This window comes from Actinomadura montaniterrae (assembly GCF_008923365.1).
Classification (GTDB): Bacteria; Actinomycetota; Actinomycetes; order Streptosporangiales; family Streptosporangiaceae; genus Spirillospora; species Spirillospora montaniterrae.
In genome coordinates, this window is record NZ_WBMR01000036.1 from 1 (window position 1) to 55,341 (window position 55,341).

General features: G+C 71.3%; 56 protein-coding genes, 1 tRNA gene and 2 pseudogenes. 31 read left to right on the forward strand and 28 right to left on the reverse strand.

The genetic code is table 11. The annotated features are described in order from the left end of the window. The 3 genes from F9B16_RS50880 to F9B16_RS15330 all read left to right on the forward strand — a co-directional run. On the forward strand, positions 1 to 1,012 hold a 1,012-nt coding region (locus F9B16_RS50880; protein ID WP_192808805.1), incomplete at its 5' end, for a CU044_5270 family protein. 166 nt (positions 1,013 to 1,178) lie between these two features. Continuing rightward, complete coding sequence (locus tag F9B16_RS15325) at positions 1,179 to 1,793, forward strand: RNA polymerase sigma factor (protein ID WP_151540734.1); 615 nt, start codon at positions 1,179 to 1,181, stop codon at positions 1,791 to 1,793. Next, a complete protein-coding gene (locus tag F9B16_RS15330) occupies positions 1,790 to 3,157 on the forward strand; it encodes a hypothetical protein (protein WP_151540735.1) in 1,368 nt (455 codons plus the stop codon). Before F9B16_RS15325 ends, F9B16_RS15330 begins: the two co-directional genes overlap by 4 nt. Positions 3,158 to 3,214: 57 nt before the next feature. On the opposite strand, the gene F9B16_RS15335 is transcribed toward F9B16_RS15330, so the two are convergent. Beyond that, a complete protein-coding gene (locus F9B16_RS15335; RefSeq protein ID WP_151540736.1) occupies positions 3,215 to 3,994 on the reverse strand; it encodes a TetR/AcrR family transcriptional regulator in 780 nt (259 codons plus the stop codon). A 109-nt stretch (positions 3,995 to 4,103) separates the two neighbouring features. On the opposite strand from F9B16_RS15335, the gene F9B16_RS15340 reads away from it, so the two are divergent. From F9B16_RS15340 to F9B16_RS15350, 3 genes are all read left to right on the forward strand, one after another. Continuing rightward, on the forward strand, positions 4,104 to 5,612 hold the full coding sequence (locus F9B16_RS15340) for an MFS transporter (protein WP_225991649.1): 1,509 nt from the start codon (positions 4,104 to 4,106) through the stop codon (positions 5,610 to 5,612). A gap of 86 nt (positions 5,613 to 5,698) precedes the next feature. Further along, positions 5,699 to 6,271: an RNA polymerase sigma factor gene (locus F9B16_RS15345; protein ID WP_225991650.1), complete on the forward strand. Its 573-nt coding sequence runs from the start codon at positions 5,699 to 5,701 to the stop codon at positions 6,269 to 6,271. 2 nt (positions 6,272 to 6,273) lie between these two features. After that, positions 6,274 to 7,290 (forward strand): CU044_5270 family protein, encoded by a 1,017-nt coding sequence (locus F9B16_RS15350; protein WP_225991657.1) that lies wholly within the window; start codon positions 6,274 to 6,276, stop codon positions 7,288 to 7,290. A gap of 53 nt (positions 7,291 to 7,343) precedes the next feature. On the opposite strand, the gene F9B16_RS15355 is transcribed toward F9B16_RS15350, so the two are convergent. Further along, on the reverse strand, positions 7,344 to 8,879 hold the full coding sequence (locus F9B16_RS15355; RefSeq protein WP_151540740.1) for a 3-hydroxyacyl-CoA dehydrogenase: 1,536 nt from the start codon (positions 8,877 to 8,879) through the stop codon (positions 7,344 to 7,346). Positions 8,880 to 9,004: 125 nt separating this feature from the next. Here F9B16_RS15355 and F9B16_RS15360 point away from each other — a divergent pair, with 125 nt between their 5' ends. Then, positions 9,005 to 10,213 carry an acetyl-CoA C-acetyltransferase gene (locus F9B16_RS15360; protein ID WP_151540741.1) on the forward strand — a complete coding sequence of 403 codons (1,209 nt, stop codon included), beginning with the start codon at positions 9,005 to 9,007 and terminating at the stop codon, positions 10,211 to 10,213. Positions 10,214 to 10,336: 123 nt separating this feature from the next. Here F9B16_RS15360 and F9B16_RS15365 read toward each other — a convergent pair whose 3' ends face one another. Further along, the gene (locus F9B16_RS15365) at positions 10,337 to 10,588 is read right to left on the reverse strand and encodes a hypothetical protein (RefSeq protein ID WP_151540742.1); all 252 of its coding nucleotides are present in this window, start codon (positions 10,586 to 10,588) and stop codon (positions 10,337 to 10,339) included. A 208-nt stretch (positions 10,589 to 10,796) separates the two neighbouring features. Here F9B16_RS15365 and F9B16_RS15370 point away from each other — a divergent pair, with 208 nt between their 5' ends. Further along, the gene (locus F9B16_RS15370) at positions 10,797 to 11,057 is read left to right on the forward strand and encodes a GntR family transcriptional regulator (protein WP_151540743.1); all 261 of its coding nucleotides are present in this window, start codon (positions 10,797 to 10,799) and stop codon (positions 11,055 to 11,057) included. A 33-nt stretch (positions 11,058 to 11,090) separates the two neighbouring features. Further along, entirely contained in the window at positions 11,091 to 11,750 is a 660-nt protein-coding gene (locus tag F9B16_RS15375) for a class I SAM-dependent methyltransferase (RefSeq protein WP_151540744.1), read from the forward strand. A gap of 20 nt (positions 11,751 to 11,770) precedes the next feature. On the opposite strand, the gene F9B16_RS15380 is transcribed toward F9B16_RS15375, so the two are convergent. Both F9B16_RS15380 and F9B16_RS15385 read right to left on the reverse strand, forming a co-directional pair. Then, on the reverse strand, positions 11,771 to 12,418 hold the full coding sequence (locus F9B16_RS15380) for a maltokinase N-terminal cap-like domain-containing protein (RefSeq protein ID WP_151540745.1): 648 nt from the start codon (positions 12,416 to 12,418) through the stop codon (positions 11,771 to 11,773). A 47-nt stretch (positions 12,419 to 12,465) separates the two neighbouring features. Beyond that, positions 12,466 to 13,017 (reverse strand): TetR/AcrR family transcriptional regulator, encoded by a 552-nt coding sequence (locus F9B16_RS15385; RefSeq protein ID WP_192808807.1) that lies wholly within the window; start codon positions 13,015 to 13,017, stop codon positions 12,466 to 12,468. A gap of 98 nt (positions 13,018 to 13,115) precedes the next feature. On the opposite strand from F9B16_RS15385, the gene F9B16_RS15390 reads away from it, so the two are divergent. After that, complete coding sequence (locus F9B16_RS15390) at positions 13,116 to 13,718, forward strand: DUF2867 domain-containing protein (protein WP_151540747.1); 603 nt, start codon at positions 13,116 to 13,118, stop codon at positions 13,716 to 13,718. Here the strand turns inward: F9B16_RS15390 and F9B16_RS15395 are convergent, their stop codons facing one another. The 3 genes from F9B16_RS15395 to F9B16_RS15405 form a co-directional block, all read right to left on the reverse strand. Continuing rightward, positions 13,719 to 14,660, reverse strand: coding sequence for a TIGR01777 family oxidoreductase (locus F9B16_RS15395; RefSeq protein WP_151540748.1), 942 nt, complete (start codon positions 14,658 to 14,660; stop codon positions 13,719 to 13,721). Between the two features lie 110 nt (positions 14,661 to 14,770). After that, positions 14,771 to 15,415: a response regulator gene (locus tag F9B16_RS15400; protein WP_151540749.1), complete on the reverse strand. Its 645-nt coding sequence runs from the start codon at positions 15,413 to 15,415 to the stop codon at positions 14,771 to 14,773. A gap of 30 nt (positions 15,416 to 15,445) precedes the next feature. Next, on the reverse strand, positions 15,446 to 17,500 hold the full coding sequence (locus tag F9B16_RS15405; RefSeq protein ID WP_151540750.1) for a sensor histidine kinase: 2,055 nt from the start codon (positions 17,498 to 17,500) through the stop codon (positions 15,446 to 15,448). A 186-nt stretch (positions 17,501 to 17,686) separates the two neighbouring features. Here F9B16_RS15405 and F9B16_RS15410 point away from each other — a divergent pair, with 186 nt between their 5' ends. After that, complete coding sequence (locus tag F9B16_RS15410; RefSeq protein ID WP_151540751.1) at positions 17,687 to 18,403, forward strand: DUF4386 family protein; 717 nt, start codon at positions 17,687 to 17,689, stop codon at positions 18,401 to 18,403. 90 nt (positions 18,404 to 18,493) lie between these two features. Here the strand turns inward: F9B16_RS15410 and F9B16_RS15415 are convergent, their stop codons facing one another. Continuing rightward, complete coding sequence (locus F9B16_RS15415; protein ID WP_151540752.1) at positions 18,494 to 19,084, reverse strand: TIGR03086 family metal-binding protein; 591 nt, start codon at positions 19,082 to 19,084, stop codon at positions 18,494 to 18,496. A gap of 314 nt (positions 19,085 to 19,398) precedes the next feature. Here F9B16_RS15415 and F9B16_RS15420 point away from each other — a divergent pair, with 314 nt between their 5' ends. Continuing rightward, positions 19,399 to 21,546, forward strand: coding sequence for a (Fe-S)-binding protein (locus tag F9B16_RS15420; protein ID WP_151540753.1), 2,148 nt, complete (start codon positions 19,399 to 19,401; stop codon positions 21,544 to 21,546). 149 nt (positions 21,547 to 21,695) lie between these two features. Further along, a complete protein-coding gene (locus F9B16_RS15425; RefSeq protein WP_151540754.1) occupies positions 21,696 to 22,454 on the forward strand; it encodes a ZIP family metal transporter in 759 nt (252 codons plus the stop codon). Between the two features lie 141 nt (positions 22,455 to 22,595). Here F9B16_RS15425 and F9B16_RS15430 read toward each other — a convergent pair whose 3' ends face one another. The 4 genes and pseudogenes from F9B16_RS15430 to dcd all read right to left on the reverse strand — a co-directional run bounded on the left by F9B16_RS15430 (position 22,596) and on the right by dcd (position 26,484). After that, positions 22,596 to 23,477, reverse strand: coding sequence for a glycine betaine ABC transporter substrate-binding protein (locus tag F9B16_RS15430; protein ID WP_225991651.1), 882 nt, complete (start codon positions 23,475 to 23,477; stop codon positions 22,596 to 22,598). Positions 23,478 to 23,631: 154 nt separating this feature from the next. Then, positions 23,632 to 24,378, reverse strand: a pseudogene (locus F9B16_RS15435) (ABC transporter permease); the annotation flags it as partial. Positions 24,379 to 24,454: 76 nt separating this feature from the next. Next, the gene (locus tag F9B16_RS15440; RefSeq protein WP_151540755.1) at positions 24,455 to 25,723 is read right to left on the reverse strand and encodes a quaternary amine ABC transporter ATP-binding protein; all 1,269 of its coding nucleotides are present in this window, start codon (positions 25,721 to 25,723) and stop codon (positions 24,455 to 24,457) included. Positions 25,724 to 25,908: 185 nt separating this feature from the next. Then, complete coding sequence (gene dcd / locus F9B16_RS15445) at positions 25,909 to 26,484, reverse strand: dCTP deaminase (RefSeq protein ID WP_151540756.1); 576 nt, start codon at positions 26,482 to 26,484, stop codon at positions 25,909 to 25,911. Positions 26,485 to 26,575: 91 nt separating this feature from the next. On the opposite strand from dcd, the gene F9B16_RS15450 reads away from it, so the two are divergent. Continuing rightward, a tRNA-Gly gene (locus F9B16_RS15450) sits at positions 26,576 to 26,646 on the forward strand. 476 nt (positions 26,647 to 27,122) lie between these two features. Here the strand turns inward: F9B16_RS15450 and F9B16_RS15455 are convergent. Both F9B16_RS15455 and F9B16_RS15460 read right to left on the reverse strand, forming a co-directional pair. Beyond that, positions 27,123 to 28,427 (reverse strand): hypothetical protein, encoded by a 1,305-nt coding sequence (locus F9B16_RS15455; RefSeq protein WP_151540757.1) that lies wholly within the window; start codon positions 28,425 to 28,427, stop codon positions 27,123 to 27,125. A 1,324-nt stretch (positions 28,428 to 29,751) separates the two neighbouring features. After that, positions 29,752 to 30,219 carry a BP74-related protein gene (locus tag F9B16_RS15460; RefSeq protein WP_151540758.1) on the reverse strand — a complete coding sequence of 156 codons (468 nt, stop codon included), beginning with the start codon at positions 30,217 to 30,219 and terminating at the stop codon, positions 29,752 to 29,754. A 570-nt stretch (positions 30,220 to 30,789) separates the two neighbouring features. On the opposite strand from F9B16_RS15460, the gene F9B16_RS15465 reads away from it, so the two are divergent. The 3 genes from F9B16_RS15465 (at position 30,790) to F9B16_RS15475 (ending at position 32,029) form a co-directional block, all read left to right on the forward strand. Then, on the forward strand, positions 30,790 to 31,167 hold the full coding sequence (locus F9B16_RS15465; protein WP_151540759.1) for an MmcQ/YjbR family DNA-binding protein: 378 nt from the start codon (positions 30,790 to 30,792) through the stop codon (positions 31,165 to 31,167). A gap of 7 nt (positions 31,168 to 31,174) precedes the next feature. Beyond that, a complete protein-coding gene (locus F9B16_RS15470) occupies positions 31,175 to 31,543 on the forward strand; it encodes an MmcQ/YjbR family DNA-binding protein (protein WP_151540760.1) in 369 nt (122 codons plus the stop codon). Between the two features lie 69 nt (positions 31,544 to 31,612). Next, the gene (locus F9B16_RS15475; RefSeq protein WP_225991652.1) at positions 31,613 to 32,029 is read left to right on the forward strand and encodes a PPOX class F420-dependent oxidoreductase; all 417 of its coding nucleotides are present in this window, start codon (positions 31,613 to 31,615) and stop codon (positions 32,027 to 32,029) included. A 343-nt stretch (positions 32,030 to 32,372) separates the two neighbouring features. Here the strand turns inward: F9B16_RS15475 and F9B16_RS15485 are convergent, their stop codons facing one another. Beyond that, a complete protein-coding gene (locus tag F9B16_RS15485) occupies positions 32,373 to 32,729 on the reverse strand; it encodes a hypothetical protein (RefSeq protein ID WP_151540763.1) in 357 nt (118 codons plus the stop codon). 569 nt (positions 32,730 to 33,298) lie between these two features. Next, complete coding sequence (locus F9B16_RS15490; protein WP_151540764.1) at positions 33,299 to 33,718, reverse strand: VOC family protein; 420 nt, start codon at positions 33,716 to 33,718, stop codon at positions 33,299 to 33,301. A 452-nt stretch (positions 33,719 to 34,170) separates the two neighbouring features. On the opposite strand from F9B16_RS15490, the gene F9B16_RS15495 reads away from it, so the two are divergent. Next, a complete protein-coding gene (locus F9B16_RS15495; protein WP_151540765.1) occupies positions 34,171 to 34,512 on the forward strand; it encodes a hypothetical protein in 342 nt (113 codons plus the stop codon). Between the two features lie 165 nt (positions 34,513 to 34,677). On the opposite strand, the gene F9B16_RS15500 is transcribed toward F9B16_RS15495, so the two are convergent. Next, positions 34,678 to 35,523, reverse strand: coding sequence for a pentapeptide repeat-containing protein (locus tag F9B16_RS15500; protein ID WP_151540766.1), 846 nt, complete (start codon positions 35,521 to 35,523; stop codon positions 34,678 to 34,680). Positions 35,524 to 35,674: 151 nt separating this feature from the next. Here F9B16_RS15500 and F9B16_RS15505 point away from each other — a divergent pair, with 151 nt between their 5' ends. The 3 genes from F9B16_RS15505 to F9B16_RS15515 all read left to right on the forward strand — a co-directional run bounded on the left by F9B16_RS15505 (position 35,675) and on the right by F9B16_RS15515 (position 39,019). Further along, a complete protein-coding gene (locus F9B16_RS15505) occupies positions 35,675 to 36,307 on the forward strand; it encodes a DNA topoisomerase IV subunit B family protein (protein WP_151540767.1) in 633 nt (210 codons plus the stop codon). Between the two features lie 74 nt (positions 36,308 to 36,381). Beyond that, positions 36,382 to 37,059, forward strand: a complete 678-nt coding sequence (locus F9B16_RS15510; RefSeq protein ID WP_151540768.1) for a hypothetical protein — start codon at positions 36,382 to 36,384, stop codon at positions 37,057 to 37,059. 442 nt (positions 37,060 to 37,501) lie between these two features. After that, positions 37,502 to 39,019, forward strand: a complete 1,518-nt coding sequence (locus tag F9B16_RS15515; RefSeq protein WP_151540769.1) for a serine/threonine-protein kinase — start codon at positions 37,502 to 37,504, stop codon at positions 39,017 to 39,019. Positions 39,020 to 39,207: 188 nt separating this feature from the next. Here F9B16_RS15515 and F9B16_RS15520 read toward each other — a convergent pair whose 3' ends face one another. From F9B16_RS15520 to F9B16_RS52655, 3 genes and pseudogenes are all read right to left on the reverse strand, one after another. After that, a complete protein-coding gene (locus F9B16_RS15520) occupies positions 39,208 to 39,780 on the reverse strand; it encodes a hypothetical protein (RefSeq protein ID WP_151540770.1) in 573 nt (190 codons plus the stop codon). A 523-nt stretch (positions 39,781 to 40,303) separates the two neighbouring features. Continuing rightward, a complete protein-coding gene (locus F9B16_RS15525; protein WP_225991653.1) occupies positions 40,304 to 40,474 on the reverse strand; it encodes a hypothetical protein in 171 nt (56 codons plus the stop codon). A 15-nt stretch (positions 40,475 to 40,489) separates the two neighbouring features. Next, a pseudogene (locus F9B16_RS52655) lies at positions 40,490 to 40,564 on the reverse strand (TetR family transcriptional regulator); the annotation flags it as partial. Between the two features lie 310 nt (positions 40,565 to 40,874). Between F9B16_RS52655 and F9B16_RS15530 the strand changes: the two are divergent. Further along, positions 40,875 to 41,687: a class I SAM-dependent methyltransferase gene (locus tag F9B16_RS15530; RefSeq protein ID WP_151540772.1), complete on the forward strand. Its 813-nt coding sequence runs from the start codon at positions 40,875 to 40,877 to the stop codon at positions 41,685 to 41,687. A 64-nt stretch (positions 41,688 to 41,751) separates the two neighbouring features. Here F9B16_RS15530 and rox read toward each other — a convergent pair whose 3' ends face one another. Then, a complete protein-coding gene (rox, locus tag F9B16_RS15535) occupies positions 41,752 to 43,245 on the reverse strand; it encodes a rifampin monooxygenase (protein ID WP_151540773.1) in 1,494 nt (497 codons plus the stop codon). A gap of 307 nt (positions 43,246 to 43,552) precedes the next feature. Here rox and F9B16_RS15540 point away from each other — a divergent pair, with 307 nt between their 5' ends. Together F9B16_RS15540 and F9B16_RS15545 are read left to right on the forward strand one after the other, a co-directional pair. Beyond that, positions 43,553 to 44,092, forward strand: coding sequence for a GNAT family N-acetyltransferase (locus tag F9B16_RS15540; RefSeq protein ID WP_225991654.1), 540 nt, complete (start codon positions 43,553 to 43,555; stop codon positions 44,090 to 44,092). 125 nt (positions 44,093 to 44,217) lie between these two features. Next, a complete protein-coding gene (locus F9B16_RS15545) occupies positions 44,218 to 45,321 on the forward strand; it encodes a winged helix DNA-binding domain-containing protein (protein ID WP_151540775.1) in 1,104 nt (367 codons plus the stop codon). A 15-nt stretch (positions 45,322 to 45,336) separates the two neighbouring features. On the opposite strand, the gene F9B16_RS15550 is transcribed toward F9B16_RS15545, so the two are convergent. Further along, positions 45,337 to 46,143, reverse strand: coding sequence for an NUDIX domain-containing protein (locus tag F9B16_RS15550; protein WP_192808809.1), 807 nt, complete (start codon positions 46,141 to 46,143; stop codon positions 45,337 to 45,339). Between the two features lie 107 nt (positions 46,144 to 46,250). Between F9B16_RS15550 and F9B16_RS15555 the strand changes: the two genes are divergently transcribed. Beyond that, complete coding sequence (locus F9B16_RS15555; protein ID WP_151540777.1) at positions 46,251 to 46,877, forward strand: LysE family translocator; 627 nt, start codon at positions 46,251 to 46,253, stop codon at positions 46,875 to 46,877. On the opposite strand, the gene F9B16_RS15560 is transcribed toward F9B16_RS15555, so the two are convergent. The 4 genes from F9B16_RS15560 to F9B16_RS15575 form a co-directional block, all read right to left on the reverse strand. After that, a complete protein-coding gene (locus tag F9B16_RS15560; RefSeq protein ID WP_151540778.1) occupies positions 46,837 to 47,355 on the reverse strand; it encodes a hypothetical protein in 519 nt (172 codons plus the stop codon). The two genes, F9B16_RS15555 and F9B16_RS15560, sit on opposite strands and share 41 nt — an antisense overlap. Continuing rightward, the gene (locus F9B16_RS15565; RefSeq protein ID WP_225991655.1) at positions 47,336 to 47,821 is read right to left on the reverse strand and encodes a COG4315 family predicted lipoprotein; all 486 of its coding nucleotides are present in this window, start codon (positions 47,819 to 47,821) and stop codon (positions 47,336 to 47,338) included. The genes F9B16_RS15560 and F9B16_RS15565 overlap by 20 nt, the downstream gene beginning before the upstream one ends. Continuing rightward, positions 47,811 to 48,374 (reverse strand): COG4315 family predicted lipoprotein, encoded by a 564-nt coding sequence (locus tag F9B16_RS50885; RefSeq protein ID WP_192808810.1) that lies wholly within the window; start codon positions 48,372 to 48,374, stop codon positions 47,811 to 47,813. The genes F9B16_RS15565 and F9B16_RS50885 overlap by 11 nt, the downstream gene beginning before the upstream one ends. A gap of 193 nt (positions 48,375 to 48,567) precedes the next feature. Continuing rightward, positions 48,568 to 48,903: a hypothetical protein gene (locus F9B16_RS15575; protein ID WP_151540779.1), complete on the reverse strand. Its 336-nt coding sequence runs from the start codon at positions 48,901 to 48,903 to the stop codon at positions 48,568 to 48,570. 89 nt (positions 48,904 to 48,992) lie between these two features. Between F9B16_RS15575 and F9B16_RS53600 the strand changes: the two genes are divergently transcribed. Continuing rightward, positions 48,993 to 49,121, forward strand: a complete 129-nt coding sequence (locus F9B16_RS53600; RefSeq protein WP_264159709.1) for a hypothetical protein — start codon at positions 48,993 to 48,995, stop codon at positions 49,119 to 49,121. A gap of 100 nt (positions 49,122 to 49,221) precedes the next feature. Here F9B16_RS53600 and F9B16_RS15585 read toward each other — a convergent pair whose 3' ends face one another. Beyond that, positions 49,222 to 49,728: a copper-binding protein gene (locus F9B16_RS15585; RefSeq protein ID WP_151540780.1), complete on the reverse strand. Its 507-nt coding sequence runs from the start codon at positions 49,726 to 49,728 to the stop codon at positions 49,222 to 49,224. A gap of 228 nt (positions 49,729 to 49,956) precedes the next feature. Here F9B16_RS15585 and F9B16_RS15590 point away from each other — a divergent pair, with 228 nt between their 5' ends. The 5 genes from F9B16_RS15590 (at position 49,957) to F9B16_RS15610 (ending at position 55,315) form a co-directional block, all read left to right on the forward strand. Further along, the gene (locus F9B16_RS15590; RefSeq protein WP_151540781.1) at positions 49,957 to 50,889 is read left to right on the forward strand and encodes an NAD-dependent epimerase/dehydratase family protein; all 933 of its coding nucleotides are present in this window, start codon (positions 49,957 to 49,959) and stop codon (positions 50,887 to 50,889) included. Next, on the forward strand, positions 50,886 to 51,809 hold the full coding sequence (locus tag F9B16_RS15595) for an RNA polymerase sigma-70 factor (protein ID WP_151540782.1): 924 nt from the start codon (positions 50,886 to 50,888) through the stop codon (positions 51,807 to 51,809). Before F9B16_RS15590 ends, F9B16_RS15595 begins: the two co-directional genes overlap by 4 nt. Before the next feature lie 136 nt (positions 51,810 to 51,945). After that, entirely contained in the window at positions 51,946 to 52,704 is a 759-nt protein-coding gene (locus F9B16_RS15600; RefSeq protein ID WP_151540783.1) for a hypothetical protein, read from the forward strand. A gap of 182 nt (positions 52,705 to 52,886) precedes the next feature. Then, positions 52,887 to 54,755 carry a S9 family peptidase gene (locus F9B16_RS15605; protein ID WP_151540784.1) on the forward strand — a complete coding sequence of 623 codons (1,869 nt, stop codon included), beginning with the start codon at positions 52,887 to 52,889 and terminating at the stop codon, positions 54,753 to 54,755. A gap of 65 nt (positions 54,756 to 54,820) precedes the next feature. Continuing rightward, positions 54,821 to 55,315: a hypothetical protein gene (locus F9B16_RS15610; protein WP_151540785.1), complete on the forward strand. Its 495-nt coding sequence runs from the start codon at positions 54,821 to 54,823 to the stop codon at positions 55,313 to 55,315. The last annotated feature ends 26 nt before the right edge of the window (positions 55,316 to 55,341 follow it).

Consider the following 55,341-nt stretch of genomic DNA (forward strand, 5'->3'; position numbering starts at 1 on the left):
GGCCGCGGCGGCCGTGGCGGTCGCGACGATCGGGTCCCCGGGCTCGCCGGACTCGCCCGGCGCGGCCCGCCCGCCGGCCGGGTCGATCGACCTCGGCAAGCAGGCGGTGCTCGCCGCGGCGACCAAGGCGGAGCAGGCGCCGACGGGCCGGTACTGGTACACCGACCAGCTCGACGGCCAGTCCTACATCGTGCGGGCGAGGACCGGCGCGTACGCGATCGCCGGCGCGCAGAGCGAGTCGTTCAGCTGGCACGGCGCGACGTCCGGCACGGGCGAGGGCTACTACCTGCGCGACCTGCCGGCACGCCCGCTGACGCCGCAGGACGAGGCGCTGTGGCGCAAGGCGGGCGCGCCGTCGAGCTTTCGCGTCCGGACCGACGGCGGCTCGACCACCTACACCACCAAGGCGACGAACTGGCGGTCGGACGGCCCGGAGGCCGGCATCGACCCGCGCGGCGGCGGGGAGTTCCTCGGCAAGTCGGCCGAGGAGCTGCGGAAGCTGCCGTCCGACCCGTCCGCGCTCGCCCGCATCTTCCTCGGCGACGCGGAGATGGGGAACGCGCTCGGCATGCCGCCGGCGAGCGGGCGGAAGCCGAACCCCGGGCAGGCCGCCTACGCCAAGGTCTGGCGGGTCGCGTCGCTGCTGGGCGGCGCGCCGCTCACGCCGAAGGTGCGGGCCGGGCTGATGCGGGCGCTGGCCGCGCAGCCGGGCGTCCAGGCCATCGGGCACGTCACCGACCCGCTCGGCCGCCGCGGCGTCGCGCTCGCCTCCGCCGAGCGGACCACCCCGGGCCCCGCCGGCCCGAAGGGCGACCCGGGCGGCTACCGCTCCCGCCAGGTGATCGTCTTCGACGAGGGCACCGGAGCGCTGCTGTCCGTCCAGGACACGCTGACCCGTCCGGGCGGCGAGTACGCGGGGATGAAGCCGGGCTTCATCATCAGCTACTCGGCCAGCCGCGCGACGAACTGGACCGACGCCAAGCCGAAGCCCCCCGCCAAGCTCCCCTTCTAGTCCCCGGACCGGGGTGAGCGCCGCCGTCGTCCCATGGCGTACGCCCCCCGGCTTCGCCCCCCGCCTTCGCCCTCCGCCCGGCCGCCCGGGCGGAGGGCGAAGGCGTTCCGGGGGATCGGTTGAGAACGGGGTGACCCGCTTCTCCCCCCACAGCGAGGATTCGCCCATGGCACACGACCGCCCACCGGAGCGCGAGGGCCCGGCCAGGCCCGGCTCCGACACGGAGGTGATCGTCCGTTCGCGGCGGGAACCGGACGCGTTCGCGGAGATCTTCCACCGCCACTTCGCCGAGATCCACCGGTACGCGGCCCGCCGGCTCGGCACCGACGCGGCGGACGACATCGCCGCGGAGACCTTCCTCGTCGCGTTCCGCCGGCGCGGCCGGTTCGACCCCGCGCGCGGCACGGTCCGCCCGTGGCTGTACGGGATCGTCACCCGGCTGATCGGCCTGCACCGGCGCGCCGAGGGGCGGCGGTACCGGGCGCTCGCCCGCACGCCCGCCGAGAACGTCGAGGACGGGCACGAGGACCTGGTCGCGGCGCGCGTCACCGCCGGGGACGCCGGCGCGGCCCTCGCGGACGCGCTGGCCCGGCTGCCGCGCGGGGAGCGGGACGTCCTGCTCCTGGTGGCGCTGGCCGACCTGTCGTACGAGGAGGTCGGGCAGGCGCTCGGCCTGAAGACGGGCACGGTCGCGTCGCGGCTGCACCGCGCCCGGCGCCGGCTGCGGGAGGCGCTCGGCGCGGATTCGAGGGCACTGATGACGGAGGAGGCGACGGCGTGAACCGGACCGACGAGATGGACGGCGTGCGGCGGCTGCTGGCCGAACCGCCGGAACCGTCGCCCGAGGCGTCCGCGAAGGCGCTCGGGATGCTGGCGGACGAGATGTCGGGCGGGCGGCGCGTCCGGGCGTCGGAGGGCCGGCGCCGGCTCGGGCGGCCGTTCGGCCTCGGGCGGCCGTTCGGGCTCGGGTGGCCGTTCGGGCTCGGCGCGGGCCTGGTCGCCGTGGGCGCCGCGGCGGCCGTCGCGATCGTGGCGACCGGCCAGGGGACGTCCGGTCCACCGGGCGCGTCCGAGGGGACGAGGCGTCCGGGAAAGGTGGACCTGAACAGGCAGGCGGTCCTCGCGGCGGCGGCGAAGGCCGAGCTGCTGCCGACCGGGAGGTACTGGTACACCGACCAGATCACGGGCCAGTCCTACATCGTGCGGCCGAAGACCGGCGCGTACGCGATCACCGGTGCGCACTTCGAGTCCTTCCGGTGGGCGGGCGCGAAGAAGGGCATGGGCGAGGCGTTCTACGGGCGTGACATCCCGGCACGTCCGCTGACGCCGAAGGACGAGGCGCTCTGGCGGAAGGCCGGTTCGCCGTCGGCGTTCCGGGTGTGGTCGAACGACCACTACTACACCTACGACCGGCACACGTCCCCCTGGCAGGTGGACCATCCGAACGCCGCGGGCGGCGGTCACTGGTTCGGCTCCGGCCCGAACGGCGGCGACATGACGGTCGACGACCTGCAGAACCTGCCCACCGACCCCGCGAGCCTCGCCGCGCGGTTCCTCAGCGGGGCGTCCGTGCCCGAACGGCGGAAGCAGGCGCTCCAGAGGCAGGTCGACTCGCTGCGGAGGGCCCCCGTCCCGGACGACCCGAAGAAGCGCGCCGAGAGAGCCGGGAGCCTGAAGGTGCTCCAGTCGATGATGGACGACGTCGACGGGCAGATCGCCGAGGATCCGCACGGCTCCCGCGACAAGGTCCTGGACGTCGGGAACCTGATGATGGACCTGCCGCTCCCGCCGGCGGTGCGGGCCGGGCTGATGCGGGCGCTCGCCGCCCAGCCCGGGGTGCGGGCGATCGGGCCGGTGGTGGACGGGCTCGGCCGCAAGGGGATCGCGCTGGCCGGTCCCGACACCACCGCCCGGATCGACGGCGAGTACGGGGCCCCCGCCGCCGAGCAGGGGTCCTACACCTCGCACGAGGAGATCATGTTCGATCCGGCGACCGGTGAGCTGCTCGGCAGCCGGGACGTGCTGACCCGGCCGGGCGGCGCCTACCGGTCGCAGGCGCCCGGCTTCGTGATCAACTACTGGCTGGTGCGGTCGTCCGGCTGGACGGAGGCCAAGCCGAAGCCCCCGGCCAAGCTCCCCTTCTGAGGTCCGTGGCGGGCCGCCCTCATCCGGACCCGGATGTGAGGGCGGCACGCCACGACCTCAACGGCGGGTCCGGGCCTCGATGCCGTCCAGGACGCAGGACAGGCCGTAGTCGAAGCGCTCCTCCACCACGCCGGCGGTGTCGCGGACCCAGACCTCCCGGATGTGCGCGGTGAGCCGGGGGTGGCGCTCGGCGATCCCGTCCAGGTAGGGGCCGAGGGCCTGTATCCAGTCCTCGCCCGTGGCGGTGCCGTGGACGCCCTGCCAGCTCGCCTCGCTGCCGGCCGCGCCGATGACGTAGTCGGCGATCAGCGACATCGCGTTGTCCAGGGCCGTGCCGGTGAGGCCGGCCCCGTCGAAGGCGCCGATCACCTCGTCGAGGACGCGGGTGGCGTTCGGGCCGATCATCGGCTGGGCGCCGAACAGCGGCACCGTCCAGGGATGCCGGTGGATCATCGCGCGCAGGTCGCGGGCGTAGCCGGCGACGGCGGCGCGCCATCCCCCGGCGTCCGGGCCGTCGTTCGGGCCGTCGTCCGCGTCTGCTTCCGCGCCGTCGTCCGGGCGGGGTACGCGGACCTCGCCCATCACCCGGTCGAGGGCGAGCTCCAGCAGCTCGTCCTTGTTCGCGACGTGCCAGTAGACGGACGTCGCGCCGGAGTTCAGCCGGGTGCCGAGCCGCCGCATGCTGAGCCCGTCCAGGCCCTCGGCGTCGAGCAGCTCCAGCGCCGCGTCGACGATCTGGTCGCGGGTGAGCGTCGGCTGCTCGCGCTTGGCCCGCCGGGGCCGCGTCCACACCGACTCCGGCGGCTTCTTCCCGTCCGCCTGGGCCGCCTTCGCCATCCGGTTCCTCCTCGGCGCTGGGTTCGTTCCCCCCAGAGTACTTGAACAGTGTGCGAGTCACGTCGTACGGTGTGCGAGTCAGCTCGAACACTGTACGAGGAGACCTTCCGTGAACGCAGCCGTCCCGCCGCCCCACCCCCGCCGGTGGCAGATCCTCGGCGTCCTGTGCCTGAGCCTGCTCGCCGTCACCGTCGACAACACGATCCTCAACGTCGCGATCCCGTCGCTGCTCAAGGACCTGCACGCGACCATGTCCGACGTCCAGTGGACGATCGACGCCTACTCGCTCGTCTTCGCCGGCCTGCTGCTCACCGCCGGCGGCCTCGGCGACCGCTTCGGCCGCCGCCGCGCCATGCTGGCCGGCTTCGCGCTGTTCGGCGGCGGCTCGCTGCTCGGCGCGTTCGCCGCGCACCCCGGCGAGCTGATCGCCATGCGGGCCGTGATGGGCCTCGGCGGCGCCTTCCTGATGCCGGGCACCCTGTCGATCATGGCGCAGGTGTTCGGCCCGGACGAGCGCGCCAGGGCGTTCGCGATCTGGGGCGCCACCTCCATGATCGGCGTCGCGGGCGGGCCCGCGCTCGGCGGCGTGCTGCTGGAGCACTTCTGGTGGGGCTCGGTCTTCCTGGTGAACGTCCCCGTCACGGTCGCCGCCGTCATCGGCCTGCTCGTCCTGGTCCCCGAGTCGCGCGGCCCGCGCCGCCGCCCGGACGTCCCCGGCTCCGTGCTGTCCACCATCGGCATGGCCGCGCTCGTGTGGGCGATCATCTCTGCTCCCGACCACGGCTGGACCGGTGCCCGCACCCTCGCCGGCCTCGCGCTCGGCATCGCCGCCCTCGCCGCGTTCGCCGCCTGGCAGCGCCGCAACCCCGAGCCGATGCTCGACCTCGCCCTGCTGCGGCGGCGCGCCTTCTCCGGCTCCGCCGCCGTCATCGCGATCCTCGGGTTCGTCCTCGCCGGGACGCTGTTCGCCCTCACCCAGACGCTCCAGCTCGTCCTCGGCTACGGCCCGCTCAAGGCCGGGCTCGCGCTGCTGCCCTGCGCGGTCGCCGCGGCGGTCGGCAATGGCCTCGGCGCCGCCCTCGGAGCCCGCCTCGGCGGACGCCCCGCCCTGGTCACCGGCCTGCTCGTCATCGCCGCCGGGTTCGGCGCCCTCGCCCTCGAGGGCCCCGGCGACGGCTTCGCCCCGATCATCACCGGGCTCGTCGTCATCGGGTTCGGCATGGGGCTCGGCTCCCCGCCCGCCTACGACCTGCTGATGGCGGCCGTCCCCGCCGAGGAGGCCGGCGTCGGGTCCGCGGTGAACGACGCGGGCCAGGAGCTCGGCAACGCGCTCGGCGTCGCCGTCCTCGGCAGCGTCATCTCCGCCGTCTACGCCCGCGCCCTGCCGGACGGCGCGCCCGCCGCCGCGAAGCACTCGCTCGGCGAGGCCCTCGCGCTCGGCGACCCCGCCCTCGCGCACCAGGCCCGCGACGCGTTCGTCCACGCGGTGTCGATCGGCTCCCTCGCCGGATGCGGCGCCACCCTCGCCGCCGCCCTGTTCGCCGCGGTCGTCCTGCGCGGCGTCCCCCGCCCCGCCGCCGCGTCCACCGGCGCGGAGAAGGTCGCCGAGCCCGCGTGAAAGCGACCGGGGGGACGAGCGGAGTAGCAGTGACGACCATCCCCCCGGAGGTGCCCGATGCCGGACCCCAAGGAAGGGGCGGCCGAGTGACCGCCCCGCCCGAGACGGCCCCGACGGACGCGGAACTGCTCGCCGCGTCCGTCCGCGACGGCGACCGCTTCACCGCCGTCTACGACCGGCACTACGCCGGCGTCCACCGCTACGTCGCCGGACGCCTCGGCCCGCAGGCGGCCGACGACGTCGTCGCCGAGACGTTCCTCACCGCGTTCCGCCGCCGCGCCGCCTTCGACCCGTCCCGCGGCGACGTCCGGCCCTGGCTGTTCGGCATCGCGACCAACCTGATCGCCCAGCACCGGCGGACCGAGACCCGCCGCTACCGGGCGCTCGCCAAGGTCGGCGCCGACCGCGACCCCGGCGGGCACGACGACCGCGTCGCGGCCTCGGTGTCCGCCGAACGGCTCCAGCCGTCGCTGGCCCGCGCGCTCGCCGCCCTGTCCCGCAAGGACCGCGACGTCGTGCTCCTCAAGGCGCTCGCCCAGCTCACCCACGAGGAGATCGCCGACGTCCTCGGCATCCCGTACGGCACCGTCGGCTCCCGCCTCAGCCGCGCCCGCCGCAAGCTCCGCGCCGCCCTGCCCGCCCACACGGAAGGCCCGTGACCATGGACGAACTCCAGATGATCGCCACGATGCTCGACGAGCCGCCCGCGCCGGACGCCGAGGCCGCCGTCCGGCGCCGGCTCATGGATGGGATGCGGGAGCCGGAGCGCGCGGCGCGCCGGGCCTGGCGCCGCCCCGCCCTCTGGAGCGGCCTCGGCCTCGCCGCCACGGCCGCCGCCGTCACGGGCGCGCTGACCCTGACGTCCGGCACCGCGCCCCGCGCGCCCGACCCCGGCCCGGGCGCCGTCCGGCCGATGTCGGCGAAGACAGTCCTGCTCACCGCCGCCGAGCACGCCGAGGCGGCACCGTCCACCGGCACGTACTGGCACGTCCGGACGCTGACGAGCATCCCCTTCCACGGCGGCCCGCGCAAAGGCGGCTACTGGGGGAGCAGGCTGACGGTCGGCGAGACCTGGACCCTCCGCGACGGCCGGTCCTGGACCGGCTACCGCGAAGCCGGCGTGAGGATCGCCCCGAAGGACGAGGCCGCCTGGAAGCGGGACGGCTCGCCCAACAAGGCGGCCTCCGGGCACGGGCTCTTCAAGGACAAGGGGCCCGGTACCTTCCTGGTCTGCGACAAGGAGATGTCCTTCACGCAGGTGCAGGCGCTGCCCGCCGAGCCCGCCGGGCTGCTGAGCGCCCTCAAGCGGGCGATGCTGCACAACGACGACGGCCCGGTGCCCCCGAGCGCGCAGCGGACGTTCGTCGCGGGCTGCCTGGCGGGGCTGCTCGCCGACGTCCCCGTGGCGCCGAAGGTGCGCGCCGCCGCCTACCGGGCCCTGGCGGCCACGCCGGGCGTCACCGTCACCGGCCGGACCACCGACGAGCGGGGCCGCACCGGGATCGGCCTGGTCGTGCCGGAGGGCCGGGGCGGCTCCAGCACGATGATCATCGATCCGGACAGCTCGCTCGTCCTCTCCACCACGGTCGGGCACGGCTCCGGAGGCAAGGACGTCGCCCGGATCATCCTCGAGGCCGGCTGGACCGACGCGAGCCCGAAGGTCCCCGCGCTCCCCTGACCGCGGCGGGTGTGCCGCCCCCGCCGTCGCGGGCGGGGGCGGCGCGCCGCGGCTCAGGCCAGGAGGTCGGAAGGGCCGGTACCCGTCTCGGTGAGGGCGAGGGAGCCGCCCGCCCGCGCGGTCAGCCACTGGCTGGGCCGGTAGCGCGGGTCGCCGGTTCCGGTGTGCAGGATCTCCAGGACGTCGAGGACGCGGTCGGCGCCCACGTGCTCGCCCCACTCCAGCGGCCCGCGCGGGTAGCCGAGGCCGAGCCGGACGGCGGTGTCGATGTCCTCCGGCCGGGCCAGCCGCTGCTCCGCGATGCCGCAGGCCACGTTCACGATCGAGGCGAGCAGCCGCGGCGCGACCGCCGCGGGCGCGTCCCGGACGACGGTCACCGACCGTCCCGTCGCGAGCAGCGCGGCGAGCGCGGCGCGCCCGGCCTCCGCGTCCACGGCGGGCGGGACGACGAGGGTGAGCCGGCTGAAGAACCCGAAGAACGCGTCGATGCCGAGCGTCCGCTCCGGAGGGTGGCCGCCTCCCACGCCGCGGGACGCGTCGACGAGGACGACGGCGCCCGGCGACGGCCCGTCGCCCGCCTCGACGTCCACGCCGGCCTCGGCCAGCAGGGCGCCGAGCGTGTCCCGCAGGTCCTCGGCGAGCCAGACCGGCCGGGCGCCGACGTCCGGGGCGGTGGCCTCCGGCGGTTCCTGCTTCACGCCGTCCACGTACTTGTAGAAGCCCTCGCCCGACTTGCGGCCGAGGAGCCCCGCCTCCATGCGTGCGCGGCCGATGCGGGACGGCCGGTACCGCGGCTCGGTGTAGAAGCCCGTCCAGATCGACTCCATCACGGGGTGCGAGACGTCCATGCCGGTGAGGTCGAGCAGCTCGCACGGGCCCATCTTCAGGCCGAGGACGTCGCGGGCGATGCGGTCGATGTCGGCCGGTTCCGCGATGCCCTCGGACAGGATCTGCAGCGCCTCCGTCACCAGGCCGCGCCCGGCGTGGTTGACGAGGAAGCCGGGCGCGTCCGGGGCGAGCACCGGTTCGTGGCCGAGCCGCTGGACGAGATCGGCCAGCGCGCCCGGGATCCACGGGGCGGTCCGCGCGCCCGGGATCACCTCGACGAGCCGCATCAGCGGGACCGGGTTGAAGAAGTGCAGCCCGGCGAGCCGCGACGGGTCACCGAGCGCCGCGCCGATCGCCGTCACCGGCAGCGAGCTGGTGTTCGTCGCGAACAGGACCCGCTCGTCGGCGGCCTTCTCCAGCGCCGCGAACAGCTCCCGCTTGGTGTCGAGGTCCTCTCGGACGGCCTCGATGACCAGGTCGCAGTCCTGCAACGGGGTGAGCGGCTCACCGACGGGCTTCAGCCGCGCCTTCGCCGCCGCCGCGTCGCCCGCCGCCATCCGGCCCTTGGCGACGAGCTTGTCGAACATCGCGCCGACGTGCTCGACGGCGCTCTGCACGGCCTCGAACCGGAGGTCCGCCAGCTCCACGGTCAGCCCGCCGGCCGCCGCGAGCTGCGCGATCCCGCGCCCCATCGCGCCCGTCCCGATGACCCGCACGGTCGCTACCCGCCCTGCCCATTCGCCTGCGGCCCACTGCTCCATCGCGCCTCCTCGCTCGCCTTCCTCGCATTCAACCCCCCGCCGTGCCCGGGCCCGGACGCGGGTCGCGAACTTCGAGGTCATAACCTGCGGAGTGCCCGCCGTTCCCGGATTGAGGAGAACCTGCCATGCGCGACGCGGTGATCTGCGAGCCGCTGCGGACCCCGATCGGCCGTTTCGGCGGGGTGTTCAAGACCGTCCAGCCGGTCGACCTCGCGTCCACCGTGATCCGCGCGCTGGTCGAGCGGTCCGGCGTGCCCGGCGACGCGGTCGACGAGGTGTTCCTCGGCCAGTGCTACCCGAGCGCCGACGCCCCCGCCATCGGACGCGTCGCCGCCCTCGACGCGGGCCTGCCCATCGAGGTCGGCGGCCTCCAGGTCGACCGGCGCTGCGGGTCGGGCCTGCAGGCCGTGCTGAACGCCGCGATGCAGATCCAGACCGGCGTCAGCGACCTGATCATCGCGGGCGGCGCCGAGTCCATGAGCAACGCGCCGTTCTACACGACGTCCGCGCGCTGGGGCCTGCGCGGGCCGTCCCTCGAACTGCACGACACCCTCGCCCGGGGCCGCGCCACCGCCGGCGGCGTCAACCACCCCGTGCCCGGCGGCATGCTGGAGACCGCCGAGAACCTGCGCCGCGAGTACGGCATCGGCCGCGAGGAGCAGGACGAGCTGTCCGTCCGCTCGCACCAGCGCGCCGTCGAGGCGCAGCGGTCCGGCCGGTTCGCCGACGAGATCGTCCCCGTCACCGTCGCGTCCCGCAAGGGCGACACCGTCGTGGACACCGACGAGCACCCGCGCCCCGACACGTCCATGGAGACCCTCGGCAGGCTGCGTCCCGTCCTCGCCAAGAGCGACGACCAGGCCACCGTCACCGCGGGCAACTCCAGCGGCCAGAACGACGCCGCCGCCGCGTGCATCGTCACCACCCCGGAACGCGCCGCCGAGCTCGGCCTGCGGCCCCTCGTCCGCCTGGTGTCCTGGGCGCGCGCGGGCGTCCCGCCGCGCACGATGGGCATCGGGCCCGTCCCGTCCACCGCCAAGGCCCTCGCCGCCGCCGGCCTCACCCTCGCCGACATCGACCTCATCGAGCTGAACGAGGCGTTCGCCGCGCAGGTCCTCGCAGTCACCCGCGAGTGGAACGTCAAGGACGCCGACTGGGACCGCATCAACGTCAACGGCTCCGGCATCTCCCTCGGCCACCCCGTCGGCGCGACCGGCACCCGCATCCTCGCCACGCTCGCCCGCGAGATGCACCGCCGCGAGGCCCGCTACGGCCTCGAGACCATGTGCATCGGCGGCGGCCAAGGCCTCACCGCCATCTTCGAACGCGTCTGACCGGCTCTCAGAACATCGCCCGATGCCGCCCCCGGTAACGCGGGCGCCGCTGCTCCATCGCGAGCGCCGTGACCAGCGCCGTCAGCACCACCACGGCGCACATGGCGGACGCCCACACCGCGATCACAGCGCCACCCCCGGCGTGCCGTCGAGCAGCTCGCGGATCGCCATCACCGCGTCCACCACCCGCTCCGCCTCCGCGACCGGATGCCGCCACGACGTGAAGAACCACGCCCGCCCGCCGTCGTCCTCCCGCGCCCGGACGCTGATCACGTCGGACGGATGCGCCCCGCAGCACCCCTCCACCGCCGGATTGACCACGCGCAACCCGTCCTCGCTCATGAACGCGTGCAGCCTGTACACCCGCAGAACCACGCCCAGCGCCTCAAGCCGCGCTCTACTCTCAGGGGTCATGGGATGGACCTCCACTCAGGTCGGTTCCTAGGCCCCGGCGCAGTGGTGACGCACCGCGCCGGGGCCGCTTCTTTTGGTGACGCTACACCTAGTGACACTCAGTGTCCCCTAGTGATTCTGAATGCCCCGATATGTCCAAGCGTGCCTCCAGGTCACCTAGTGTGACCATGTGAGTATCGACCTCGACGGCATGGAGCCTCTGTACCTGCAGGTGGCAGGCGTTCTCACGGCACGCATCGTGGACGGCGTCTACCCCGTGGGCCGCCGCATACCTGCGGTGCGGGCCGTCGCGGACGAGTTCAAGGTGTCCGTCAACACAGCGGAGGCGGCGATCAGGCTGCTCCGCGAACAGGGCCTCGTCCGGGGCGTGCACGGGCGGGGGACGTTCGTGATCGCTAAGCCGTCGGACGTCGGGGAGAAGGACGGCTGACCGTCCGCGTGGTGGCGATCTAGCTTGGACGGTATGGGCAATGACGCTGATGCCGCTGTGCGCGAGCAGATCGCCTATTACCGGGCGCGGGCGGGCGAGTACGACCGGGTCTATGACGAGCGCGACGACCTGATGGCCCTGACGGCGCTGGTCGACGACCTTCCGATCACGGGGGACGTGCTGGAACTGGCCTGCGGGACCGGGCAGTGGACGGGGCGCCTCGCCGAGCGGGCGCGCTCGGTGACCGCCGTCGACGCCTCGCCGGAGGCCCTGCAGATCGCGCGGGAACGCGTGGCGTCCCCGGCGGTGGAGTTCGTGTGCGCCGACCTGTTCGCGTGGCGGCCGTCCCGCCGGTACGACACCGTCTTCTTCGCGTTCTGGCTGTCCCACGTCCCGCCGGACCGGCTGCCCGGTTTCTGGCGGACGGTCGCGGACGCCCTCGCGCCCGGCGGCAGCGCGGTGTTCATCGACAACGGGCCAGGGGAGGCGGCGGCCGAGGACGTCCTCGCCGGGCAGGCCGTCCCCTCGGTGCGGCGCCGACTGGAGGACGGCAGCGAGTACCGGGTCGTCAAGGTGTTCCACGACCCGGAGCGGCTCGTCCGTGACCTCGAGTCGTGGGGCTGGACGGCGACCGTCCGCCCGGTCGGCACCGGCTTCCTCACGGGAACCGCCGTCCAGCGCCCCGAGCGTTGACTATCGACGCGCCGTAACGCTCAACGCGCCGTGTCGTGCAGGACGGCGAGCAGGCCTCGTGCGCGGGTGCCGTCCGGGGCGGTCCAGGCGCCGGCGATGTGGCCGAGAGCTTCCGCAGGCGCGGCGTCCGAGCCGGGACGCAGGACGCGGTGCAGGCGGAGGGTCGCGCCGTCCGGCATGTGCAGGACGGTGCCGTCCTGGTCGTCGGTGGCCGTGGTGGCGACGTCCGGGCCGGTGAGGGCTTCGCCGCTGTAGGAGCGGGTCACCTCGCGGTCGGGGGTGCCGCTGGTGTTCTGGTCCTGGGCCTGGACGCGGCCTTCGAGCAGGGCCGTCAGCTGGGCGACCATGACCGGGTCGTGGCAGCCGTCGTAGGCCCAGCGGCGTCCGAGCACGCCGTGTTCCATGGTGCCGACGAGGGCGTGGTCCGCGCCGTCGAGCGGGGCGCCGCGGTAGGTGAGCGGCGCCAGGTAGGTGGTCGGCCGCGACGTGTCTGTGACCACGATGAACTCGATCCCGACCTCGCCGTCGGGGTCGTCCAGCCGGAAGCCGCCCGCCTTGGCGAGGTCCGGTTCGCCCGTTCCGCCGGCGTACCAGGGCCGGGACGGGAGCCAGGCGGCCAGGAGTTCCAGTTTGCTGGGCTTGAGCGTGGTCTCGTGGATGACGGCCATGCCGCGAATTCTCCCATCGAGCGGACAGGCCGTCGGCCTCTGCCCGTCTAGCCGAGGACGAGGTCGGCGGCGCGGGCGAGGACGTCGGCGCGGGTGCGGCCCTCGTGGCCGGCGGCGAGGAAGTGGTGCCCGATCGCGACGCAGAAGGCGATCAGGCTGCGGGCCTCGACCTCGTCGGGGTCGTCGCAGTACGTGCCGATGGTCTCGCGGAGCAGGGCCATGCGCCGGTCGTCGACCCGCCGCAGGCGTTCGGCGACGGCCTCGTCGCGGCGGGCCCAGTCGCGGACGGCGAGGTCGAGCGGGAGCAGCCGGTCGCCGGAGAAGGTGAGCATGCCCGCGCGCACGGCCCGGGTCCGCGGGTCGCCGCCCTCGCCGTCGACGCGGGCGATGACGTCGTCGGTGCTCTCGCGCTCCCAGGCGTCCAGCATCGCCTCCAGCAGGGCGCCGCGGTCGGCGAAGTAGCCGTAGAAGCCGCCCTTGGTGACGCCGAGCCGCTTGGCCAGCGCCTCGATCCGGACGGCGTCGGGCCCGCCCTCGGCCAGCATCCGCAGGCCCTCCTCGACCCAGCGGCCGCGCGGTGTGCGGGTCGCGCCCGCCATGTGCCCCACCTCACTCCCGGGCCCATCTATACGCACCCGTATAAATGGGGTTAACCTGGTGTTGTACGCAACCGTATACCTGAGCGGAGGCGGTCGCCTTGCGGCTCCCCGACAGCGCGCACACCGAGCGGCCCTGGCGGATCCACGAGTTCGTCCAGGACTTCGAGCTGGCGGACGTGTGGTCCTTCCGCACCCCCGGCGCCGGCCCCGGCGACTTCCCGGTGATGCTGGACGCGATCCGGACGTCCGGCGGATTCGCGCGGCAGGCTCCACCGGTCCGGTTCCTGTTCGCCGTCCGGTGGGCGCTCGGCGCGCTGCTCGGCTGGGACCGGCCCGCGACCGGCCTCGGCTCCCGGGTCCAGCCGCTGCGCGACCGCCTGCCGAACGACCTCCGCGACACCGTCGGCGCCTCCGAGCGGAACGGCTCCCCGTTCACGCCCGTCTACCGGCTCGAGAACGAGGACGTCCGCGAGTTGGCGAACGGCACCGTCCACGGCGTCATGCACCTGGGCTGGGCGCCCTCGGCGGACGGCGGCCACGAGCTGCGGATGGCGGTCCTGGTCCGGCCGAACGGCCTTCGCGGACGCCTCTATATGGCGTTCATCGCGCCGTTCCGGCACCTGATCGTCTACCCGATGCTGGCCCGGCAGTGGGAGCGGGCCTGGCGGGAGCGCGGCGCCCGCACGGCCACCGGGTCCTGATCAGCGGGCGCGCACCTGCCGGACGAGGTCGGCCGCGGCCTCGGGCCAGTGCGGACGCTCGAAGGCGAAACCGGCGTCGAGCAGCCGCCCGGGGACGACGCGGCGGCTCTTGAGCAGCAGCTCGGTGTCCGACCGGAGGGCGAGCGCGCCGATCTCCGCCATCCACGTCGTGGCCGGCAGGCCCACCGGCATGCCCCAGGCGGTGCGGAGCGCGCGCATGAACGCGCGCTGCGGCAGCGGAGCGGGCGCGGCGAGGTTCACGGGCCCGTCGAGGTCGTCCCGGTCGATCAGGAACCGGACCGCGCGGACGAAGTCGTCCTCGTGGATCCACGACACGTACTGCGCGCCGCCCGCGACCGGCCCGCCGAGGCCGAGCCGCGCCATCCGCAGCAGGACGTCGAAGACGCCGCCCCGGTCAGGGCTCATCACCATCGCCGCGCGCAGCGCGACCTTCCGCGTCGACGGCGTGGCGGCCTGCCGCTGCGCCCGCTCCCACTCCTTGGCGATCCTGACGCTGTACGACCAGTAGCGCGGGACGCCGGGCTCACCGCCGCCGATGACGCCGGTCGCCTCGTCGTTGGGCGCGTCGAAGCGGTGGGCGTAGACGGTCGCCGTGCTCATCTGGAGCCAGACCTTGGGCGGACGCGCCGCGGCGGCGATCGCCTCGCCCACGACCCGCGCCGACTCGACCCGCGAGTCCATCATCTCCCGCAGGTTGGCGGGGGTGTAGCGGCAGCTGACGCTGCGCCCGGCGAGGTTGATCACGGCGTCGGCGCCGTCGACCGCCGCCGCCCACGGGCCGAGCGTCCGGCCGTCCCAGGCCACCTCGCGCTCGCGCGCCGGCCGCCTCGTCAGGATCACGACCTCGTGGCCCGCGGCGGTGAGCGCGCGGTCCAGGACCGTGCCCACCTGCCCGGTGCCGCCGGGGATCACCAGCCTCATCGCGCCCACCTCCGCGTGTCCCCGCGAGCCTAACGCAGATTTTTGAACACGTTTAAAAACGAGACCGCCGTCACGCCGCCCCGGCACCGGGCGGCCGTCACGCCCCCGCGTCAGCGGTCGCCGAGCCCGGCGCGGCGCGCCTGGACGATCGCGGCCGCCCGGTCCGGGGCGTGTAGCTTCGCGAGGATCGTGGAGACGTGGTTGGCGACCGTCTTCGGGCTCACCGCCAGATGCCGTGCGATGCGCCCGTTCGGCCAGCCGTTCGCGAGCAGCGCCAGTACCTCCCGTTCCCGGTCGGTCAGGACGGGGAACGGGACGTCCGCCGGACGCGGGTCGGAGAACGTCCGCAGCACCCGCGACGCGACCTGCGGCCCGAAGACCGCGTCGCCCCGGGCCGCCGCCCCCACCGTGCGGACGACGTCCTCCTGCTCGGCGCCCTTCAGCAGGTAGCCGCGGGCCCCGGCGCGCAGCGCGGCGAACACGAACTCGTCCTCCCCGTACATGGTGAGCATGACGACGGCCACCCCCGGCTGCGCCGCGGTGATGCGGCGGGTGGCCTCGACGCCGCCGATCCCGGGCATCTCCACGTCCATCAGGACGACGTCGGGCACCAGCTCGGCGGCGAGCGCGACGGCCTCCTCCCCGGACGCGGCCTCGCCGACGACGTCGATGCCGTCCACCGAGTCCAGGAGCACGGCGAAGCCGTCCAGGACGATCCGGTGGTCGTCGACGATCAGCACGCGGACACCGCTCACAGCACACCTCCGGTCACAGCGCACCTCCGGTCACGGGGCGCCTCCGGGCAGGGCGGCGGCGAGGGCGAGGGGCAGCTCGGCGAACACGCGCCCGCCGCCGTCCGCGGGCCCGGCCGTCCAGGTGCCGCCGAGCGCCGCCGCCCGCTCGCGCATCGAGGTGAGCCCGACGCCCGGCGTCCACGCGGCGCCGGACGTCCCGTCGTCGCGGATCTCCAGCGTGAGCCGCTCCGCGCAGCCGATCGTCACCGTGCAGGCGGACGCGGCGGCGTGCCGGACGACGTTGGTGACGGCCTCGGTGACGATCCGGTACGCGGCAATCTCGACGGCGGCGGGCAGCCGGGGCAGCGCGTCCGGCGCGGTGAGCGTCACGGGCACGGCGGCGTGGCCGAGGTGCTCGCGCAGCGCCCCGAGCAGGCCCAGCTCGTCGAGCGCGGGCGGGCGCAGCGCGTAGACGAGGCGGCGCAGGTCGCCGAGCGCCGCCGACAGGTCCGCGCGGACCCGGCCGAGGAGGTCGGTGGCGCGGCCCGTGTCGCGGGCGGCGAGGTTGCGCGCGGCGTCGACCTTGGTCGCGGCGGCGGTGAGGACGGGCCCGAGGCCGTCGTGCAGGTCGTGCCGGAGCCGTCGGCGCTCCTCTTCGGCGGCCTGCACGATCCGTTCGCGCGACCGCACCAGCGCCTCGGTCAGCAGGACGTTGCTCGCCGCGACGGCGACCTGCCGGGCGATGTCGCGCATCAGCCGGGTCTCGCGCGCGTCCAGGGCGCGCTGCCCGGCGCGGAGGGTGACGGCGAGCGCGCCGATGTCGCGCCCTTGGTGGGCGAGCGGGAAGCGCACCACGGCCGCGTCCGGGCGCGCGGCGCCGTGCGCGATGCGGCGGGTCGCGCCGTCGTCGCCGCGCATCTCGACGGCGGCGGACGGCAGCCGCAGCGCGCCCGCGACCGCTTCGAGCAGGCCGGGCAGCAGGTGCTCGATGCTCCCGGCGGCCTCCAGGCGGGACGCGATCCGCCCGATCACCGTGTACGGCTCGTCGCGCTCGCCGTACAGGAACCGGTTGACGAGCCGCTGGACGCGCAGCCGGACCGGGGCGAGGCTGAACGCGGCCCCGACCGCGACGACCACCGTCCAGGGCCCGCCCGCCGCCTGGCCGAGCAGCGCGAGCACCCCGACCCCGGCGGCGTAGAGGGCCGCGACGAACGCGGTGAGCAGGACGTACACGAGGGTCCGGTTGAGGACGGCGTCGATGCCGTACACCTGGTTGCGCAGCACGACCGCGATCACCACGACCAGCATCACGACCGTCCCGGCGGAGCTGATCAGCTCCCCGGCGGGCAGCGCGACGACCAGCGGCGTCACCAGGATCGCGGCGACGTTGACGACGGCGAGCCAGCGCAGCACCTGCCGTTCCTCGCCGCCCGCCCGCAGCCACCGGACGACGACCACCGCGGAGCCGAGCAGCATCCCCGACGCGAACAGCGGGACCGGCTGCCAGGCGGGCAGCCCGGCGTCCAGGGGATTGGACACGCCCGCGTACGCGTCCGGCAGCTGCCCGGGCTGGAACGGGCTGACCAGCCCGTACAGCCATCCCGCGGCGCACAGCCCGATGCTCAGCCGCGCCGCCCATCCGGTCCGGCCGCGGGGGAGCCGCCCCGAGGGGAACGCCGCCCACGTCGCCGCCAGGACCAGCGTCTCCAGCGGCTCCCCCATGGTGCCGGCCAGCAGCGCGAGCGACGCGAACGGGAGGTCGCGGCCGCCGTCGAGCGCGACGACGGCCCAGCCCTCGCCGGCGGCCGCGAGCGCGTGGCCGGTCCCGGCGGCGAGCGCGAGCCAGCCGAACACGACGCCGGGGCGGCGGGAGGCCAGCAGCCATCCGGCCGCCGTGAACACCGACGCCAGGACCAGCTCCGTCCAGACGTGCGCGCCGTCCGCGAAACCGGCGCCGGGGCGCGCGGAGGCGTCCCGTCCGGCGACGGCCAGGACGGTCCCCGCGGTGATCAGGGCGGCGGCCGCCGCGGCGACCGCGTGGGCCGCCGCGCGTCCGGCGGTACCCGCCGCCGGAGGGCGGCGGCCTGCGAGTCGTGGGCGAGGCACGCCCCGATTGTGACCCGGAGCGCTTCCCGGCGCCCCCGGGAGAACGTCCCGATCCGGCCGGGAAACCGCGCTCGGGACGGCGGGATCCGGGCGCCCGCACCATGCCGGTGACCACGAGGCCCGGGACACCGGCCGGCCCGCCCGCGGGGGCGGCGGGCCGACCGCCGGGAGAGCGAGGAGCCGATCATGTCCACCACCGTCACCGAGGCGGGCGGCCGCACGTCCGCCGCCCGCCGCGACCACCGCCGCTATTGGCGGCTGCTGCTGGCCGCCGCCGCGCCCGTCGCCGGGCTGACGCTCGCCGTCACCAGCGCCCTCACCCCCTACGGGCTCGGCGATGACGACGACTCCGCCGCCGTCGCCGCGATCGCCGCGCACCGCGGCGCCGTCGAGGCGAACATGTGGCTCGGCGTGCTGTTCGTGACGACGCTGGTCCCGGGCGCCATCGCGGTGCTCTGGGTCTGCCGCCGCCGCAATCCCACCCTCACCGCGGTCGCCGGGACCGTGGTGCTGCTCGGCTTCCTGTCCAGCGCGGGCAACACCAACACCGACCTGCTGGTGCTCGCCGGGCTGGACAAGGGCGTCGCCCCGGGGACGCTCGCCACGCTCAGCGGCGCGATGAACGGGATGGCGGTCGTCTCGGTCGCGCTGCTGCCGATGCTGATCGCGATCACGCTCGGCCGGATCCTGCTCGGCGTGCTGCTGTGGCGGGCCCGCGTCGCGCCGCGCTGGATGGCCGCCGCGCTCGTCGCCGCCCCGTTCGTCGAGTTCGTCAACGTGACGGGCGGGAACGCGCAGCCGGCGATCGGCTGGGCGCTCACCGGCGTCGGGTTCGCGTCCGCGACGGTCGCGCTGCTGCGGATGCGCGACGACGAGTTCGACCTGCCGCCGCTGCCCGCGTGAGAGGCACGCCACCGCCGCGCCCGTCCCGCCGGGACGGGCGCGGCCGACGTCACCGGGCCGTCCAGGACGGGGCGTGGCGCGGATCAGGGGTCACGGCGTCCAGGACGGGTCGCGGCCGGTGAGGGCGATCAGCCGGTCGAGGGGGGGCGCGCCGTCCGGGACGGCGACGGGCGGCCCGAACAGCCCCGGCGTGCCCTTGCCGCCGTTCTGCTCGACGGCCTGCCCGACGAACACGAGGCACTCCTGCACCTCCTCGTCGCCGCAGACGTACGGCTGCCCGCTGGCGGTCGCGATGTCCCAGCCGTGCACGACCAGCTCGTTCAGCGCGACGCGTCCCATGACCTCGCCGGGCATCCGCACGCCGCCGGCCTCCGTCATCCCCTCCCACGCGGACGGGTCGCGCCAGGCGGCGGCGAGCGCGCCGAGCCGCTCGGGGACGCGGGCGCGCCAGTCCGGCGCCAGGTTCGCACCGTCCGGGGCCGGCGGCTTCGATCCGCCCTCCGGGACGTCCTTGGCCGCGGCTTGCGCGAACGCCAGCGACAGCCCGTCGACGTGGTCGATCAGCGTCGCGAGCGGGGTGTCCGCGCAGGGCGTCGGCGCGCCGAGCCGGTCGTCGCGGACGGCGCCGAGCAGCTCCGCCAGCCGGCGGGCGGCGGGCGCGAGGTCGGGGTTGCGAGTCATCGCCGGTCTCTCCTTCGTCGGTCCGGCCCGCCGCGCCGGCGTACCGCTGGGCGGGAACGCGCTGGACGGGCCTCGTCCTCTGGTTTTGACTCGGGAACCGGCCGATACTCATCGGTGCGCCGGGTCCGTAAGGTATGGGGACGACGGAATGGCAGTTCGCGGCCCACCGGCTCGCGGACCGGTCGAGAGGCGTGCTGACCTGCGCGTGTGACCACGTAAGCTACTACCGAGTAGTATTCGGGCCCCGGATGAGATGCGGTCTGTCGCGAGCCCTACGCTGACTGCCATCGCCCGTACCCCAGGAGGACGGAACAGTGTTCTGGATCACGTTGGTCATTGGGCTCGCCGGAACGGCGGTCGCTTTGGCGCTCGCCGGCCGGCGGGTGCTGTTCCTGTACAACACGGCCATGGCCGGGCAGCCCGACCCCGAGCGGGTGCTGCAGGTCAAGCGTGACAAGAAGGCCGACATCGAGGGCCAGGTCACCGAGGTCCTGGGGCAGCGCAAGCTGCTGAAGTGGACGCTGGCCGGCTCCGCGCACGCCGCGGTCATGTGGGCGTTCTTCCTCCTGGCCACCGTCTACCTGGAAGCGGCCGTCGCGCTGCTGGCGGGCCTGGACGCCAAGATCCCGTGGCTGCAGACCTGGGGCCCGATCGGGTTCGTCCAGGACACCATCGCGCTGGCCTGCACCGCGGGCCTGATCGTCTTCACCTCGATCCGGATCAAGAACTCGCCCAAGCGGCTGGAGCGCAAGTCCCGGTTCAAGGGCTCGCACCTGTCCGGCGCCTGGATCACGCTGTTCATGATCTTCAACGTGATCTGGACGATGTTCTTCTACCGGGGCGTGGAGTGGGCCAACGGCAACCTCGACTACGGCAAGGGCGCCTACTTCTCCTACCTGGTCGGGCACCTGTTCGACGGCCTGTCGCACGACACCCTGGACGTCCTGGAGTCCATCGGCCTGCTGCTGCACATCGGCGTCGCGCTGGTGTTCCTGGTGTTCGTGGTGCACTCCAAGCACCTGCACATCTTCCTCGCCCCCCTCAACGTGATGTTCAAGCGCCGCCCCGACGGGCTCGGCGCCGCGCAGCCGATGATGTCCGGTGGCAAGCCCCTCGATTTCGAGGAGGCCGACCCCGACGAGGACGTCTTCGGCCGCGGCAAGATCGAGGACTTCACCTGGAAGGGCTTCCTGGACATGGCGACCTGCACCGAGTGCGGTCGCTGCCAGTCCCAGTGCCCCGCCTGGAACACCGGCAAGCCGCTGTCGCCGAAGATGGTGATCCTGGAGCTGCGCGACCACGCGCTGGCCAAGGCCCCCTACTTCACCGCCTCCGAAGAGGCCCAGGCCAAGTTCACCGACGAGCAGAAGCTCGCCATGCAGGTCGACAAGGACCTGGTCGGCGAGGACGGCGTCATCCACCCCGACGTCCTGTGGTCCTGCACCAACTGCGGCGCCTGCGTCGAGCAGTGCCCCGTCGACATCGAGCACATCGACCACATCCTGGACATGCGCCGCTTCCAGGTCATGATCGAGTCCTCGTTCCCCTCCGAGGCCGGCGTCATGCTGAAGAACCTGGAGAACAAGGGCAACCCCTGGGGCATGTCCGAGATGAAGCGCCTGGAGTGGATCGAGGAGCTGGACTTCGAGGTCGAGGTCGTCGACGACAAGGTCTCCGAGGACACCGAGTACCTGTTCTGGGTCGGCTGCGCCGGTGCGCTGGAGGACCGGGCCAAGAAGACCACCAAGGCCGTCGCCGAACTCCTGCACATCGCGGGCGTGAAGTTCGCGGTGCTCGGCCCGATGGAGGCCTGCACCGGTGACCCGGCCCGCCGCCTGGGCATGGAGTTCGTGTTCCAGATGCTCGGCCAGCAGAACGTCGAGACCCTCAACGACGCCGGCGTGAAGAAGATCGTGGCGACCTGCCCGCACTGCTTCAACACCCTGGCCAACGAGTACCCGCAGATCGGCGGGAACTACGAGGTCGTCCACCACACCCAGCTGCTGGCGCACCTGGTCGAGGAGGGCAAGCTCACCCCGGTCACCCCGATCGAGGAGAAGATCACCTACCACGACCCGTGCTTCCTGGGCCGCCACAACAAGGTCTACAAGCAGCCCCGCGACATCATGGCCACCGTCCCGGGCGTCAAGACCCAGGAGATGCACCGCCACAAGGACCGCGGGTTCTGCTGCGGCGCCGGCGGCGCCCGGATGTGGATGGAAGAGCGCATCGGCAAGCGCATCAACACCGAACGCGTGGACGAGGCGCTGACCACCGACCCCGACACCGTCTCCACCGCATGCCCGTTCTGCCTGGTCATGCTCGGCGACGCCATCAACGAGAAGAAGAACTCCGGCGACGCCAAGGAGTCCCTGGAGGTCGTCGACGTCTCCCAGCTCCTCATCCGCTCCATCAAGGGTGAAGGCACCGCCCAGGAGAAGGAGCCCGTCGCCGCCGAATAGCCCATGGCCGCCGAATAGCCCGGTCGTGACCGAGGCCCCGGACCCCGCTCGGCGCGGGGGCCGGGGCCTCCGCCATGGTCAAGGGTTCCGTAGCCGATCATGGACGCGGCGGGAGGAGTGATCCCCGGGACGGCTGGTAAGACCAGGGGATGGCCGTGCTCGTGTCCGCCCTGGCATTCCTGATGACGCTCGCCGGCGGGCTCGCGGCGATGCGGGTGCGCGACAAGCGGCACCTCGTCCTCGGCCTCGCCGGCGGCCTGATGCTCGGTGTCGTCGCGTTCGACCTGATCCCCGAGTCGCTGGAGCTGTCCCGGGACCGGCCGCTCGGCGTCCCCGCCCCGATGATCGGCTTCGCCGCCGGGTTCCTGCTGCTGCACGTCGTCGAGCAGGCCGTCGCGATCCACCGCGCCCACGAGGGCGAGTACGCCCCGCACGTCCACGCGCACGGCCACGGCCACCCCGACGGCGGCGCGGGCGGCGCCGGGCTGCTCGCCGCGTTCGCGCTCGTCGGGCACAGCCTCGTGGACGGCCTCAGCATCGGCCTAGGGTTCCAGTCCGGCACGCAGACCGGCGCGTTCGTCGCGCTCGCCGTCATCACCCACGACTTCGCGGACGGCTTCAACACCTTCACCGCGGCCTCGCTCGGCGGCCGGGACCGGCGTCCCGCGCTGGCGCTGCTGGTCGCCGACGCCGCCGCGCCCGTCGCCGGGGCCGCGCTCACCCTGCTCGGGACGGTCCCGGAGGGCGTCCTCGGCCCCTACCTCGGGCTGTTCGCCGGCGTCCTGCTGTACCTGTCCGCTGCCGAGATCCTGCCGGAGGCGCACAGCGGCCACCCGCGCGTGATGACGCTGTGCGCCACCGGCCTCGGCCTCGCCGTGGTCGTCTTCAGCGTCGGCCTCGCGGGCTGACAGGGGAGGAAGCGGCTCGGAACGTCCTGAAACGGTCCAGGACGGGCCGGAAAAGGCAGAGGGCCGTCCGGTGGTCCCGGACGGCCCCCTGACGCCTTCAGGAACGCTGGAACGTTCCCTCGGGGACGGGACGACGCAACGTCAGCCCGTCATGGACTGCTCGAAGCCCGGGTTCGCCTTCAGCCACGCGTCCACCGCCTGGTCCGGCTTGCCCTTGTACTGGTTCGCGATGAGGTCCTCCAGCGAGCCCAGCTGCTTGTCGTCCATCTTGAACTTCTTCAGCCAGGACGCGACCTGCGGCTCGTCCTTGCCGAAGTCCTTGCGCGCGACGGTGTTCACGCCGTCCGGCTTGCCCATCGCGCCCTTCGGGTCCTGCAGGTCCCGGATCGGGAACTTCGAGTACGCCCAGTGCGGGCGCCACAGCGTCACGACGATGTCCTTGTGCGCGGTGATCGCCTTCTGCAGCTCGGCCAGCATCGCCGCCGTCGACGACGTCGTGACCGTGTACTCCTTGTCCAGGCCGTAGGCGGGCAGCATCTTCGTCTGCGACACCCGGTACAGCCCGGAGCTCTTCTCGATCCCGATGATCTTGCCGCCGTACTGCGAGCCCCTGCCCTTCAGGTCGGCCAGCGAGTGCAGCGGCGAGTAGTTCGGGACCGCGATCGTCAGCGGCGCCGACGGGTACCAGATGCCGACCTTCTCCAGCTTGTCGCCGTACTGCTTCCAGTAGTCCTCGTGCGTGCCGGGCAGCCACGAGTCCAGGAACAGGTCGACGTCGCCCTGCGCCATGCCCGCGTACAGCGGGCCGGTGTCGAGCTCCTTGACCGTGACCTTGTAGCCCTTGTCGGTCAGGATCTTCTTCCAGAGGGCGGTGGCGGCCTCGCCCTCCGCCCAGCCGGACACGACGCCGAGCGTCAGGTCCTTGCTGTTCTTCTTGTTGTCCGAACCGTTGCAGGCACTCGCCGTCGCGCCGAGCGCCAGCGCCATCGCCGCCGCGGCCAGAACCTTGAACTTGGGACGCAATGCCCTTCCTTTCGTCGCCTTGCAGGGGGGTGGAAAGTCCGTGCGCCGGTCAGCGCAGGGCGGTCGCCGTGGACGTGACCGGCTCCGGGGCGTCCGCGGCGTCGCCGGCCCGGCCCCGCGCGAACAGCGAGCGCAGCATGCTCGGGCCCTGCCCCAGCGCGCCGGTGAGCCGGTCCAGGTAGATCGCCAGGACGACGACGCCGAGGCCGCCCTCGAAGCCCTTGGCGATGTCCAGCCGCTGGATGCCCTCCAGCACCACGCCGCCGAGGCCGTCGGAGCCGACCATGCCCGCGATCACCACCATCGACAGCGACAGCATGATCAGCTGGTTGACGCCCGCCATGATCGACGGCATCGCCAGGGGGATCTGGATCCGGGTCAGCACCCGCATCGGCGGTGTGCCGAACGCCTCGCCCGCCTCGACCATCTCCGGGTCCACGCCGCGGATGCCGAGCTCGGTCAGCCGCACGCCCGGCGGCAGCGAGAACACCACCGTCGCCACCACACCCGGCACGACGCCGATGTGGAAGAAGAACACCGACGGGATCAGGTACACGAACGCCGGCATCGTCTGCATGAAGTCCAGCACCGGGCGGACGATCCGGCTCACGATGGCGCTGCGCCCCGCCGCGATGCCGATCGGGATCGAGATCACCACCCCGATCACCCCGGCCACCAGCACCTGCGCCAGCGTGTCCATCGCCGGATCCCACAGCTCCATGCTGTCGACCAGCCCGAAGCCGAGCAGCGTGAACACGCTCAGCTTCCAGCCGCTCAGCAGCAGCGCGATGACCGCCAGCACCACCGCCAGCCCGATCGGCGGCAGCAGGTTCAGCAGGTCGGTCAGGTTGTCGACCGCCCACGTGATCGCCGACCCGATCCCGTCGAACAGCCAGCCGAGGTTCGTGGTGCACCAGTCGACCAGGTCGGAGAACCAGTCGCCGACGTGCACCCGGGGCAGCTCGCTCGCGAGCACGTCAGTCGTCAACGGAACCCTCCTTCGTCAGCGCGAGCGCCGGCTCCGCCTCGTCCTCGCCGCCCGACTCGACGACCTCCTCCACGTGCGTGCTGATCGCGCCGAGCGCCGCCAGCAGCGTCACCCGCGGGATCACCCCGAGCAGCGTCCCGGCCTCGTCCGCCACCGGCACCGGCAGGTCGCTCTCCGCGCACCGCTGGAACAGGTCGGCGACCGGCGTGTCCGGCGGCACCGGCTCCAGGTCCTCCGGGTCGATCAGCCCGTCCAGCTTCTGCACGTTCTCCTGGACGGCGTCCGCGACCGCCGCGGCCTTCACCTTGCCGATCAGTTTCCGGTCCCGGCCGACGACGAACGCGGCGTCGGTCTGGTGCTCGCGCATCGTCCGCAGCGCCGTCCGCGGCCCCGTCGACGACAGCACCGTCACCAGCGGCTTCTCCATCACCGACGACGCCGTCAGCACCCGCGTCCGGTCGACGTCCGCGACGAACTGGGCGACGTAGTCGTTCGCCGGGTCCGTCAGGATCTCCTCGGCCGTGCCGATCTGCACGATCCGGCCCTCCCGCATCACCGCGATCCGGTCGCCGATGCGCATGGCCTCGTTCAGGTCGTGCGTGATGAACACGATCGTCTTGCCGAACCGTCCCTGCAGATCCAGCAGCAGGTCCTGCACCTCGCGGCGGATCAGCGGGTCCAGCGCGCTGAACGCCTCGTCCATCAGGATGATGTCGGTGCCCGCCGCCAGCGCGCGCGCCAGCCCGACCCGCTGCTGCATGCCGCCGGACAGCTGACCGGGGAGCCTGTCCTCCCAGCCCGCCAGCCCGACGAGCCCCAGGAACTCCCGGGCCTTCCTCTCTCGTTCCTCCTTGGCGACGCCGCGGACCTCGAGCCCGTACGCCGCGTTCGCCAGGACGGACCGATGGGGGAAGAGCGCGAAGTGCTGGAAGACCATGCTGATCTTGTCCTGCCGGAGCGTTCGCAGCGCCTTCGGCGACAGCTTCGCGATATCCTGGCCATCGATCTCGACGGTCCCGGAGGTGGCCTCCAGAAGCCCGTTCAGCATCCGGATCAACGTGGACTTACCGGACCCCGACAGGCCCATCACCACGAAGATCTCGCCCTGCTCGACCTCGAACGTGGCGTCCACGACGGCGGGGGTGACGCCCAGTGAGCGGACGTCCTTCAGGTCCGCGCCCGCCTTGAGTTTTCGTTGCGCCTCGGCCGCCTTCCGGCCGAACAGCTTCGTGACGCTTTCCGCGCGGAGTATGGACACGATCTCCTTCCGTGTTCCCACACCCGGGGGCGGCGCGGAAACGGGTAGCCCTCATCCGTCCGGCACCCGTCGACCGCCTCAATCCAAAGAGGCTGTCAACCAGGTGCCATGGCTGTGCGTCGCTCGAAACTACCCGTCCCGAGAAGATGTTTCATCTTTGCGTGATCTGAGTCACGTGCCCCGCGTCACACCGTGGTGCGGTGGAAGTTCAGGTACGACCGCGACGGCGTCGGCCCCCGCTGGTCCTGGTACCGCGACCCGTACCGCTCCGACCCGTACGGGTACTCCGCCGGCGAACTCGTCCTGAACAGGCACATCTGCCCGATCTTCATCCCCGGCCACAGCTTGATCGGCAGCGTCGCCACGTTCGACAGCTCCAGCGTCACGTGCCCGCTGAACCCCGGGTCGATCCACCCCGCCGTCGAGTGCGTCAGCAGCCCCAGCCGCCCCAGGCTGGACTTCCCCTCGAGCCTGGCCGCGAGGTCGTCCGGCAGCCCGAACACCTCGTACGTCGACGCCAGCACGAACTCCCCGGGATGCAGCACGAACGCCTCCTCGGCGTCCACCTCCACCAGCCGCGTCAGATCCGGCTGCTCCACAGCCGGATCGATGTGCGGATACTTGTGGTTCTCGAACACCCGGAAGTACCGGTCCAGCCGGACGTCCACGCTGGACGGCTGGACCATGCCCGGCTCGTACGGGTCGATCTTCACCCGCCCGGACTCGAGCTCGGACCTGATGTCGCGATCGGAGAGCAGCACCCCGAAAAGCTATCCCACCCGCACCCCCGCCACGCCGCACCCGACTTTCCGGTACGATGTCCAAGCGCGGGCGGCCCTCCACCCCCGCCACGCGGGTGTAGTTCAATGGTAGAACTTCAGCTTCCCAAGCTGACAGCGCGGGTTCGATTCCCGTCACCCGCTCACCGCAAAGGCCCAGGCCAGGGACACACTCCCCGAACCCGGGCCTTGATCGTTTCCACCGTCGCCATCGACGGACGTGAGCGGGCCATCAGACAACCGGCACCAGGCGGTCCCTCCGCGAAGACGCGGCCTTCGGCCGGCCGGTGCTGAAACCGCAGCCCGCCCGTTGCCATACTCCATACGCACCCTCCCACGCCGCCTTCCGCTGCCGTCCAACGACGCGTCAGCGAACATGCTCGACGACGCTGGCCTTCGTCGCGCGACTCCCGGAACCATGCAAGTCCTGCTCGACGTAAGGACGCCAGCCCGGCACGGCGGGATGCCAGTGCGTCGGGGCTCGGATGAGAAGTTTCATTACGCCTTCAAGGGCGCCCGCTTCGCGGTCGCCGGGCGGCCGCCCGCCCCGGCGCGCCGGGCGTGCGGCCTGTTCCGTCCGGTCCCGCCGCGCCGGGCCGCTCGACCGCGAACCGGGATTGCTACAGACCAGCCTTGTTCTCAAGGTAAGCCATAAGTGCATTAACAGCGGTCTCTTCGGCGCGCTCAGTAAGTCGAATGAGGAAGCCTTTCAGACGCTGCTTGGCGCCGAGCCGATCAGTCTCTCTAGCGTCAGAATCCTCGATCTCGTGGACGGCGGATTCGAGCCCCCCTGCTTCGTCTCCACCGAACTTGCCGATCAGCCGGAGGAGCTCCCTCGCCTCTTCAGAGAGATCCGCCGTGCCATGAATATTGTTAATAGTCAGATCCTGAACGGACTGAATGATCTGCTGGTTGATAATTGTAGTTGTATGGCCGGTGGATGCAACTGGCGCCGAATCTAGTGGCGCCAGCAACCTGGCCCCTGGAACGCTTTCTTCGATTATAGAGTCCAGTTCGCTAACCAGCGAAGGTGACGTCGCATCCAGCAACTCAGACTCCATATTTTGCCTGATCTGCAGGATTCGGGCTTCGCGTTCGTGTTTAAGATCCAGTTGAAGGCGCCTAGCTTCACGTGCGTAACGTGTTACGAGTGCAAGTGCTGAGCGTCTGTCGAGGCCGGAGGCACTGAGTGTGTTCGCGGCAGCTTCGGGCGCCTCTACACACTCATCCAAGAACATAGAGAAATCTTCGAAATTTCGCGATAGTTCAGCGTTCGTTGTGTGCTCATCGCCATAAAATTCAAAAACTTGCCCAGCTGCCGTTCGATAACCGTCTCGCCTGACACGGAATCGCCCGGTTTGAGTCAACCAATCTTGAAACAGTGTCAACAGCTTGTCCGCCTCGGCTGCGTACAATCGACCAGATGGGACGTAGATTCGGAAGAGCAGATTCCTATGGTTGTCCTCAATGAAAGTGGCGGCCAGTACGGCCAGCTCGGCGTTCGTTTCATAGGGAACTACATTTATTCGATTCACTTCGAGTAGTGCCCGCACTTCGTCTCTAATCTCCTTGCTTGGAGGGAAAAAGAAGTTTGAGGCAAAGAGGTAAGTGTCGTCCTCTCTCTGGCGACCAAGATAAAGGTCGTTCTCTCTCTGGCGATCAAAAGGATCACTTTCTATCCCTAGAAGAACGTTTTGGTGCACAAAGACGATGTTTGGAACCTGTCCAATGGCCGAAAAAATCCGCTCAGCATGCTCCTTGTATGCAGAGTCGCATATCATATTGAAGACTGGACTGGTCAGCTTTACTGCCACTCCCGCAAGCGTCGCATCGTTGACGATCTCCTCGATGGTTGCCCAATTGTCGGGGCTAGATTCAAGCATCTTCATTCGATATGGAATGCCACTCGCCTTCAAGCCGCTCATTGCCGAATTCCAATTCCCTGAACTAATGAACAGAAAGAACCTTTGCGGGTCACTCATCATTGCCTCCCGCGCGTGAGCCCATGCGCGATCACATGCTGAGGATCGTCTCCGTCATTCGATGCATAGAGATCTTGCCGGTTCCGCGCTGCTGTTCTACGGATGTGTCTGCGTCGCTCTGCCTCAAGAAGGATCATACGAACTGGCAGGCGATTGTCGAGGCCAAACGAGAGAAGCGCAGGCAGACGAAGGGATGGTCATGGTCGTACGGACCGGAAAGCGACGGTTGCGCCCTACGATCGCCACAGCGTGGCTGAGGTGGGTTGCGGGGTTGGGGGCGATCGCTGCCGCGCGGCTTCCGGTGCTCGGGCCGTGGCCGGTCCTGCGCTCCGGGTCCGCTTGCCCTCGGATGACCGGGTGCTGTCCCGGTTCCGAGCAGGCTGAGGACCCACAGCTCAGCACCTACGGCGGCGTGCAATTAGCGTGCAATTAGCCGCGGTGATCAGGGGTTAATCACGGTCACTCACGGTACGGGCGGAGGCCAGGTCAGGCGCTGTGACGGCCCGGATCGGTTTGATTCCCAAGCTGACAGTGCGGGTTCGATTCCCGTCACCCGCTCACCGCAAAGGCCCAGGCCAGGGACACACTCCCCGAACCCGGGCCTTGATCGTTTCCACCGTCGTCATCGACGGACGTGAGCGGGCCATCAGACAACCGGCACCAGGCGGTCCCTCCGTGAAGACGCGGCCCTTCGGCCGGCCGGTGCTGAAACCGCAGCCCGCCCGTTGCCATACTCCATACGCACCCTCCCACGCCGCCTTCCGCTGCCGTCCAACGACGCGTCAGCGAACATGCTCGACGACGCTGGCCTTCGTCGCGCGACTCCCGGAACCATGCAAGTCCTGCTCAACGTAAGGACGCCAGCCCGGCACGGCGGGATGCCAGTGCGTCGGGGCCCGGATGACAAGTTTCATTACGTCTTCAAGGGCGCCCGCTTCGCGGTCGCCGGCTGCTGCCGGACCCGGCGCGCCGGGCGTGCGGCCTGTTCCGTCCGGCCCGGCGCGCCGCGTCGCCCGTCCGCCCACCGAAGCGAGTCCACAAGACGTAGAAGAGGTCATCCAGCCGAGCGCGCTTGGACGGGAGCCCGACATGGCAACGGGAAGCTTCGCACCTCAGTGTCCGGGACAGCGCTTCCGGTTGCGCAGGTGCGGACGGAGGTCCCGGCGTCGAAAAGCCCGGCTCCGGGGCCGTGTTGGCGGCCCCGGGGCCGGGCTGGTCGCGGCGTCTGGCGGCGTTGGTGCCGGTACTACCAGGCCGGAGTGGTCGCCTATGGGGCGGGGATCTCCCGGATCAGGCGGGAGGTCCAGTCGCACCAGACCAGGCCGGGCAGGAAGGGGCCGCCGGCTTCGTCGAGGTTGTCCTCGACGTAGGGGATGGTCGCGTCGCAGACCTCGAAGGCCTGGTCGAAGAACTGGGTGGTGTCGGGGTTGGCGTGGTAGCTCCACCGCGGGTTGTAGTCGGCCTGCCGCTTGGTGATCCGCGTGATTACGTGGGGCCGGTCGTTGGTCTCGCCGTTGACCAGAGCCCGGGCGTGCTGGATGTCCTCGCTCTTGGTCAGCTTGATGACGAACCGCTCCCGGGTGACGTCGGTCATCTCGAAGTAGGCGGGGGTGTCGGCGGCGGCGCGGGCCGGCTGGTGGGCGGGGAGGGTGCCGGCCTGGGCGGGCTGGGCGGTGGCGAAGGCCAGCGCGCCGAGGGCGGCCAGGCCGGCCGTGTTGGTGAAGACACGTCGCATGGGGGTTCTCCTTGTTCCGTGCATCCGTACATGTCACGACGATGACCGAAAGTATCCGATCATGTGCGCAGAGTAATAATATAGAGGTCGCGAGTGCGTGTCGTGGCCGAAAAGCCTCGAAACGGACCCGACTTTGAGAAGGCGGGTGGGCGTTGCCGGGCGGGAGCGGTCCGGAAACGACGGGAGGCGGCCGGGGGAGACCGACGGCGACGGTCAAGCGAGATCGAACCAGGGGGCTGCGCCGCCCCCTGGACCCCCAGCGGGCCGTTGCACTCGTTCGCGCGAGACGGTCTGTCACGGGTTGCGCGCCGTTCGCGCGAACGAGCATCCCGGAGCGTTGCGCGTCCGTACGGGAGGGGCGCCCGGTCCGAGCGCCAGCGGATCCTTTGCGAACACATGATCCGTCCCTGCGCGGATGCGCCAACATGCGGGTACGGGGCTGAAGCGGGGATGAGATGCCTGGTGAAGCGTTCGGTGATGGAGTTGGGGTGACGGTGGGCGGTGGGCGGTGGGCGGCGGGCGCGCGAAGGTTGCGCACCTGTACTCGTCACCGAAGAGGAGGTTGGCGCGTTGAACGCAAAGGCTCTGCAGGACACGGCGCAGAAGCGGGCTGAAGAGTTGCCGGCGACCACGCTGTATTCCTTTGAGCCTGGTTGGGAAGCCGTCAGGGTCGTGGACAAGTGGTTCATGTTGTTGACCGAGGCGCCCGGTCGGCCAGTGGTGATCGTGAAGTCGCGTCCGGACGAGGCCCGAGCCTTGTGCGAGGCGTATGCGGATATCACCCCGGGCTATCACATGAACAAGCGGCATTGGATCACGCTCGCGCCGGGCGATTCGATCGACAAAAAGCTGGTGCGGGAGTTGGTCACCGAGTCCTACCGGCTGGTGGTCGGCAACCTGGCCAAGTCGCGCCGGCCGGTCGACCCCGCGCGGTTCGGCACCGAGTGAGCCGGCCATGACCATCACCGGCGACCGCCTTCAGCGTTTGGCCCGCAGCACGGCCGACGAGCTTCCGGGCGTCAGTCACGGACGGCCGTTCACCGACAAGCTGGACGTCTACAAGGTGGCGGGGAAGGTCTTCCTCATCGTCACCGACGACCCGGACGAGCAGATCATCACCGTGAAGGCCGAGCCCGAGTATGCGCGGTCGCTGCGGCAACGGCACGAATCGATCACCGTGGGCCGGTACCTGAACAAGAGGCACTGGATCTCCCTGGCCGCAGGCCGGGAGATCACCGCCACGCTGGTCAAGGACCTCGTCGCGGACTCCTACGAGCTGGTCGCGGCGTCGGTGCCCGCCCGCCACCGCCACAGGACCGGGTGAGCGGCCACTGAGCGCTCCGGCGGTATCCGCCTCGGGGAGCACCGACAAAAGGGGATTCCGATGCACACCATGTCGACACAGGAGTGGCACGAGTTCGTCACGCGCGGGGCCCGCACGGGGAAGTTCTCCACGGTCGGACCCGACGGCACGCCGCACATCACTCCCGTCTGGTACGTCTTCGACGGCGAAACGTTCGCGTTCACCACCAACGGCCAAGCGGCCAAGGCGCGCAACCTGCGGCGTGATCCGCGCGCGGCGCTGTGCGTGGACGACGACGCCCCGCCCTTCGCCTACGTCGAGGCCCGCGGCGAGGTGACCATGAGCGAAGACCTGGACGAGCTGGTCGATGTCGCCACCCGGGCCGGCGCCCGGTACGCGGGCCCGGACCAGGCCGAGGAACTCGGCAAGCGCAACGGGGTGCCCGGCGAGGTCGTCGTCCGGCTGCGCCCCACGAAGGTCATCGCCTACGCCGGGATCACCGACTAGACCACCGGCCTTCCTGCGGCGGTGCGCGCCGCCAGACCCGTTCCGCGCCGCCAATGCGCATAGCCTTCCTGTCGAGCAGCCGGATCGGAACCATCACCGAGCGGGACGCGTGCGGACCGTTCAAGCGGATGCTGAACAGCAGCAGCGCAGCTGGTAGAGGCGGCGCAGGCCAGCGAGCGAGCAGCGGGCGATTAGCCACGGTGACCCGGATGAGAAGTTTCATTACGTCTTCAAGGGCGCCCGATCCGCAGCCGCTGGCGCCCGCCGGACCCGGCGCGCCGGGGCGGGTGGCCTGTTCCGTCCGGTCCCGGCGCGTCGCGTTGCGTCGCCCGTCCGCCCTAGATCACTCGCAGGCGTGCTGATCAGCTCCCAGTGACACCCAGCCGCTCCGTCCCACGTCGTACGGGCGGATGACTGCTTTCACCTTTCGGTTTGCCCCCGTTACGGCTTGGAAGGCCCTGGCGACCCGAGTCGCCAGCTCTTGCAGCGCTTCTTTGGTCCGTGCCTCGTGCTCCCACAGATCGACGTTGATCCTGGTCGTCACGGCGTCGAAGGAGCCCGGTGCCAGGACAGGGACAAGGTCGATTTCGTGATCGTTTATCTGGAGTTCCGGCATGCTCGTCAGAGCACGTCTGACAGCGTCCGCGATGTCGGGCAGCGGATCGGCTTCTTTCAAGTTCAAGATCGTTACCTGTGGCATGGGCAATCTCCAGTGCGTGATTCGGAAGAGCTGCCAAGGGCGCCCGCCCCGGCGCGCCGCGCGTGCGGCCCGTTCCGTCCGGTCCCGTCCCGCGCCGCCCTGCGCGGCCGCCCAACCCCGCAGCGGAGACCCCCGAGGACTGCAACAAAGCATCAGGTGAGTGCCTCACCGCCGCAAGTGACTCGCAACGTAGACCAAGGCAGTGCGGCACCGTCCGTGCAACGGGGTCGTTAACGTGGTGCCCGGCGCAGCTAACCCGAGCAAGCATCCATGATGAAATACTGGCCGTACTCCACGAATACCTGGGGCTGAAAGCGCCTGGCCATCGGATGGGCTCCGTTCCATGATCAGGAGAGGCGGCAACGTCTTCCGACGATGCCCGTCGCCTCTGACATACCGAAGGCACCGAAGGGCAGTTGAGCGTGTGTGAGTGGGAACCCCGTGGTTCCCCATACCCCTCCCGGAGCCGGGGCACTCGTTCGCGCGAGACGGTCTGTCACGGGTACGCCGTTCGCGCGAACGGGCACCCCGGAGCGTCATGCGTCTGTGCGGGCGAATACCGGGCAGGGCTACTGACTACCACGAGGCTGGGCGGGCGCGTGCTCGCTGATGGCTGCCGCGGACCTAGTGGCGATACAGAACGGATGCCCAGCGGGGTCGAGTAGCACTCGGAATTTTCGGCCGCCGGGTTGGAAGTCGGCCAACACGGCGCCGATACCCAGCAGGTGCTTCTCAGCTTGGTCGAGGTCATCGACTGCGAAGTCCAGGTGTACTCGGCGCGCGGCACTCGACGCGGGCCATCGGACCGGCGCAGGGTTAGCGACGTGCTGGAAATCTAGGCTGAAACCAGCATCGATCACGAGTGCCACATAGTCCTTGTTAGAGGAGAAGAACAACTTGCCGCCTACGAATGCTTGATAGAATCGCGCGAGCTCCACCGGCTCTGGACAGTCGAGTGTGACGGCGAACAGGCTTGGCGCTGGAAGCATGGGGACTCCTCGGCGGGTGAGTGTTGGCGACTGCTCCATCAAACGACACGTGCCTGATCTAACGCCAACCCTTCGAACACCTAGATGGGGCGCGGCGGGGGCGGGAAGTCAGACGGCCCGCAAACGAGGAGTATCACCGTGCACCGTGGGCACGGGGGCCACATTGCCAAGCTCCGGAGGAAGAGGCAGATGGCTACGCCGCAGGAGCCGGGGACAAGGCGATCAGAGGGAACAGCCGCCCGATCGGCGCAGGTCAGAGGATCGGCGGCGGGGCATTAGCGGGGCCATTAGGCAGGGTGATCAAGGGGCATTCCCGTCACCCGCTCACCGCGAAGGCGCAGGCCAGGGACACGACCCCCGAACCTGGGCCTTGATCTTTTAGCATGCGGCCTGTTCAGTCCGGTCCCCGCCGTGCCGCGTCGCACGTTCGCCCATGTGCGACCATGGCGAACATGGCCGGAACCGTACGAGTCACGTTCTTGCGGCCGCGGGGCGGTTATCGGGATCGGATACGCGCCTACCGTCTGATCATTGACGACACCTTCTGCGGCAAGATCAAACGTGGCGGCCAGGTCAACGTTGACGTTGCGCCAGCTGAGCACGTTGCGCGGGCCGTTATCGACTGGACGGGCAGCCCTCCGGTGGCCTTTACCGCAGTTCCTGGCGAAGTCGTCCGAATACAGGTCGCGCCGGCAGGCAATTCTCTTCAAGTGTGGCAAGCCTGGACGACCACGCGATACCTCGAACTCACCCTCCTGCCATCCGTGGCCGACGAGCGCGAAGCAGGATGTTGACGCTGCTTCCACCCCTCCAGCGAGCCAGCGTGCTGTTCGCCGCGTGCCCTGGGTAAGCGTGCACGCCTGGGGAGGCGAATGACCAGACGATCAGAGTCACTCGCGGTTCGAGCAGTGCGGCGATGAGGGAGTTACGGCGGGGAGGTTGTGGGCGGTTACGTGGATCTACGAGTCGGCTTGCGTCTGTGGTTGCCCGGTCCGGGCCGGCTCGGCAGTTCGAGCGGGGTCGAGGCCGATGACCCCGGTCAGGTCGGCTCCGGTGAGATCGGCGCCGGTCAGTGTGGCGCCCGTCAGGTCGGCGTCGTTCAAGTTGGCGTTGGCGAGGGTCGCGTACGACAGATCGCATTTGGTGAGCGTGGCGCCTTCGAGGTTGGCATCGGCGAAACAGAACCTGCTGAGGTCCTTTTCGTGCAGATAGGCGCCCCGGAAGTCGACCTTCTCCAGTTCGATGCTGCTTCCGGGAAGGACCATCGACCGGCGGGTCAGGGCCGCCATGGCCCCACCGACGTCGTCGCGCAGACCCCCGGTGTAGCCCGCTCGTTCAGCATCGATCTCTTCCAGCGGCCGTGATGGCGGCCACGGAGCCTGCTGCCGGACGAAGCTGGCCAGCAGCGCCCCGATATGGCCCCGGTAGTGCGGGGCGGCATCGGCGATCTGCTCCATGGCGTAAACGCCGCCTTGGCGGACGAGTACATCGTCGCTCGACAGTTGTTCCAGAGCCTTGGTGAACAGGTCGATGAACTGGCCTTCTCTGCTGACTCTGATCTGCCGCAAAGTCGCCGCGGCGCCCACCTCGATTCCGCCCAGGGCGACCATGGCGGCCAGCCCCTGGAGCACGGTCGCCCGCACATCACTCATCGCCTTCAACCGATCGGTGGCCGACAGCGCGGATAGTCCGCGCGCACCCAGGTCATGCCGGACGATCCAGCCAGGAGCGAACGCCACGCACCACCCGAGCGCAACACCGACCAGGATGGTGATCACCACGGTCCACGCAACGATCCGCTTCATGCCGTGACAGTACGAGCAGCAGCGCCGTCATGGCCATGGGGACGACGAGTATCGGCTCCTAAAGCAGAATCCGGGCGATAGGAGGGCGGGGACGGCCGGGGCTACGCAGATCGGCAGAAACGCTCGGCCGTTGGGTCGGTAGCGTTGGGGCGTGGCGGGGCATGAGTACAGCGCTGCGGACATCACCGTGGTGGAGTTCGACGAGGCGGTACGCAAACGTCCAGGCATGTACTTCGGTTTGGGGCTACGGGATCCGAGGCTGCCGGCTTCGCTGCTGTGTGCGGTGGGTGGTCACGTTCTTCATCCGCCGGCCAGAACGGCCGAGGCGCACTCGCTGCAGGGCGTGATCGAGATAGCCGGTGACCGCGATTTCACGGCGGTGTTGGATCTGCCGCCTTCCCGAGACGAACCGGACTTGCCGTCCACCAACTACTTCGATTACTTGAACGGTGCTGGCTGGTGGCTCATGGCCGCGGTGATGGCCCTCTGTGGAAGAGTGGTGGTGGAGGAGTGGCAGGACGGTCACGCATTCCGTCAGGAATTCGCCGGCATCCGGCCGCGCTCCGTTCCGGAGCCGATCGACGCGCTCCCAGGGAGCGGAATACGTGTCGCCTTCGCCCTCGACCCGGAGTACGTCGGGCACGGCATGGCCTTCCCCGCCGACCTCGAACACCTTGACCTGCACGGCTCGGACTGCGTCGAACCGGAGGGCCCTGGCCGGGTCATCGTCCGGGATTTGCGTGTCACGAACTCAGCGCAGAAGCAGGAGGTCGTCTACAGATAAGGCGGTCATTCCCGTAAGGAATCAGAACGCGTTGAGCCTCTGGCACCGCCCGGGCGCCGCCGAAATGGACGAGGATGCCGATCACGATGCCGAAGCCCTCTTCATATCCCGTTCGGGTGACGTTGCGACCGGCGGCCGGGGAAGCCGGCACCTGGCGCTACGAGATCGTCGATTCCTCTTCCAGTCGCCGGCACGGCGTGCTGAGAGACCCCGACCCGCGCGCGGCCCTCGAAATCATGGTGTCCGACCTGGTCTTCGAGGCCCTCACCGTTGACGCGGACGTGGTCTGGACGTCCGACGGGCACGGCGAGGTGGTGTTCCGGGAGGCGGACCCCGGTCGCACGCCTGGCCGCTCCCCGGCCTTCGCCCTGGTCGTCGTGCCCGGGCAGGGCGTGCTCCTTCCCGAGCCGCTCCCGCCTCTGCTCCTGGACGCCCCCAAGCCCATGGCCTTGTCAGCGCTTGCCGCCGCTGCCGAAACGCTCGGCATCGCCCCGCCCGAGGAGGCCCTCGGCATCGGCCTGGGGATCCAGATGGGCCGCGGCACCGGCCTGTTCGCGCTCTGCGCCGACTACCTCGATCCGGGAACGGACCGGATCGCGGAGATCACGATCAAGCGTGGCCGGGCTTGGCGGGGATCCCACGAGCTCCGGGCCCACCAGGACGGGGTCGACCTGTTCGCCGACCCGCGCCGCGAGTCGGTGAAGCTGACCTCGCCGGCCTTTGCGTCCCAGGCCGAAAGGTGGCGCTTCTGACTACCGGTGGGTAACGCGACCTTGCCCAGGCGAGGCGCTGCTCGAAGTCAGACCCGCCACCGAGGCCCGCTCAGGGCGGTTGGTCGGGCAGCAGGTTCTCGTAATGGGTGGAGTGGAGCAGCGCCAGGACGGCCTCGGCCCGGGCCTGCGGCGCTGCGTAGTCGGGTGGGCGCGCAGCAGTTCTCCCACGTCGCGGAGCCGTCCGATAGCGGCAGCCGCCGTGACGGTCCGGGCGTCGTGCTCAGCGCCGGTGGGGGTGGGTGGCGAGTACGGGCCGCTGGAAGCGATCCGCCCTCGAGTTGAGCCGCTGGGCTGACGCTCCTCGCGCAGCGCCATGATCGCCTCCGTGCCGGCACCGGCACGAACTGGATCCTCGTCACCGGGTCTGGTGGAATGTTCCGATTGCGCGATCTATCCCTGACGGCCGGGTGTGGAGGCATCAGTGCAGGGTGGTCTGGAACTGGCCGGCCGGTACCGGCTGGAGGAGCCGCTCGGCCGGGGCGGAATGGGCGAGGTGTGGCGGGGCGTCGATCTGCGGTTGCGGCGCCCGGTCGCGGTCAAGATCCTGCCGCTGGCGATGGCGGCGGACCCGGCCTCGGTGGCCCGATTCCGCCGGGAAGCCGAGATCGCCGCGACGCTGAATCATCCCGGCATCACCACCGTGTTCGACATCGACGAGCATCAATACGGTGACGAACGCCTGCTCTTCCTGGTGATGGAGCTGATGCAGGGCCGGGACCTGCAACGGACGCTGGGCGAACACCCCGGCGGGATGCCCATCGAACGGGTGAAGGACCTCGCCGTCCAGATCCTCGACGCGATGTCCGCCGCACACGGACGAGGCATCGTGCACCGGGACCTCAAGCCCGCCAACCTGTTCCTGCTGGAGAGCGGACGGGTGAAGGTCTGCGACTTCGGGATCGCCCGCCTCGCCGACGCCACCAAGATCACCGCCACCGGCGGGTCCGCCGGCACCCCCATGTACATGGCAGCCGAGCAGATCCAGGGCCGTACCGTCGACCAGCGGACGGATCTGTACGCGTTCGGCTGCGTCCTGTACGAGATGCTCACCGGCGCTCCCTGGGTGGACACCGGCGCCGGCCTGGCCGCGATCCTCTACCAGCATCTGGAACAGATCCCCGCTCCACCGCGGTCCCTGCGCGCGGACGTCCCGGAGCATCTCAACGCGCTCGTGCTCGAACTGCTCGCCAAGCGGCCCGACGACCGCCCACACGACGCGACCGCGGTCATCGCGCGTCTCAATGGGGCGGGCGCGGAAACGCTGCCGCAGGCGCCGAGCCCGGAAACGGTTCCGACTTCACCGTCGCCGGTCCCGGAAACGCTGCCGGCCACTCCGGCACCAGGGCCGGGAACGCCGTCCTACACCCGTATCGCTGCCGTGACCCTGGCCATCCTTGCGGTATGCGGCCTGGGCCTCTACGCCCTCACACGTTTCGGGTCAGGCACTCGTCAGAACAACGGCAGCAGCGATGAGACCCCTTCCGGAACGACCCTTAAACTCGGAGACCTGGCATTCGTCCTCCACCAGACCGGGACCACCAGCCCCGTGGACCGCATAGCAGTGGGGGTCAACGCCATCGACAAGCTGCCCATCACCGACTTCGAGCCAACGGACAGGCGGAAGATCCAGGTGCCGTACTGCATCCGCTTCTCGCTGACGAACAGAGGCGACCGCACCATGTCCGTCGGTGACGTCAACGACGTCACCAACCATCTCTCAGGAATACTCCCTGATGGAGCCGTCGCCAAGAATTGGGCAAGCACAACCCTGGCCGGCTATCCCAACGCATGCCCGCGGCCCGCCAACTCCCTGGCGCCGCGCACCTCTCAACTCGAAACCGAACTGGTCTTCTCCAACTCGACAGTCGTCGCGGCACGTTGGCAAACGTTCAGCGGCACAGCAGACCAACCAAAGGAATACACGATCTCCTGGAAGTGAAGGAGTACCTCGCTGGGGATGTGGCCTGTTCCGCCCGGTCTCGTCTCGCGCCGCTGGCACGGCTACCCGACGCGACAGCGGAGGCTCACAGACCGCAACAAAGCACCAGGTGAGTGCCTCGTTATCGCGAGTCACTTGCAACGTTGACCTGAGCAGCGCGGGGCCCTGCGTGCGAAATGACTCGCTCCTCAATGATCCTCGGCTCGCGTGCGGCGATAGGCTCCTACCAGATCAGTTGTCTTGTAGAGAACATCAGGCCCGCCTTCGGGTGAATGCCACACTTGTATAAGGTGCTGTTCGATGGGAACGCCGTCGATCTCTGTAGGCCAGGTGCCGTTCTCGTCGGGTGGAGGCGCATGATCCCCAGGCCAGCCAATGCCCGAGTCCCAGCCCACGGCGTCCCGGCCTCGGACATGGAAGCGAATCCGATAGGTACCGGGGTACTCCATCAGCGGTGGTACACCATTGGGGCCCATGTCCATGGGTTCGAAGAGTTGAGTGTCTCCGCTGATTGATTCGAAGGTCACTTCGACTACGTCGGTCCACGGTCCAGTCTCTAGTGTCGGCGGGCTGTTCACGAGCTCTACGTCAACGAGGATCCTTCCGGTGTGCAGACCCGTTGAGACATTGGCTGCGCCGGGAACCACGTTGACGATCCCGTTCTTCGTGTAGTGGGGGTAGACCTCAATCCCCGAGCCGGCATCCATGATGAGGTACTGGCCGTACTCCACGAACAACTGGGTCTGAAAGCGTCTGGCCATCGGACGGACTCCGTTCCGTGCTGGGGAGAGGAGGCGACGTCTATGTGATGATGCCCGTCGCCTCTGACACACTGAAGGCTCCGAAGGGCCGTTGAGCGTGGGTCCGGGAAGCCGCGTAGTCGCGGGCTGGAGGAGATCACGTACAGGGTTGGAATCGCGTTGCCAGCAGCGCCGAGCGTGGACCGACGCGGCAATCATGACTGTGCCGCTATGGGAGCAGGCACGCCAAGCAGCGCGCGACTGTCTATCTCTCATGCGGGCAGCGCCCTGGGACTGCGGCGATGATGGCCACCGCAGTGGCGGACGAGAAGACTGGGCGTGAGCTGTGCGGCGTCCGTTCTAAAACGTGATCGCGAACTCCGAGATGTCATCGTGGGGGACGGCGCCCCACCGCTTCACCAGGACATCCCAGGCACGCCACATCAGTGCCCAGTCGACTTCTCCGATGAGTTGCCCTCATCGAGGTAAAGGGGCAGCCCGGCTGGAGTCCGGCGTGGTGCGGGCCGAGCCGGAACTGCTGGCCTCAGATCGTCAGGTCGCCCGAGACCGGGACGGGGCCGGACTTGATCGCCTCGCGAAGGTGGTCGAGCAGGGTGCGCGCCAGATCCGCCATGCGGTGGACGGACTCGATGATGTCGTCGCTCTTCACGTTGGCCAGGGCGTCGGGGGCGATGCTGTCGCGATGGCGTAGCACGCCGGCGAGCAGGTCGGCCTTCGAGGAGAAGTGGTGCAGGACGTCGGCCTCGGTGATGCCGACGCGGGCCGCGACCTTGGCCAGCGTGGTGGCGCGGTAGCCGTCGACGCGTGTAGCGCGGCGTTCAGGATCTGCTCGCGGGCCTGCTTGCGTCCCTCGAGATGAAGGGTGCGGGGTTCGCGGCGGCGACCAAGTCCACCTCGTTGTCTGGAGCGCTCTGTGCTGGCTGTGGTCGGTTGGGCGCCACTGCCACCATGCTCACCGCGGACAGCCCAACGCCTGGCTCGGTGGGTGCGGTGACCTCACCGTCTGACCATTGGTCGACCGCCTTCCGTCCACGGATGCGGGCTACCGTCTGTTCTCGACGAGAGTGTGGTTGATCAGTCGGGTTGGAGCTGTCGTGGGTGACTTGGGGGAGAGTGCGCGTTCGGTCTGGTCGGGGCGGGCGGCTGCGTATGCGGAATCCTTCGCCGCGGTGTGCGCGTACCCGATCGGGGATCTGCTGGACGCCGTCGGAGCCGGTCCTGGGGTCCATCTGCTGGACGTGGGCACGGGGTCGGGGAACGTCGCCGCTGAGGCGTGCGCGAGGGGCGCCCGGGTCACCGCTGTCGATGCCGACCCCGGGATGGTGCAGCTCACCGCGAAGGCGGTGCCGTCGGCTGAGGTCGGTGTCGCTGAGCTGCCCGTTCTTCCGTTCGCCGATGACGCCTTCGACGTGGTGACGGCCAACTTCGTGCTGGATCATGTGGGCCGGCCACGGTGTTCGCTGGCCGAACTGGGCCGGGTGGCCCGGCCGGGCGGCCGGATCGCGGTGACGGTCTGGGCGGTTCCGGGCGGGGCAGGGCGGGCTCTGCTGGGACGAGCGATCGAGGCCGCCGGTGTGCGGCACGATGGGCATCGGCCGGTACTGGCGTCCGAGGACGATTTCCCGCGCACCGAACAGGGGCTTGTGGGTCTGATGCGGGACGCCGGGATTTCCGATCCGTCGTGCCGGACCATCACCTGGGACCATCACGTCTCCGCGGAGGAATGGTGGCATGGCGCGGCGTCCGGTGTCGGTTTCATTGGGCATCTCGTCGCCGCTCAAACGCCCGAGACCAGAGCGGAGATCAAGCGGCATTTCGATCTCCTGAGTGCAGAGTTCATCGGTCCGGACGGCCGTCTCGTCCTGCCGCATAGGGCACTGCTTGCCATGGGGAATGCCGGAGCATGAGCGCATGGCCGGGTGCCTGGGCAGGTCCGCGGGTCTTGATGGCCCGCGGACCTGCCGGACGGGATCAGGCGGTGGGGGTGCCGAACCAGCGGGAGAGGTGGTCGTTCAGGGCCTGCTGATCGTCGCCGATCCAGGCGACGTGGCCGTCCGGGCGTAGCAGGACGCAGGGGACGTCGAGCGCCGCAGCGGGGTCGGCGACGTGATCGACGCGGTCCGACCAGCCGCCGGCGGTCAGGCGTTCGGTGCGGTCCAGCAGCAGGCCGCGGCCGCGATGCAGCAGGTCGTAGAGACGGCCCTGTTCCAGGTCGAGGTCGCGCAGGCGGCGGCCGAGCAGGTCGGGGCCTTCGCCGAAGTCGTAGCGGATGCCGATCGCGGTGATCTTCTCGATCAGGTGGCGGTTCACGTCGTCGAAGTCCATCAGTTCGGTGAGCAGCCTGCGCAGGGCCCGCGCGCCCGGGTCGGGGGAGTGCAGCTCCATCTGGGCGCGGGTGTTGTCCAGCACGTCCGCGGCGACGGGATGGCGTTCGGCTTCGTAGGTGTCCAGCAGGGTTTCCGGCGCCCAGCCGCGGACCTGTGCGGCCAGTTTCCAGCCGAGGTTGAACGCGTCCTGAATTCCCAGGTTGAGGCCCTGGCCGCCGGTGGGCGGGTGGATGTGCGCGGCGTCGCCGGCCAGGAGCACCCGTCCGATCCGGTAGTGCTCGGCCAGCCGGGTGGCATCGCCGAAGCGGGACATCCAGCGCGGGGAGTGCACGCCGAAATCGGTTCCGGCGACGGCGCGCAACCGCTGTTTGAAATCGTCGAGGGTGGGCGCTTCCGTGCGATCGCTGACGCCCGCGGCGGGGACGACGACGCTGTACGTCCCTTCGCCGAAAGGTCTGAGCCAGAAGCGCTTTTCGGTCTCCTGGATTTCGGCCACTCTGGCGGCGATCTCGTTCGGCGGCGCGCCCGCTTGCATCTCGCCCATCAGCGTTTCGTTCCGCGAGGGCTCGCCGGGGAAGCCGACGCCGAGCAGTTTGCGGACGGTGCTGCGCCCGCCGTCGCAGCCGACGAGATAACGCGTCCGCAGCCGTTCCCCGTCGGCCAGTTCGACGGTGACGCCCTCGTCGTCCTGGTCAAGTCCGGTCACTTCGGAACCGTGCCGGACCTGCGCACCCAGTTGGATCGCATGGTCCTCGAGGAGGCGGACGATGACCGGCTGCGGAATGCCCACCAGATAGGCGTGCGCGGAATCCAGGTCCTTGGGCGCGGGCTTGTTGATGGCGGCGAAGAAGCCGGCGGCCGGGCGCCGCCGTCCGCGTTCGAGAACGCGCTCCAGCAGTCCGCGCATCGCCATCAGTTCGAGACTGCGGATGTGCAGGCCGACGATGCGGACGAACGACGCGGGCTCGGTCTCCTTTTCCAGGACGAGGACCCGCACGTCGTGCAGCCGCAGTTCGGCGGCCAGCATCGCGCCGGTCGGCCCGCACCCGGCGATGATCACGTCGAACGGGAGGGGTGCGGCGCCGGAGCCCGCCGGTCCCGGGTCGGTGACGTCGTGCGCGGCTCGTTGGGAGTGCATAGGTGTTGCCTTTCGGGAGTGCCTTGGTGGCGAGGCGCTCCCGGCGACACCTACGTCAATCGCCCAGCCATGACGGGAGGGAGAGCACCCACGTCGATACAGCGTTCATGGGTCTCACCTCCTCGGGCGGTGTCACGGCCGGTCGCAAGCTACAAGGCCGAGCGCCGTCCCGTCCAATCATTTACCGGCCCCTGGGCCCCGCCGGAGGCGGCCGGCCGGCGCCGCCGAACAAGCCGGTAGCGTCGCACTTGTGAATGATGGGGCTATCGATGTCTTCGAAGCCGGCCGGACGGATGCCGGCCGCCGGGTGACGCTGCGCCACCTCGGCAGCGGCGACCAGGGCGAGTTCCTCGACCTGGTGAGGGCCAGCGTGGACCTGCACCGGCCGTGGGTGTCCCTGCCGTCCACGCCGGAGCAGTTCCGGGCCTACCTCGCGCGATATGCGAAGCCCGACGAGGAGTCGCTGCTGGTCCGCGTGCGCGACAGCGGGGCCGTCGCCGGCGTGGTCAACATCAACAGCATCATCCGGGGACGTTTCCAGTCGGCGTCCATCGCCTACGCCGCCTTCGCCCCGTCCGCCGGTCAGGGCTACATGTCCGAAGGAGTCGAGCTGGCGGTGCGCTACGCCTTCGAGCAGTTGCGGCTTCACCGGCTCGAAGCCCAGATACAGCCCGAGAACCGCGCGTCCCTCGAGCTGGTCCGGCGCGTCGGCTTCCGCCACGAGGGCCTGTCGCCCGAGCTGCTGTACATCGACGGAGCGTGGCGCGACCACGAACGGTGGGCGATCACCAGCAGCATGATCGACATCGCGCCCACGCCGCCGCACGCGACGCTGCCGGAGCGCTAGGGAGTCGCGTGCGGTAGCGGTCACATCCTGGCCGCTTTCCCTGCGACGGTGGACGGGCAACGAAACCGCTACAAGGAGCGTGAGATGGCCGTCAACTTCCGAGGCGACGCACGCGCGGCGCACGGATGACCGTCCTCGACACCCGGACGCTGAACCGCGCGACGCTCGCCCGGCAGTCGCTGCTCGACCGCGCCGGGATGCCGGTCGCCGGCGCCGTCGCCCACCTGTGCGGATTGCAGGCGCAGGAACCGCAGGAACCGTTCGTCGGGCTCTGGTCGCGGCTGCGCGCGTTCGACCCGGCGGCGCTGTCGGACCTGCTGACCGGGCGTCGCGTGGTGCGGACGCACCTCATGCGCCGCACCGTCCACCTCGTCACCGCCGAAGACGCCCTCGCCTGGCGGGCCCGCCACGATCCGATGCTGCGCCAGCGGGTTCTCGCGGTCTACCGCCGCGAGCTCGCCGGGGTGGATCTCGACGAGCTCGCGGCGGCGGGACGTGCGGTGACGGCCGACGGCGAGCCGCGCACGATGGCGGAGCTGGCGCGGGCGGTCGCCGAGCGCTGGCCTGCGCCGGGGCCGCGGGCCCTCGGCGAGATGCTCGTCGCCGCCCTCGTCCCGATGGTGCAGATCCCGCCTCGCGGGCTGTGGCGGGCGCGAGCGGGCGTGCGGAACGTCCCGTTGTCGATCTGGCTCGGCCGCGACATCGACCCGCCGTCCCCGGTCGGCTCGGACCCGGTCGGCTCGGACCCGGTCGGCCGGGCGCTGGTCCGGCGCTACCTGGCCGCGTTCGGCCCCGCCACCTCCGCCGACCTGCGCGCCTGGTGCGGCCTCGCGGGACTGCCCGCCGCGATCGCCGCGATGCGCGAGGAGCTGGTCTCCTTCCGCGACGAGCGGGGCCGCGAGCTGCTGGACCTCCCCGACGCGCCGCGTCCCGACCCCGGCACGCCCGCCCCGGTTCGGTTCCTGCCGGCGTTCGACAACGCGATCCTCGGCTACCAGCACCGTGGCCGGATCATCGACGACGCGCACCGCGGCCTGTCCGTCACGGGCGCCCGGATGGTGCTGGTCGACGGCCGGGTCGCCGCGACCTGGACCGTCGACGCCGGCACCGTGGCCGTCACCCCGCTGCGCCGCCTCTCCCGAGCCGACCGCGCCGACATCACCGAGGAAGGACGGTCGCTCGCGTCCTTCCTCTCCGACGACGAAAGCGACCGCGTCCAGATCGCCTAGGCGAAGGACGCCGCGTCAGGCCCATCCGTGGACCCCGAACACCTCACCGCGCCCGATCGAGGCAAGCGCCAGCGCGCAGTGGGGAATCACGTCATGAGGCGGCCGGCCCGGATCAACCCACAACGCCTCCGACGCCTTGTCCGGCTCGGCGACGCGCGGTTCGCCCTCCCACCGGTCGAAGCGGAACCAGAAGTCGCTGACCGCATGGCACGGCCCCGGCAGCGTCGCGGCGGTGCGGTGCATGACATGGACGAAACGGGCGTCCGCCCGGTGCAGCCGGACGCCGGTCTCCTCCCCGGCCTCGCGGATCGCCGCCGCCACCACGTCCTCGCCCGGCTCGATCCGTCCGGCGGGCGGGCAGAGCCACCCGTCGGCGTACCCCGTCTTGTAGCGGCGCAGCATCAGGACCCGGCCGTCCTCGCGCCGCAACAGCACATGGGGCGCGACGAAGGACCCGTACCATCCGCCGGCGCCATCGCCTTCCGCAGGCGGGGCGGCGACGCTCCGTGCGGAAACGACCCCGAGCCGCCTCGCCAGATGCGCTTCGGCCTGCGCGGCGCCGCCCGCCATGTCGACCATGGGAATGGCGGTGGCCAGCATGACGTCGGCGAGCTCGTCCAGGACGTCGGTCTCGGTCTTGTGGACGCCTTTGCGCGGGTTGCCGCCGGTCATCCCGATATAGGCCTCGGCGACCTCGCCGACCTCTTCGGCGAGCTTCAGCACCAGGGTCTGGGGCGGCACCTCGGCCAGGTAGCCGGCCCGGATGCGGGCGGTGTCGGCCCAGAAACCCCGGCATGGCTCGGTGCTCTCGGAGGAGGTCACGTTGTCGAGCCTAGGACGCGGCGCCGGGGCCGTGCTGAGTTTTCGAACGTTTGATCGAGGTTTCAAAGGGGTCGCGCCGGGGCGGGCCGGCGTTCCATGATTCAGGGATGCTGGACACATCCCTCTATGTGGCTTTTCTTGTCGCCGCGCTCGCGCTCTGCCTCACTCCCGGACCCGACATGATGTTCATCGTGGCCATGGGCGGGCGGGGCGGCCCCGCCACCGGCGTGATGGCCGCCGCGGGCGTCGCCACCGGCGCGCTCACCCACGCGATCGCGGCGATGCTCGGCCTTTCGGCGCTGTTCACCACCCTGCCGACCCTCTACCACGTGCTCCGCTGGGCGGGCGCCGCCTACCTGCTCTACCTCGCGGTGAAGTCGTTCCGGGACCGCGGCGAACCCGGCGAGGAGGCCGCCCCCGCGGGCCCGGGCCGGCTCCGCGCGTTCTGGCAGGGCGTCATCACCAACCTGCTCAACCCCAAGGTCATCCTGTTCAACATCGCGTTCCTGCCGCAGTTCGTGAACCCCTCGCTCGGGCACCCGATGGTCCAGTTCCTCGTCCTCGGGCTGACGCTCGTGCTCATCGGCCTCGCGGTGGACGGGACGGTCGGGCTGCTGTCCGGCCGGCTCGCCCGGCTGCTGCGGCGGAGCCGCCGTGTCGCGCGCGGTCTGAACATCTTCAGCGGCACCGTCTTCACCGGCCTCGCCGTCCGCCTCCTGGCCGTCGCGAAGTAGGGGCGGCCTTCGACGGGTGAGGCCGGCGGGTCTCCAGGGCCAGGTAGGCGGCCAGGGCCAGGACGGCGGCGGATTCCAGGGCGAGGGCCAGGCGGACGGTCGTCCGGTAGCCGTACTCGTGGAAGCCGAACAGCGTGCCCTGCTCGCTGAGGATCAGGCCGATGATCGTCCCCAGGAGGAAGACGATCCCGCCGAGCGCGACGAGGGCGTGCGGGGCCCGGCCGAGCAGCGGCAGGGACCGGACGAGCGGGACTGATTCGAGCGGTGCGAGCAGGGCGAGGCCCAGCACCAGCGCGCTGGCGAAGTTGGCCGCGAACAGCGGGCCGATGATCGGGATGACGCGGTAGTAGTCGGCGAAGTACTCGTACAGGTGTACCGCGCCGACGCCGAACAGCAGGAGCGCGGCCAGGCAGCGCAGCAGCGCCGGGGTCAGGGCGCCGTGGCCGGTCGCGGTGACGTCAGGGCTGGAAGCCGCCATGGGCACTCCCCGTGGTCTGGATCCGTCCTTGCGGCGTGAGGGCGAACCAGGGGGCGCCGAACTGCGTGATGCCCTGGCCCTGGGCGTCGCCGCGTCCGGTGTCGGCCTGGTAGTAGTACAGCGGATGCCCGGCGTAGACGAGCTGGCGCGGACCGTCGGAGCGGGCGATCGTGGTCAGCATGGCCGCCTGGGTCCCGCCGGACGTCCCGGGCCGTCCCTGGGTCGTGGCCGGGGGCCAGATGCTCGCGCACGCGCCGAAGCAGGTGGACCGGTTCGGCGGGTCGGCGGCGAACAGGTAGAGCGTGCGGCCCTTGTCGTCGACGATGATCCGCCCGAGCTTCGGGACGGCGGCCGACGTGACCTGCTGGCGGCCGGGGTCCTGCGAGTTCGTCGCGAACGCGCAGCCGGAGGCCAGCAGGCCGGCCGTCGCGACGGCGGCCCACCGGCGCGGCCGGTCAGGAGCCACTCTTCTCGACCTTCTGGCCGCTCGGGGCCACCACGTCCCACCCGGCGCCGAACTGGTTGAGCCCCTCGCCCTTGGCGCTGCCCTTGGTGGTGCCGTCCGGCGCGTAGTAGTACAGCGGCTGCCCGGCGTAGGTGACCTGCGTCGTCCCGTCGCTCCGGGTGGTGGTGCCGAGCTTGGACGCCTTGGCGTCGGAGCCGGCGTGCGGTTTGCCGGTGGTGGTGACGGGCGGCCACACCGCCGCGCAGGCGCCTGAGCAGGAGGACTTGCCGCCCTGGTCCTTCTCGAACACGTACAGCGTGCGGCCCTGGCCGTCGACGAGGACCTGGCCGAGGTTGCCGACCTTCGCGGTCGCGATCGTTCCGCCCGCGTTGGCGGTGCTCGGCGACGACGACGCGGCGACCGGGACGGCGGGACGGTGGGCGGCGCCGCCGGAACCGGCCGAGCCGCCGCACGCGGTGGCCGCGGCGGCGATCGCCGCGACGGGGACCGCCAGCCGTGCGCCGCGGCTCCGCCACGGCGAGCGCGGGGTGTTCCGCTGAGTCGTTCGGGACATCGCTGGACGTCCTTCCCTCGGAGAGCTCGGTGCCGGCCGCGCCGGCGCCTTCCTTTCCGGTTCCGCCCGTACCCGGACAGAACGGGGCCGAACTGACTTGCCCAGACGCTGACCTGGCCTTTCTCGCACGGCGAGGCGGCGATGGCGAACGCTTGAGGGAGCCCGGCGACGGACGGTCGCGCCGAGAGGAGCGTCAGGACGTCGCGTTCAGGCGGTGGCGCTTGACGAAACTCCCGCGGCAGTGGGTGCAGCAGAAGCGGGCGACGAGGTGCTCGCTCATCTCCCTGGCCCAGGCGCCGGCGTGGATCCGGACGAGGCACGGCAGGTCGCGGCCGCCGGTGAGCCAGACGTCCGGTTCGTGGACGATCACGTCGGTGAGCGAGGAGAACCAGGCCAGGACGCCCGGGTCGGCGTGGTGCTCCCCGCCGGAGCCGGCCAGGAGGCGGTCCGCGGTGAGGCGTCCGGCCAGCGTCCGGCGCTCCTCGGGAGTGAACGCGCCCTTCGGAACCATGAGCTCGACGAGCAGCATCGCGGCGGACCTTCCTGCGCGGCGTCGGTGTCCACAGGTAAGTGTACGCCGTACATCTACGGCACCGTCAGGAGCGGCGGGATGCCGGTGTGGGCGAGGTGATGGCGCTGGTCGCGGGGGCCTTCGCGGCGATCCGCCACGCGGGCGCGGAGGCGAGCCGCGAGCGCTCGGCGCACATCGCCGGCCTCATCCTCGACGGGTTGCGTCCCCGGACGTGAAAGGGGGCTTGGCGGGGTGGGCGGTCGTGGCGGCCTCGGTTCCCCGTCAAGCCCGGTGCCGGCGGACGGCGCTGTCCGCCGACGTGTGTGGTGGGGGGTGTCAGTAGCCGCCGGGGTTGCTCGTGGTGGGCGCCGGTGACGCCGGCGCCTTGCTGCCGGTGCCGGTCGGCGACGGGCTCGCGGGCGCGCCGCCGCCTCCGGCTCCGCCTACGGTGAGCTGCGTCTTCATGCCTAGGTTCTTGTGGTTGTCGACGGGACACCACATCTGGTAGGTGCCGGCTTTGAGGGTGACCTTCAGGTTCCCGCTGGCGCCCGGCTTGATGCCGGAGATCTGCTTCGTGCCGCTGATGCCCGGCCCGGAGATGGCCAGCCCGTGCACCATCGTGCCCGCGTTCTTGGCGACGAAGGTGTACGCGCCCGGCTTGAAGGTGGTCGTGGACGGCGTCAGCGTGTACTCCTTCTCGGTCACGGTGACGGTCGTGGCCTTCCCGGACGGGCTCGCCGTCGAGGCCGGGCTCGTCGTCGCGTGGGCGGCGCCTGCGGGGAGCAGGGCGCCGGCCGCCAGGAACGCGGCCCCGAATGCGGTGGAAATGGTGGTTTTGTTCATAATTGCCGGGCTCCCCGGCGGCCTCGCCGGCCAAACCGAGCGGGTGTCGCCGAAACCGCAGGTCAACGGGGGTTCCGCTGGAGGTCGACCAGCGCGCGGAGCCACCGTGCGACGGCCTGCGCGGAGCCGCCGGTGTGACGGCGCTCGCAGGGCGGACGTGTCACAGGCGGAGGGGGCCGTCTCGTCTCGGGTCCGAAAAGAGGGACCGGAAACGGGAAGGTGAGGGGCATGCGGGTTTTCGTGGCAGGTGGGAGCGGTGTCCTCGGACGGCGGCTGGTGCCGCAGCTCGTGGCCCGGGGCCACCAGGTGACGGCGACGACGACGAGCGCCGCCAAGCTCGACGCGCTGGAGCGGCTCGGCGCCGAGGCCGTCGTGATGGACGGGCTGGACGCGGCGTCCGTCGGCGAGGCGGTCGCGGCGGCCCGCCCGGACGCGGTCGTCCACCAGATGACGGCGATCTCGGTGACGCACGCCGGCAAGCCCGACATCAAGCACCCGGACCGCTGGTTCGCGATCACCAACCGGCTGCGCACCGAGGGGACGGACCACCTGCTGGCCGCCGCCGAGGCGACCGGCGTGCCGCACGTCGTCGCGCAGGGCTACGCGAGCTGGAACGGGATCCGCGAGGGCGGCCGGGTCAAGACCGAGGACGACCCGCTCGACCTCCTCGAGGGGACCGCGGCGCAGGCCGGGATGGAAGCGATGCGGCATGTCGAGGAGGCCGTCCTCAAGGCGGGCGGCGCGGTGCTGCGGTACGGCGCGTTCTACGGGCCGGGCGCGATCGACGACCAGGTGGAGCTGGTCCGCAAGCGGCAGTACCCGCTGGTCGGGCGCGGCACCGGGTACAGCTCGTGGATCCATCTCGACGACGCGGCGAGCGCGACCGTCCTGGCGGTGGAGCGGAAGGCGCGGGGCGTGTTCAACATCGTGGACGACGAGCCGGCCCCGGCGAGCGAGTGGCTGCCGCACCTGGCGGCGTGCGCGGGGGCGAAGCGGCCGATCCGGGTGCCGGTGTGGCTGGCCCGGCTGCTCGCGGGGGACCAGGCCGTCATCATGATGACGGAGGGGCGGGGCTTCTCCAACGCCAAGGCCAAGCGGGAGCTCGGCTGGGAGTTGCGGCACCCGTCGTGGCGGCAGGGGTTCGAGGAAGAGCTGGCGTGAGCAGGGCCGAGGAGTTCCAGGAGCTGCGGCCGCTGCTGTTCTCGATCGCGTACCGGATCCTGGGCAGCGTGAGCGAGGCCGAGGACGCGGTGCAGGAGACGTGGCTGCGGTACGAGGGGGCCGCGGCGCGGCCCGCGTCGGCGAAGGCGTACCTGTCGGCCGTGGTGACGCGGATCTCGATCGACGTGCTGCGGTCGGCCCGCGTCCGGCGGGAGCAGTACGTGGGGTTGTGGTTCCCCGAGCCGCTGCTGGCCGATCCCTACGAGGACCCGGCGCGGTCGGCGGAGCTGGCCGACTCGCTCTCGATGGCGGCGCTGCTGCTGCTGGAGCGGCTCAGCCCGCTGGAGCGGGCGGTGTTCGTGCTACGGGAGGTGTTCGGATTCGGGTTCCCGGACGTCGCGTCGGCGGTGGGTAGGTCGGAGGCGGCGTGCCGTCAGCTCGCCGTGCGCGCGCGCCGGCACATGGACGCGGGACGCCCCCGGTTCGAGGCGGACCGCCGCGAGCGCGAGGAACTCGCGGGCCGCTTCTTCGACGCGTTCACCGAAGGGGACGTCGACGGTCTGCGGGAGCTGCTCGCCGCCGACGTGCAGCTGGTCAGCGACAGCGGCGGGAAGGCGCCGCGCTGGGGCGAGGGCGTCGCCGGGGCGGGGAAGGTGGCGCGCGCGCTGTCCACGCTCGTGCGGCCGTTCCTGGAGATCGGCGGCGTGGTGGAGCCGTGCGAGGTGAACGGCCAGCCGGGCGCGGTCTTCCGCGACCGGGACGGCCGGGTCGTCAACACGTGGTCGCTGGACATCCTCGACGGGCGGATCCAGACGATCCGCACGGTGCTCAACCCGGACAAGCTCGGGCATGTGGGGCCCGTGGCGGACGCCTGGGCGGTCGTCCGCGAGACGGCCCGGGCACACCGGACCTCCGACTGACGGGCGGCGCGCACCAGACCTCCGACTGACGGCCCGGGCGCGCCGGACTCCCGGCTGACGGCCCGGGCACACCGGAACCCCCGCGCGAGCCGGGCCGTCTCAACTCGGCGTCCGCGAGCATTTGGGGGATACCGGGATGAGGGCACGGATCCGGCGAGGCAGGCTCGCGTGGGTGATCGCCGCGGCCCTGGCCGTCGTCGCGGCGGCGGTGGTGACCGTGGTGGCCGTCCTGGACGAGCCCGCCCGGCCGCACATCTGCGGCTGCAAGCCGCCGCCGGACACCGGCGGGATCGAGGCCGTGCTCCGCGGCTGGCAGGACGCGGCGGCGCATCGCCACGTCCAGGATGCATGGCGGCTGCTCACACCGGAGGCGCAGCGGCGGTACGGGACGCCGCAGCGCCTGCGGCCGGAGCTGCCCCGCATCGCCCCGGCCCCGCGCGCCCCCGCGCGATGGACGCTCATCGACGAGATCACCCAAGGACGCGGCACTCCCAGCGAGTTCCTGTACCTGCTCGTCGAGAAGCGGACGCTGCGGCCCGCCGGGGCCGTCGTCGTCCACTCCCTGGCCGACGGTGCCGCCGACGGGCGGATCGATCCCGTGCCCGCCGCGACCGTCCGCATCCTCGAACCCGAGGCACGCGCCAAGGTCGGCGCGCGGCCCTTGATGCGCGCGGCTATCAGCAGTCCCCCGGCGTACGTCGCCGTGCAGGCCGGCGGGGTGTCCCACGGCAGCGTGGGCGGGACCCGCCGCCCCGACGGCCGCGACGACCCGTTCGGCGAGCCGCTGCGCCCCGGCCCGGCCCTCATCGTCGCCGTCCAGACGGACGGAAACGGGCACTTCGCCTACGGAACCGTCCGCGTCACCGTCCGCCGACCGACCCGGTCGGCTCGATGACGCAGGCGGGCGCGGCCGAAAAACCTCACCCGGCCGGTCATGTAACGCTAACGCGTCCGCTCGCTACTCTCTGTGCCTGGAGGTGATCGGGTGGACGCTGGGGCCCGTGCGGCGCCCGGCGGCCCGGCCCCGCCCGCCTCCCCGCTGCGGATCAGGTAATCCAGCCGACCCTGGAGGGCTCCATGCCCGGCTACCGCGACTTCGTCCCGCGACAAGGCTTCCAGCCGACCCTGGCGCTGTCTCCCGACGCGGGCACCGTGGCCTACTCGAGCAACGCCGCCGGCCGGTTCGACCTGTGGACGGTCCCGGTCGCGGGCGGCGCGCCCCGGCGGCTCACCCGGCTGCCGGACGGGGCCGTCCGGCGGATCGCCTGGGCCCCGCACGGCAAGAGCCTCGTGTTCACCGCCGACCGCGACGGCGACGAGCAGTACCGGCTGTACCGCGTCGACCTCGACGGCGGCGGCGGTCCCGCCGGCCCGCCCGCCGAGATCGGCGCGGGCCCGCACTGCCAGCGCGTGCTGCCGGCCGCGCCGTTCGACGCCGAGGGCCGCCGCCTGGTCTACGCGGCGAACGACCGCGACGCGACCGTCCAGGACGTGCTCGTCCGCGACCTCGCCGAGGACGCCGAGCGGCGGTTCGAGCCGCCGCCGGGCGTCGTCTTCCGGCCGGTCGGGATCTCCCCGGACGGGCGGTGGCTGCTGACCGGCGGGTTCAGGTCCCACACGCAGGTCGCCGCGTACCTGGCCGACCTGCGGGACCCCTCCGCCGCGCCGGTGTGCGTCACCGCCGACCACGGCGACGGGCTGTTCGAGCCGGGCCCCTGGGCGGCCGACTCCTCGGGCTTCTACCTGCGCACCGACCTGTGGGGGGAGTTCGTCGCCGGGGCGTTCTACCGGCTGGCCGCCGGGAGCCTCGAACCGGTCGCGCAGCACGACTGGGACGTCGAGTTCATCGAGGTCGCGGGCGACACCCTCGTCTGGTCGGTCAACCAGGACGGATGCTCCACGCTGTTCGCGCGGCACGGCGGCCGGCCGCTGCCGCTGCCCGCCGTCCCGCCGGGCGTCGTGTCGGCGCTGGCGGTCGCGCCGGAGGCCGAGCCGCTCGTCGTCCTGCTCGACACCGCGACCCGTCCCGCCGAGATCGCCGTCCTGGACCCGGCCGGCGGCGTCCGCTACCTCACCGACGCCCGGCCCCGCGCGTTCACCGCGTCCAGCGCCTCCACCGTCGAGCCGGTCGAGCCGGTCGAGCCCGTCGAGCCGGTCGAGCCCGTCGAGCCGGTCGAGCCCGAGCCGGTCGTCTACCCCTCGTCGGCGGGACGGTACGTCCACGCGCTGTACTACCGGCCGCACACGCCGGGCCCGCACCCGGTCCTGCTGTCGATCCACGGCGGCCCGGAGGCGCAGGAACGGCCGGAGTACATGCGTTCCGGCCTGTACCAATACCTGCTCGCCCGGGGCATAGCGGTCTTCGCGCCGAACGTCGCCGGGTCCACCGGGTACGGCGCCCGGCACCAGAAGCTCATCCACCGCAACTGGGGCGGTTTCGACCTGGACGACCTCGACCACGCGGTCTGCCATCTGCGGTCGGCGCCCGGAGCCGACGCCGCGCGCATCGCCGTGATGGGCGGCTCCTACGGCGGGTTCGCCGCGCTGTCGTGCCTGGCGAGGCTGCCCTACCGGTGGGCGGCCGGGGTGTCGATGTGCGGGCCCGCGAACCTCGTCGCGCTCGCCCGGTCCTGCCCGCCGACCTGGAAGCACTTCGTCGCGGCGGTCCTCGGCGACCCCGACACCGACGCCGGGTACCTGACGCAGCGCTCGCCGATCACCTACGCCGACACCATCACCGCGCCGCTGTTCGTCCTGCAGGGCGCGCGGGACCCGCGCGTTCCCCGCGCGGAGTCGGACCGGCTCGTCGAGCGGCTGCGGCGCCGCGGCGTGGACGTCCGGTACGAGGTCTTCGAGGACGAGGGCCACGGGTTCACCCGCCGCGAGAACGAGCTGCGCGCCTACGAGGAGATCGCGGAGTTCCTCTGCGGCCACCTGCTCGCCTGAACGGCGCGGCCTGCTCGCCTGAACGGCGCGGCCCGCGCGGCGATCGTTCGGTAGGCTCGCGCGCCATGGACGAGCTCGCCAGGACGGCCGGTTTCCACGCGGCGCACGGCGTCTGGAGCGTCTCCGGCGGGGCGGTGCTCATCCCGATCCTCGCCCACGTGGGCGAGGACGGCGCGCTGGGCCTCGAACGGCTCGCGTTCGACGACGTGGGCGAGGCCGCGCGCGCCGGGCAGGAGGCCCTGGCGCGGGGGCGGGACGGCTGGGTCCGGGCGGTGCTGGTCACCGACGCCTACCTGCACCTCGACCGGGGACGGGTCGACGCGCTGGTCGTGGACGCGGTCGAGTACCTCCCGTCCCGGCGGTCGCTGCGGATGGCGGTCCCGTACCGTCCGGAGTCGTCGCCGGAGGGGTTCGCGGTCTACCGGCCCAAGTTCATCGAGGTCGCGGGCGACGGCGAGCCGGACTACGCGTCGCTGGCGGACCACTTCTTCGCCGGCGTCGACTCCCACGAGCGCGCCGCGTCCGTCTGGAACGCCCACCTCGTCGACGAGTCCGCCTGACCCGGCGGCTCGCGCCGCGGGACGGC

Bases quoted from the DNA above. Each gene is read 5' to 3' on its own strand.
- F9B16_RS15325 (WP_151540734.1), top strand. From the start codon at position 1,179: ATGGCACACGACCGCCCACCGGAGCGCGAGGGCCCGGCCAGGCCCGGC.
- F9B16_RS15335 (WP_151540736.1), bottom strand. From the start codon at position 3,994: ATGGCGAAGGCGGCCCAGGCGGACGGGAAGAAGCCGCCGGAGTCGGTG.
- F9B16_RS15350 (WP_225991657.1), top strand. From the start codon at position 6,274: ATGGACGAACTCCAGATGATCGCCACGATGCTCGACGAGCCGCCCGCG.
- F9B16_RS15355 (WP_151540740.1), bottom strand. From the start codon at position 8,879: ATGGAGCAGTGGGCCGCAGGCGAATGGGCAGGGCGGGTAGCGACCGTG.
- F9B16_RS15360 (WP_151540741.1), top strand. From the start codon at position 9,005: ATGCGCGACGCGGTGATCTGCGAGCCGCTGCGGACCCCGATCGGCCGT.
- F9B16_RS15375 (WP_151540744.1), top strand. From the start codon at position 11,091: ATGGGCAATGACGCTGATGCCGCTGTGCGCGAGCAGATCGCCTATTAC.
- F9B16_RS15380 (WP_151540745.1), bottom strand. From the start codon at position 12,418: ATGGCCGTCATCCACGAGACCACGCTCAAGCCCAGCAAACTGGAACTC.
- F9B16_RS15385 (WP_192808807.1), bottom strand. From the start codon at position 13,017: ATGGCGGGCGCGACCCGCACACCGCGCGGCCGCTGGGTCGAGGAGGGC.
- F9B16_RS15395 (WP_151540748.1), bottom strand. From the start codon at position 14,660: ATGAGGCTGGTGATCCCCGGCGGCACCGGGCAGGTGGGCACGGTCCTG.
- F9B16_RS15410 (WP_151540751.1), top strand. From the start codon at position 17,687: ATGTCCACCACCGTCACCGAGGCGGGCGGCCGCACGTCCGCCGCCCGC.
- F9B16_RS15415 (WP_151540752.1), bottom strand. From the start codon at position 19,084: ATGACTCGCAACCCCGACCTCGCGCCCGCCGCCCGCCGGCTGGCGGAG.
- F9B16_RS15425 (WP_151540754.1), top strand. From the start codon at position 21,696: ATGGCCGTGCTCGTGTCCGCCCTGGCATTCCTGATGACGCTCGCCGGC.
- F9B16_RS15455 (WP_151540757.1), bottom strand. From the start codon at position 28,427: ATGAGCGGCTTGAAGGCGAGTGGCATTCCATATCGAATGAAGATGCTT.
- F9B16_RS15460 (WP_151540758.1), bottom strand. From the start codon at position 30,219: ATGCGACGTGTCTTCACCAACACGGCCGGCCTGGCCGCCCTCGGCGCG.
- F9B16_RS15470 (WP_151540760.1), top strand. From the start codon at position 31,175: ATGACCATCACCGGCGACCGCCTTCAGCGTTTGGCCCGCAGCACGGCC.
- F9B16_RS15475 (WP_225991652.1), top strand. From the start codon at position 31,613: ATGTCGACACAGGAGTGGCACGAGTTCGTCACGCGCGGGGCCCGCACG.
- F9B16_RS15485 (WP_151540763.1), bottom strand. From the start codon at position 32,729: ATGCCACAGGTAACGATCTTGAACTTGAAAGAAGCCGATCCGCTGCCC.
- F9B16_RS15490 (WP_151540764.1), bottom strand. From the start codon at position 33,718: ATGCTTCCAGCGCCAAGCCTGTTCGCCGTCACACTCGACTGTCCAGAG.
- F9B16_RS15495 (WP_151540765.1), top strand. From the start codon at position 34,171: ATGGCCGGAACCGTACGAGTCACGTTCTTGCGGCCGCGGGGCGGTTAT.
- F9B16_RS15500 (WP_151540766.1), bottom strand. From the start codon at position 35,523: ATGAAGCGGATCGTTGCGTGGACCGTGGTGATCACCATCCTGGTCGGT.
- F9B16_RS15510 (WP_151540768.1), top strand. From the start codon at position 36,382: ATGCCGATCACGATGCCGAAGCCCTCTTCATATCCCGTTCGGGTGACG.
- F9B16_RS15520 (WP_151540770.1), bottom strand. From the start codon at position 39,780: ATGGCCAGACGCTTTCAGACCCAGTTGTTCGTGGAGTACGGCCAGTAC.
- rox (WP_151540773.1), bottom strand. From the start codon at position 43,245: ATGCACTCCCAACGAGCCGCGCACGACGTCACCGACCCGGGACCGGCG.
- F9B16_RS15545 (WP_151540775.1), top strand. From the start codon at position 44,218: ATGACCGTCCTCGACACCCGGACGCTGAACCGCGCGACGCTCGCCCGG.
- F9B16_RS15555 (WP_151540777.1), top strand. From the start codon at position 46,251: ATGCTGGACACATCCCTCTATGTGGCTTTTCTTGTCGCCGCGCTCGCG.
- F9B16_RS15560 (WP_151540778.1), bottom strand. From the start codon at position 47,355: ATGGCGGCTTCCAGCCCTGACGTCACCGCGACCGGCCACGGCGCCCTG.
- F9B16_RS50885 (WP_192808810.1), bottom strand. From the start codon at position 48,374: ATGTCCCGAACGACTCAGCGGAACACCCCGCGCTCGCCGTGGCGGAGC.
- F9B16_RS15575 (WP_151540779.1), bottom strand. From the start codon at position 48,903: ATGCTGCTCGTCGAGCTCATGGTTCCGAAGGGCGCGTTCACTCCCGAG.
- F9B16_RS15585 (WP_151540780.1), bottom strand. From the start codon at position 49,728: ATGAACAAAACCACCATTTCCACCGCATTCGGGGCCGCGTTCCTGGCG.
- F9B16_RS15590 (WP_151540781.1), top strand. From the start codon at position 49,957: ATGCGGGTTTTCGTGGCAGGTGGGAGCGGTGTCCTCGGACGGCGGCTG.
- F9B16_RS15600 (WP_151540783.1), top strand. From the start codon at position 51,946: ATGAGGGCACGGATCCGGCGAGGCAGGCTCGCGTGGGTGATCGCCGCG.
- F9B16_RS15605 (WP_151540784.1), top strand. From the start codon at position 52,887: ATGCCCGGCTACCGCGACTTCGTCCCGCGACAAGGCTTCCAGCCGACC.
- F9B16_RS15610 (WP_151540785.1), top strand. From the start codon at position 54,821: ATGGACGAGCTCGCCAGGACGGCCGGTTTCCACGCGGCGCACGGCGTC.